The 53505-nt window shown below is 63.1% G+C and carries 60 protein-coding genes and 2 pseudogenes (1 of these 62 only partly in view); 29 read left to right on the top strand and 33 right to left on the bottom strand.

All coding sequences use genetic code 11. The features are described from left to right. The 3 genes from NKH59_RS00620 to NKH59_RS00610 all read right to left on the bottom strand — a co-directional run. Window positions 1-168, bottom strand: the 5' portion of a protein-coding gene (locus tag NKH59_RS00620; protein WP_352541202.1) for an LLM class flavin-dependent oxidoreductase. Its footprint begins 1197 nt before the window's first position; only the first 168 of its 1365 coding nucleotides appear in the window; its start codon is at window positions 166-168; the stop codon falls past the left edge of the window. Window positions 169-220: 52 nt separating this feature from the next. After that, window positions 221-778, bottom strand: a complete 558-nt coding sequence (gene msuE / locus NKH59_RS00615) for an FMN reductase (protein ID WP_352541201.1) — start codon at window positions 776-778, stop codon at window positions 221-223. A 731-nt stretch (window positions 779-1509) separates the two neighbouring features. After that, window positions 1510-2802 (bottom strand): Nramp family divalent metal transporter, encoded by a 1293-nt coding sequence (locus NKH59_RS00610; protein WP_352541200.1) that lies wholly within the window; start codon window positions 2800-2802, stop codon window positions 1510-1512. Between the two features lie 237 nt (window positions 2803-3039). Between NKH59_RS00610 and NKH59_RS00605 the strand changes: the two genes are divergently transcribed. Then, entirely contained in the window at window positions 3040-3345 is a 306-nt protein-coding gene (locus NKH59_RS00605) for a hypothetical protein (RefSeq protein ID WP_023677305.1), read from the top strand. 227 nt (window positions 3346-3572) lie between these two features. On the opposite strand, the gene NKH59_RS00600 is transcribed toward NKH59_RS00605, so the two are convergent. Continuing rightward, the gene (locus NKH59_RS00600) at window positions 3573-4427 is read right to left on the bottom strand and encodes an aldo/keto reductase (RefSeq protein WP_352501260.1); all 855 of its coding nucleotides are present in this window, start codon (window positions 4425-4427) and stop codon (window positions 3573-3575) included. Window positions 4428-4656: 229 nt separating this feature from the next. Between NKH59_RS00600 and NKH59_RS00595 the strand changes: the two genes are divergently transcribed. The 4 genes from NKH59_RS00595 to NKH59_RS00580 all read left to right on the top strand — a co-directional run bounded on the left by NKH59_RS00595 (window position 4657) and on the right by NKH59_RS00580 (window position 7034). Then, window positions 4657-5292 (top strand): ankyrin repeat domain-containing protein, encoded by a 636-nt coding sequence (locus tag NKH59_RS00595; protein ID WP_352541199.1) that lies wholly within the window; start codon window positions 4657-4659, stop codon window positions 5290-5292. A 145-nt stretch (window positions 5293-5437) separates the two neighbouring features. Beyond that, window positions 5438-5827 carry an ArsR/SmtB family transcription factor gene (locus NKH59_RS00590; RefSeq protein WP_352501433.1) on the top strand — a complete coding sequence of 130 codons (390 nt, stop codon included), beginning with the start codon at window positions 5438-5440 and terminating at the stop codon, window positions 5825-5827. Beyond that, window positions 5824-6357, top strand: coding sequence for an SRPBCC family protein (locus NKH59_RS00585; protein WP_352501259.1), 534 nt, complete (start codon window positions 5824-5826; stop codon window positions 6355-6357). The genes NKH59_RS00590 and NKH59_RS00585 overlap by 4 nt, the downstream gene beginning before the upstream one ends. Window positions 6358-6458: 101 nt before the next feature. Then, a complete protein-coding gene (locus tag NKH59_RS00580; protein ID WP_352541198.1) occupies window positions 6459-7034 on the top strand; it encodes a dihydrofolate reductase family protein in 576 nt (191 codons plus the stop codon). 64 nt (window positions 7035-7098) lie between these two features. Here NKH59_RS00580 and NKH59_RS00575 read toward each other — a convergent pair whose 3' ends face one another. The 6 genes from NKH59_RS00575 to NKH59_RS00550 form a co-directional block, all read right to left on the bottom strand. Then, window positions 7099-7899, bottom strand: coding sequence for a class I SAM-dependent methyltransferase (locus NKH59_RS00575; RefSeq protein WP_352501257.1), 801 nt, complete (start codon window positions 7897-7899; stop codon window positions 7099-7101). 159 nt (window positions 7900-8058) lie between these two features. Then, window positions 8059-8970 (bottom strand): DUF930 domain-containing protein, encoded by a 912-nt coding sequence (locus NKH59_RS00570; RefSeq protein WP_352541197.1) that lies wholly within the window; start codon window positions 8968-8970, stop codon window positions 8059-8061. A gap of 183 nt (window positions 8971-9153) precedes the next feature. Further along, complete coding sequence (locus NKH59_RS00565) at window positions 9154-9903, bottom strand: glucose 1-dehydrogenase (RefSeq protein WP_352489988.1); 750 nt, start codon at window positions 9901-9903, stop codon at window positions 9154-9156. 47 nt (window positions 9904-9950) lie between these two features. Beyond that, window positions 9951-10955 (bottom strand): sugar-binding protein, encoded by a 1005-nt coding sequence (locus NKH59_RS00560; protein WP_352489989.1) that lies wholly within the window; start codon window positions 10953-10955, stop codon window positions 9951-9953. A gap of 53 nt (window positions 10956-11008) precedes the next feature. Beyond that, on the bottom strand, window positions 11009-12070 hold the full coding sequence (locus NKH59_RS00555) for an ABC transporter permease (RefSeq protein WP_352489990.1): 1062 nt from the start codon (window positions 12068-12070) through the stop codon (window positions 11009-11011). Window positions 12071-12125: 55 nt separating this feature from the next. Then, entirely contained in the window at window positions 12126-12866 is a 741-nt protein-coding gene (locus NKH59_RS00550; protein ID WP_254819718.1) for an ATP-binding cassette domain-containing protein, read from the bottom strand. A gap of 471 nt (window positions 12867-13337) precedes the next feature. Here NKH59_RS00550 and NKH59_RS00545 point away from each other — a divergent pair, with 471 nt between their 5' ends. The 3 genes from NKH59_RS00545 (at window position 13338) to NKH59_RS00535 (ending at window position 17043) form a co-directional block, all read left to right on the top strand. Continuing rightward, entirely contained in the window at window positions 13338-14771 is a 1434-nt protein-coding gene (locus NKH59_RS00545) for a coiled-coil domain-containing protein (RefSeq protein ID WP_353020512.1), read from the top strand. Between the two features lie 133 nt (window positions 14772-14904). Then, window positions 14905-16467 (top strand): serine hydrolase, encoded by a 1563-nt coding sequence (locus NKH59_RS00540; protein ID WP_353020509.1) that lies wholly within the window; start codon window positions 14905-14907, stop codon window positions 16465-16467. Between the two features lie 255 nt (window positions 16468-16722). Beyond that, entirely contained in the window at window positions 16723-17043 is a 321-nt protein-coding gene (locus NKH59_RS00535) for a hypothetical protein (RefSeq protein WP_352541194.1), read from the top strand. 47 nt (window positions 17044-17090) lie between these two features. Here NKH59_RS00535 and NKH59_RS00530 read toward each other — a convergent pair whose 3' ends face one another. Next, a complete protein-coding gene (locus NKH59_RS00530; RefSeq protein ID WP_352541193.1) occupies window positions 17091-18032 on the bottom strand; it encodes a hypothetical protein in 942 nt (313 codons plus the stop codon). Window positions 18033-18297: 265 nt separating this feature from the next. On the opposite strand from NKH59_RS00530, the gene NKH59_RS00525 reads away from it, so the two are divergent. Next, window positions 18298-18738, top strand: a complete 441-nt coding sequence (locus NKH59_RS00525; protein WP_352451439.1) for a lipid-binding SYLF domain-containing protein — start codon at window positions 18298-18300, stop codon at window positions 18736-18738. Window positions 18739-18756: 18 nt separating this feature from the next. Here NKH59_RS00525 and NKH59_RS00520 read toward each other — a convergent pair whose 3' ends face one another. Then, on the bottom strand, window positions 18757-19389 hold the full coding sequence (locus NKH59_RS00520) for a TetR/AcrR family transcriptional regulator (RefSeq protein WP_023677324.1): 633 nt from the start codon (window positions 19387-19389) through the stop codon (window positions 18757-18759). Between the two features lie 714 nt (window positions 19390-20103). On the opposite strand from NKH59_RS00520, the gene NKH59_RS00515 reads away from it, so the two are divergent. From NKH59_RS00515 to NKH59_RS00505, 3 genes are read left to right on the top strand one after another with little or no spacing between them, the layout of a single operon-like run. Further along, window positions 20104-20589 (top strand): (2Fe-2S)-binding protein, encoded by a 486-nt coding sequence (locus NKH59_RS00515; RefSeq protein WP_352451438.1) that lies wholly within the window; start codon window positions 20104-20106, stop codon window positions 20587-20589. Next, window positions 20586-21569 carry an FAD binding domain-containing protein gene (locus tag NKH59_RS00510; protein WP_352541192.1) on the top strand — a complete coding sequence of 328 codons (984 nt, stop codon included), beginning with the start codon at window positions 20586-20588 and terminating at the stop codon, window positions 21567-21569. The genes NKH59_RS00515 and NKH59_RS00510 overlap by 4 nt, the downstream gene beginning before the upstream one ends. Continuing rightward, the gene (locus tag NKH59_RS00505) at window positions 21566-23887 is read left to right on the top strand and encodes a xanthine dehydrogenase family protein molybdopterin-binding subunit (RefSeq protein WP_352541191.1); all 2322 of its coding nucleotides are present in this window, start codon (window positions 21566-21568) and stop codon (window positions 23885-23887) included. Before NKH59_RS00510 ends, NKH59_RS00505 begins: the two co-directional genes overlap by 4 nt. Before the next feature lie 109 nt (window positions 23888-23996). On the opposite strand, the gene NKH59_RS00500 is transcribed toward NKH59_RS00505, so the two are convergent. Next, window positions 23997-25007: a zinc-dependent alcohol dehydrogenase family protein gene (locus tag NKH59_RS00500; protein ID WP_352541190.1), complete on the bottom strand. Its 1011-nt coding sequence runs from the start codon at window positions 25005-25007 to the stop codon at window positions 23997-23999. Window positions 25008-25112: 105 nt separating this feature from the next. On the opposite strand from NKH59_RS00500, the gene NKH59_RS00495 reads away from it, so the two are divergent. Continuing rightward, window positions 25113-26042 carry a LysR family transcriptional regulator gene (locus NKH59_RS00495; RefSeq protein WP_352501246.1) on the top strand — a complete coding sequence of 310 codons (930 nt, stop codon included), beginning with the start codon at window positions 25113-25115 and terminating at the stop codon, window positions 26040-26042. A 184-nt stretch (window positions 26043-26226) separates the two neighbouring features. Here the strand turns inward: NKH59_RS00495 and NKH59_RS00490 are convergent, their stop codons facing one another. Next, window positions 26227-26997: a slipin family protein gene (locus NKH59_RS00490; protein WP_023680344.1), complete on the bottom strand. Its 771-nt coding sequence runs from the start codon at window positions 26995-26997 to the stop codon at window positions 26227-26229. Then, entirely contained in the window at window positions 26994-28385 is a 1392-nt protein-coding gene (locus NKH59_RS00485; protein WP_352541189.1) for an NfeD family protein, read from the bottom strand. Before NKH59_RS00485 ends, NKH59_RS00490 begins: the two co-directional genes overlap by 4 nt. Window positions 28386-28471: 86 nt before the next feature. Between NKH59_RS00485 and NKH59_RS00480 the strand changes: the two are divergent. Continuing rightward, window positions 28472-28599 (top strand): annotated as a pseudogene (locus NKH59_RS00480) (HAD family hydrolase); the annotation flags it as partial. Between the two features lie 73 nt (window positions 28600-28672). Here NKH59_RS00480 and NKH59_RS00475 read toward each other — a convergent pair. From NKH59_RS00475 to NKH59_RS00460, 4 genes and pseudogenes are all read right to left on the bottom strand, one after another. Next, window positions 28673-28954 carry a hypothetical protein gene (locus tag NKH59_RS00475; protein ID WP_352501245.1) on the bottom strand — a complete coding sequence of 94 codons (282 nt, stop codon included), beginning with the start codon at window positions 28952-28954 and terminating at the stop codon, window positions 28673-28675. A gap of 75 nt (window positions 28955-29029) precedes the next feature. Continuing rightward, window positions 29030-29620: an RES family NAD+ phosphorylase gene (locus NKH59_RS00470; RefSeq protein ID WP_353020506.1), complete on the bottom strand. Its 591-nt coding sequence runs from the start codon at window positions 29618-29620 to the stop codon at window positions 29030-29032. Next, on the bottom strand, window positions 29621-29968 hold the full coding sequence (locus tag NKH59_RS00465; RefSeq protein ID WP_254819704.1) for an antitoxin Xre/MbcA/ParS toxin-binding domain-containing protein: 348 nt from the start codon (window positions 29966-29968) through the stop codon (window positions 29621-29623). 157 nt (window positions 29969-30125) lie between these two features. Beyond that, window positions 30126-30320: pseudogene (locus NKH59_RS00460) on the bottom strand (pseudouridine synthase); the annotation flags it as partial. 140 nt (window positions 30321-30460) lie between these two features. Between NKH59_RS00460 and NKH59_RS00455 the strand changes: the two are divergent. Together NKH59_RS00455 and NKH59_RS00450 are read left to right on the top strand one after the other, a co-directional pair. Next, the gene (locus NKH59_RS00455) at window positions 30461-30970 is read left to right on the top strand and encodes a hypothetical protein (RefSeq protein WP_352541188.1); all 510 of its coding nucleotides are present in this window, start codon (window positions 30461-30463) and stop codon (window positions 30968-30970) included. Then, window positions 30960-31169, top strand: coding sequence for a hypothetical protein (locus NKH59_RS00450; protein ID WP_353020504.1), 210 nt, complete (start codon window positions 30960-30962; stop codon window positions 31167-31169). Before NKH59_RS00455 ends, NKH59_RS00450 begins: the two co-directional genes overlap by 11 nt. A 22-nt stretch (window positions 31170-31191) precedes the next feature. Here NKH59_RS00450 and NKH59_RS00445 read toward each other — a convergent pair whose 3' ends face one another. Continuing rightward, window positions 31192-31956, bottom strand: coding sequence for a pseudouridine synthase (locus NKH59_RS00445; RefSeq protein ID WP_352541187.1), 765 nt, complete (start codon window positions 31954-31956; stop codon window positions 31192-31194). 115 nt (window positions 31957-32071) lie between these two features. Here NKH59_RS00445 and NKH59_RS00440 point away from each other — a divergent pair, with 115 nt between their 5' ends. Further along, window positions 32072-32662: a DUF922 domain-containing Zn-dependent protease gene (locus NKH59_RS00440; RefSeq protein ID WP_353020502.1), complete on the top strand. Its 591-nt coding sequence runs from the start codon at window positions 32072-32074 to the stop codon at window positions 32660-32662. Window positions 32663-32708: 46 nt separating this feature from the next. Here the strand turns inward: NKH59_RS00440 and NKH59_RS00435 are convergent, their stop codons facing one another. After that, entirely contained in the window at window positions 32709-33452 is a 744-nt protein-coding gene (locus NKH59_RS00435) for an SDR family oxidoreductase (RefSeq protein ID WP_352541185.1), read from the bottom strand. A gap of 283 nt (window positions 33453-33735) precedes the next feature. Between NKH59_RS00435 and NKH59_RS00430 the strand changes: the two genes are divergently transcribed. The 5 genes from NKH59_RS00430 to NKH59_RS00410 all read left to right on the top strand — a co-directional run bounded on the left by NKH59_RS00430 (window position 33736) and on the right by NKH59_RS00410 (window position 38704). Continuing rightward, entirely contained in the window at window positions 33736-34359 is a 624-nt protein-coding gene (locus tag NKH59_RS00430) for an NAD(P)H-dependent oxidoreductase (protein WP_352472165.1), read from the top strand. 874 nt (window positions 34360-35233) lie between these two features. Further along, window positions 35234-35656 carry an arsenate reductase (glutaredoxin) gene (arsC, locus tag NKH59_RS00425; RefSeq protein WP_352541184.1) on the top strand — a complete coding sequence of 141 codons (423 nt, stop codon included), beginning with the start codon at window positions 35234-35236 and terminating at the stop codon, window positions 35654-35656. Window positions 35657-35725: 69 nt separating this feature from the next. Then, window positions 35726-36058 carry an ArsR/SmtB family transcription factor gene (locus NKH59_RS00420; RefSeq protein ID WP_352541183.1) on the top strand — a complete coding sequence of 111 codons (333 nt, stop codon included), beginning with the start codon at window positions 35726-35728 and terminating at the stop codon, window positions 36056-36058. Window positions 36059-36107: 49 nt separating this feature from the next. Next, a complete protein-coding gene (locus NKH59_RS00415; RefSeq protein ID WP_352541182.1) occupies window positions 36108-37484 on the top strand; it encodes an FAD-dependent oxidoreductase in 1377 nt (458 codons plus the stop codon). Next, complete coding sequence (locus NKH59_RS00410; RefSeq protein WP_352541181.1) at window positions 37481-38704, top strand: MFS transporter; 1224 nt, start codon at window positions 37481-37483, stop codon at window positions 38702-38704. The genes NKH59_RS00415 and NKH59_RS00410 overlap by 4 nt, the downstream gene beginning before the upstream one ends. A gap of 24 nt (window positions 38705-38728) precedes the next feature. On the opposite strand, the gene NKH59_RS00405 is transcribed toward NKH59_RS00410, so the two are convergent. Both NKH59_RS00405 and NKH59_RS00400 read right to left on the bottom strand, forming a co-directional pair. After that, a complete protein-coding gene (locus NKH59_RS00405) occupies window positions 38729-38953 on the bottom strand; it encodes a hypothetical protein (RefSeq protein ID WP_031213090.1) in 225 nt (74 codons plus the stop codon). Window positions 38954-39182: 229 nt separating this feature from the next. Further along, entirely contained in the window at window positions 39183-39548 is a 366-nt protein-coding gene (locus NKH59_RS00400) for a VOC family protein (protein WP_023680367.1), read from the bottom strand. 144 nt (window positions 39549-39692) lie between these two features. Here NKH59_RS00400 and NKH59_RS00395 point away from each other — a divergent pair, with 144 nt between their 5' ends. After that, window positions 39693-40004 carry a hypothetical protein gene (locus NKH59_RS00395; protein WP_352472155.1) on the top strand — a complete coding sequence of 104 codons (312 nt, stop codon included), beginning with the start codon at window positions 39693-39695 and terminating at the stop codon, window positions 40002-40004. 8 nt (window positions 40005-40012) lie between these two features. Further along, the gene (locus tag NKH59_RS00390) at window positions 40013-40924 is read left to right on the top strand and encodes a sigma-70 family RNA polymerase sigma factor (RefSeq protein WP_352541180.1); all 912 of its coding nucleotides are present in this window, start codon (window positions 40013-40015) and stop codon (window positions 40922-40924) included. Between the two features lie 188 nt (window positions 40925-41112). On the opposite strand, the gene NKH59_RS00385 is transcribed toward NKH59_RS00390, so the two are convergent. The 6 genes from NKH59_RS00385 to NKH59_RS00360 form a co-directional block, all read right to left on the bottom strand. Next, a complete protein-coding gene (locus tag NKH59_RS00385) occupies window positions 41113-42270 on the bottom strand; it encodes a sulfite oxidase (RefSeq protein WP_352541179.1) in 1158 nt (385 codons plus the stop codon). A 582-nt stretch (window positions 42271-42852) separates the two neighbouring features. Then, complete coding sequence (locus NKH59_RS00380) at window positions 42853-43497, bottom strand: hypothetical protein (RefSeq protein WP_352541178.1); 645 nt, start codon at window positions 43495-43497, stop codon at window positions 42853-42855. 167 nt (window positions 43498-43664) lie between these two features. Continuing rightward, on the bottom strand, window positions 43665-44906 hold the full coding sequence (dinB, locus tag NKH59_RS00375) for a DNA polymerase IV (RefSeq protein WP_353020497.1): 1242 nt from the start codon (window positions 44904-44906) through the stop codon (window positions 43665-43667). A gap of 131 nt (window positions 44907-45037) precedes the next feature. Then, on the bottom strand, window positions 45038-45586 hold the full coding sequence (ybiA, locus tag NKH59_RS00370; protein WP_352541176.1) for a riboflavin biosynthesis intermediates N-glycosidase: 549 nt from the start codon (window positions 45584-45586) through the stop codon (window positions 45038-45040). 98 nt (window positions 45587-45684) lie between these two features. Continuing rightward, window positions 45685-46143 (bottom strand): GNAT family N-acetyltransferase, encoded by a 459-nt coding sequence (locus NKH59_RS00365; RefSeq protein ID WP_352472143.1) that lies wholly within the window; start codon window positions 46141-46143, stop codon window positions 45685-45687. Window positions 46144-46216: 73 nt separating this feature from the next. Next, complete coding sequence (locus tag NKH59_RS00360; RefSeq protein WP_352472141.1) at window positions 46217-46585, bottom strand: hypothetical protein; 369 nt, start codon at window positions 46583-46585, stop codon at window positions 46217-46219. A 177-nt stretch (window positions 46586-46762) separates the two neighbouring features. Between NKH59_RS00360 and NKH59_RS00355 the strand changes: the two genes are divergently transcribed. Next, entirely contained in the window at window positions 46763-47062 is a 300-nt protein-coding gene (locus NKH59_RS00355) for a hypothetical protein (protein WP_352541175.1), read from the top strand. A gap of 231 nt (window positions 47063-47293) precedes the next feature. On the opposite strand, the gene NKH59_RS00350 is transcribed toward NKH59_RS00355, so the two are convergent. Then, window positions 47294-47989 (bottom strand): XRE family transcriptional regulator, encoded by a 696-nt coding sequence (locus NKH59_RS00350; protein ID WP_352457320.1) that lies wholly within the window; start codon window positions 47987-47989, stop codon window positions 47294-47296. Between the two features lie 238 nt (window positions 47990-48227). Here NKH59_RS00350 and NKH59_RS00345 point away from each other — a divergent pair, with 238 nt between their 5' ends. The 3 genes from NKH59_RS00345 (at window position 48228) to NKH59_RS00335 (ending at window position 49848) form a co-directional block, all read left to right on the top strand. After that, window positions 48228-48488, top strand: a complete 261-nt coding sequence (locus NKH59_RS00345; RefSeq protein ID WP_352541174.1) for a hypothetical protein — start codon at window positions 48228-48230, stop codon at window positions 48486-48488. Between the two features lie 53 nt (window positions 48489-48541). Further along, a complete protein-coding gene (locus NKH59_RS00340; RefSeq protein WP_352501224.1) occupies window positions 48542-49177 on the top strand; it encodes a high mobility group family protein in 636 nt (211 codons plus the stop codon). Between the two features lie 65 nt (window positions 49178-49242). Continuing rightward, window positions 49243-49848, top strand: a complete 606-nt coding sequence (locus tag NKH59_RS00335; protein WP_352472136.1) for a DUF6456 domain-containing protein — start codon at window positions 49243-49245, stop codon at window positions 49846-49848. A 44-nt stretch (window positions 49849-49892) separates the two neighbouring features. Here NKH59_RS00335 and NKH59_RS00330 read toward each other — a convergent pair whose 3' ends face one another. Then, on the bottom strand, window positions 49893-50201 hold the full coding sequence (locus NKH59_RS00330; RefSeq protein WP_292664589.1) for a hypothetical protein: 309 nt from the start codon (window positions 50199-50201) through the stop codon (window positions 49893-49895). Between the two features lie 223 nt (window positions 50202-50424). Beyond that, the gene (locus NKH59_RS00325; RefSeq protein ID WP_352453504.1) at window positions 50425-50742 is read right to left on the bottom strand and encodes a hypothetical protein; all 318 of its coding nucleotides are present in this window, start codon (window positions 50740-50742) and stop codon (window positions 50425-50427) included. A 220-nt stretch (window positions 50743-50962) separates the two neighbouring features. On the opposite strand from NKH59_RS00325, the gene NKH59_RS00320 reads away from it, so the two are divergent. Next, window positions 50963-51241 carry a DUF2285 domain-containing protein gene (locus NKH59_RS00320; protein WP_353020493.1) on the top strand — a complete coding sequence of 93 codons (279 nt, stop codon included), beginning with the start codon at window positions 50963-50965 and terminating at the stop codon, window positions 51239-51241. A gap of 227 nt (window positions 51242-51468) precedes the next feature. Here the strand turns inward: NKH59_RS00320 and NKH59_RS00315 are convergent, their stop codons facing one another. Next, the gene (locus NKH59_RS00315) at window positions 51469-53439 is read right to left on the bottom strand and encodes an acyltransferase family protein (protein WP_353020491.1); all 1971 of its coding nucleotides are present in this window, start codon (window positions 53437-53439) and stop codon (window positions 51469-51471) included. Between the last annotated feature and the right edge of the window lie 66 nt (window positions 53440-53505).

The following is a 53505-nucleotide window of genomic DNA, read 5'->3' as shown; positions in this document are numbered from 1 at the left end:
GGCGTCGAACAGGCCGCGCTCGGCGGTCAGGGCGAGCTGCTTGTGGAACTCGAAATTGGTGGCGCCGTCGGCCGGCGCCTCGGGGTGGCGCCAGGCGGCGATATGCTGTCCGCCGCCGGGCAGGAAAGCGCCCAGTTTGATTTGCCTGGATTTGGTGGATCTGGTCATCGCGGCGTGCTCCTGGACGGATCGGAAAGGGGATCTCGGGTCAGTGGTGCGTTCAGGCGGCAAGGCCGACGCCGTAGGGCACCCCGGTTACACGGCATGCCTCGGCGACCGCCTGCCGGGCGCGGGCGTGGATGGCTTCCGACACCAGCACGCCATTGGCAAAATCCTTGTCGGAGGCGTAGATCGCGGTCGGCACGGTCAGCGCCTCGAAGAAGCCGAACAGCGGCCGCAACTGGTGCTCGACGATCAGCGAATGGCGCTCGCCGCCGCCGGTCGCGGCGAGAATGACGGGCTTGCCCCTCAGCGACGACGGATCGAGCAGGTCGAAGAAATGCTTGAAAAGCCCGGTATAGCTGCCTTTGAAAGTCGGCGAGCCGGCCACCAGGATGTCGGCGCCCAGCAGCCGTTCGACAATGTTGCGCGCCACCGGGTCGAGGTCGCCGAGGCGCCTTGCCTGCGGCAGGGAAGCGCCGAGATCCTCGATATCGAAGACGGCCGAGGCCGCGCCGATGCTTTCGGCGGCCTGCCCGACGATGTGGCTGACGAACGCCTTGGTCTTCGAGGGCCGGGTCAAATTGCCCGACAGCCCCACCACGAGCTTTTTCGACATTCCTGGCTCCCTCTCAAGCGCTCTATTTTAAGATCTTGGGTCTAGCGATCTATGTTAAATCTAGAGAGTTTGTAGAATTAAGAGAGTGAGAAAATTTCAAAAGTAGCGCATTGGGCGAACGGAGTTTGCGGCACATCGCCCACAATTGGTTCATTCAATGCGCCGCAGCGCGCTGAAAACCCGCCACAGCGCCTTCAGCCGCGATGGCGCAGCGCGTCGGGCAGAGCGCATGAACCGGCCGGACATATAAGGCAAGTCGCCCTCGGACGCTCCCGGCGCGACGTCGAGGAACTATGTCCCGATACCACGATCCTCGACGGCCTAGCGGTCCTCGGGGAGGATGCAAGCGAGGCACAGGCCACGGCGCTGGAGTGGCTCCGCGGCATGCAGTGAGTCAGGCCAATTTGATTCAAATCCGGCTGTGGATATTTGCTTTTAGCTAAATCGAGGCGGTCATCTTGCCGGCGGGCGGGCAACAGGGAGATGCCTATGACAAGCGACTTTGCCGCCGCACACCTGCACCTTGAACGAGCCTGCCACTATTTGAGCGGCGAGGACGAGACGAGCCGCACGGCTCGTGCGGCTCTGGATCTCCTGATCGATGCAATTGTCGCAGCGCAATACAAGCGGCCGGTGGGAGATGTTGTGGAGTTTCCAAGGCCGGCAAAGCTGGGGCAATCCGCAAGCGGGAACGGGTAGTCCAACTGGCGGCGTCCCTTGTCCTGCCGGATTTACATGAACCAGGTTGCCACCAGGCCGATCGTCGCCGAGAAGATGGCGACGGTCGTTGCCCAGCCGAGTATGTTGGTGCTGCGGCTGTTAACCTGATCGCCCATGATCCTGCGGCTGTTCGTCATCAGCATGATGAGCAGCAGCAAGGGCGGTGTCGAGAAGCCTTGAACGATGCCGGACCAGACCAGCGCCTTCATCGGATTGAAGCCGAGAAAGTTCAGGCCAGCGGCGATCGCCGTAAAAAATCCGATGGCGAGGTAAAATTTGGGCGCCTCTCGAGCCCGGGCGTGCAGGCTGTTTTTCCAGCCGATGGCTTGTGCCACGTCATAGGCAGCGCCGGTGGTCATGACAGGAACCGCTAGGAAACCGACGCCGATCACACCTGCGGCGAACAGAACGCTTGCGGCCTGGCCGGCGAGCGGCCGCAGCGCCTCCGCGGCTTGCGCGGCCGTGTCGATATCGTGATGCCCCGCCTTGTAGAGCGTCGCCCCCGTCGACAGGATGATGAAATACATGATGAGATTTGAAAACATCATGCCGATGAGGATGTCCCGGCGCGAGCGGCGGAGTTCGCTCTCGGTAGCGCCCTTCCTTTGGCTGAGCGTTGTGCGCCCCTGGGCAATCTCCTCCTCCACCTCCTCATTGGACTGCCACGTATAGAGATAGGCGGACAGCGTCGTGCCGATGATGGCGACCAGGATCGACAGGAACTCGCGATTGAATTCGATCCTGGGGAGCAACGTCCCGCGCAGCACCGCCGCGGCGTCCGGCTTGGCCAGAATGGCGGCACCGACATAGGCGAGCAGCGCCAGCGCCAGCCAGCGAAAGATGTTGCGGATCAAAGTATAGGAGCCGAAAACCTGGAGGGCGAAGATGAGGGCGGCGACGAACAGCACGATCAGCGGAATGGGAAGCGGCACGAATATGTTGATCGCCGCCGCCATTCCACCAAGATCCGCCGCTGCCTCGATGGTGTTGCCGACGAGCACACCCAACAGCACCGACCAGAGCAGCCACCGCGGGTAGAAGTCCTTGATGACGTGGAACAATCCGCGCCCCGACACCTGGCCGAGCTTCGACGACAGATAGACAACCGCGTACATCATCGGCAACGTCACCGGGGCCGTCCAGAGCAGGTCGGGTCCGAAACGGGCGCCGGCACTTGCATAGGTGCCTATAGCGGAACAATCGTCGTCGGCCGCCCCTGTTATCAGGCCGAGGCCGAGCGCTCGTCCTATGCCGCCCTTGCCCTCCTTCGGTGGGATGGAATGATCGGAACCGGCCTGCCTCATTGCGACCGGACCGGGTTGCGAACGAAAGACGCGGCCTGCCATGCAATAATGGTAAGGATGGGTCGCGGCGCTGGTCTCATTTTGCTTCCTTCAACAACTTGCCCAAACCCGGCGTGCCATGACTTGTTCCGCGACGACCGGACAGGGGTTTTGTCTCAGGCAAAAAAAGTTCAGGTTGACCACTTCCGAACGCGAAGCGACTATCCGTTCGAGGCGAAGATCGCAGGAGGAAATGCAATGGACGAGCCCGGTCAGTGGCGCCACATGTCGAGCGCGCCAAGGGACGGCAGCAGAATCCTTGTCACGGTTCGGCCGTCCGAGCAGGGTCCGGCCGAGGTCGACATGGCTTACTGGGCCCGCGCCGATCAGTTCGGCAGCGAAGGCTGGCGCGCCTCCGACTCGTCTCCAGGACGCATCGTCGAATATGCCGAACCCGAACTGAAGTGCTGGATGCCGCTGCCGTCGGCCAATCTCAGCAAGGGATCGATGCCGAGCCCCTGGGAGGGCGAAGATGTGCCGCTGGTGGATGGCTCCGGGATATGAGCTAGCGGGAAGGTAGTTTTGATCGCTGGCGGGACAACGCCTCCCTCTGTCCTGCCGGACATCTCCCCCACAAGGGGGGATTGGCCCTCATCGCGGCCTTCGCTAATCTCCGACGCTGCAAGAAGGGCGCGGCTATTGAAGCTGCCGATCTCCCCCCTTGAAGGGGAGATGTCCGGCAGGACAGAGGGGGTGTGAAGGAATGCCAACGTCCCGGTTGGCCCGCCTCGTTAGAACAGGAATGCGGCCGTGGCGGGGTTCGGGCCGGTGCGGCCGTCGGGCGAATCCATGCCCCGGATAAGCTCGAGGTCCTTCGCTTCCAACTCGAAATCGAAGACATCGAAATTGGCGGCGATGCGGTCCTGGTGGATCGACTTTGGAATGACGATCAGCCCTTCCTGAAGGTGCCACCTGACGATCGTCTGCGCCACCGACTTGCCGTGTTTCCTGGCGATACTTTCAAGCGTCGGATCGCTCAACAGCCGGCCGCTGCCCAGCGGGCTCCAGCTCTCAATGCGGATGTTGTGCCTGTCGTGGAATTCACGTTTGTCACGCTGCTGGAAGCGGGGGTGGAGCTCGATCTGGTTGACGGTCGGCGTGACGCCGGTCTCGCCGATGATCCGTTCGAGGTGGTCCTGGTTGAAATTCGAAACGCCGATCGACTTGATCCGGCCTGATTGCCTGAGTTCGATCAGCGTCTTCCAGGCCTCGACATATCTGTCCTGGCTGGGCACCGGCCAATGGATCAGGAACAGGTCGATCTGTTCGATGCCGAGCTTGCTCATCGTCTCGTCGAAGGCGCGCAAGGCGGCGTCGCGCTGATGCGCGCCATTGCGCAGTTTCGAGGTGATGAACAACTCGCTTCCCGGGACGCCGGCCGAGCGGATCGCCTGCCCGACACCTTCCTCGTTCTGATAGCCTTCGGCGGTGTCGATCAGCCTGTAGCCGGCCTCGATTCCCCAGCGCACCACCTTGGCGGTGATGGCTGGATCGACCTGCCACACGCCGAGGCCGATTTGCGGAATGGCGGAGCCGTCGTTCAATCTGATTTGTTCAGGTCTATTCAGTGTAATCTGTTCAGGCATGTTCAGGTCCTTCTGCATCGTTCCGCCCGGCGCAGGCTCTATCTAGTCTGAATGGCCGCCAAAGCCAGTCGATATCAGGAGAATGTGAGGAGACGGACGTGAAGCGCTGATCCTCCGCTTCGGGCCGACAGCTCTCTGCGACCCACGGACTCCAGGGAACTCTATACAGGACGACCCCACTATCGCGGATTCTGTGGTATTCTGTGGACGATCCGAGGAGGCGACTGCGTTGACCAACAGCTTGGAAGCCGAAGGGGCAAGAGACTGGTCGCCCCTGCTGGTCGCGGCAGAACAAGGCGATGCGGAGGCGGTTCGATCGGAATTGGCGGCTGGCGCCGACATCAATCAGTCGGACGACGGCGGCTGGTCTGCACTTCACCTTTCAGCCCTCAATGGCCGCACAGCTGTGGTGGAGGCGCTGATCGAAGACCCGGAAATCGACGTGAATGCCAGAAACAAGTGGAAGAGCACGCCCTTGAGCCTTGCGTCGGCCAAGGGACATTACGCGTGTATCTCAGTCCTCGTGAGACACCCCCAAATAGAGATCAACGCGCGAGCTGACTACTACGGCAGAACGGCTCTTATCGAGGCGGCGAAGAACGGGCATCTCGAAGTCGTCAAGTTGCTCGTGGAGAATGGCGCGGAAGTAAATCTGACCGACAAGACGGGGAGAAACAACGCGCTCATCGAGGCTATCAAGGGGCGGCACTACGAGATCGCGGAATACCTGCTGGATTCTGGGAAAGTGAGCTTTATCAACAAAGAGATGAGGCTAAACGCCCTGATCTGGGCTGGCAGCTGCCACAACCCTCAGCTTATCGAAAAGCTGGAAGCCGCGATCCAAAGTTTCTTCGACGGCAAATAAGGGCCTCGCCCTTACTGTCGCGGGGCGCGTCCCTATCTCCCGTCACGTCGACGCGCTCGGTGGCGCAAGCGGCCCCGCGGCGCTTCGCATAAATTATTCAACCAAATGGTTGACTATCTCAAAGCGCGCGTCTATATTCAACTACATGGTTGAATTAGAGACACCCCAGATGGACGCGGTTTTTCACGCCCTTGGCGACGCCACCCGGCGGCACATGCTTCGCGATCTCGCCGATGGCGAGAAAACGGTAAGCCAGCTGGCGGAACCCTTCGCGATGTCGCTCGCGGCGGCCTCCAAGCACATCAAGGCGCTGGAGAACGCAGGGCTTATTCGTCGAGAGGTGAGGGGCCGCACGCATCTGTGCCGACTAGCCCCTGGACCGCTGGCCAGCGCCCATCAGTGGCTCAGCTTCTACGAGCGCTTCTGGACCGGTCGTCTCGATGTTCTCGAACGCCTTCTTCGCGAAGAGGACGCACGCAAAGCCCAGGATGAGTCCAGGAAATCGCCCAACCCGAATGAAGGAGACGAGCAATGAACCAGATGAGAAGCATCGACGCCTATGGCGAGCTGAGCGAGCCCGCCACGTTCACCATCCAGCGCCTCTTGCCCGGCCCCATCGAGCGCGTCTGGGCCTATCTCACCGAGAGTGACTTGCGCCGGCAATGGATGGCCGCGGGCCAGATGGAACTGAAGGCCGGCAGCTCGTTCGAATTGGTCTGGCGTAACGACGAGCTGACGGACCCGCCTGGCCAGCGCCCCGCGGGCTTTCCCGAAGAGCATCGTATGGAGGGCCGGATCACCGAACTCGATCCGCCGTCCAAGCTTTCCATCACCTGGGGAAACACCGGCGGCGTCTCCTTCTTGCTGGAGGCGAAGGGTAGCGATGTGCTGCTCACCGTCGTTCATCGCCGCCTGCCGGAACGTGCAATCCAGCTCAACATCACCGCCGGCTGGCACATCCACCTCGACCTGCTGGCCGCCCGCCTGGCGGGCAAGACGCCGACCTCGTTCTGGGACGGCTGGAGCCACCTGCGGGAAGAATACGACCGCCGTCTGCCGGCCTGATGTAACTCGCGGCGGCTATCCCTGAGGTCGCCGCCAGCAACACGAAGCAACGCTGAACCGATGAAACGTGCTTGCATCCCGCAAGCCTGATGGAGGAAGTCATGCGCAAATTGATCGCTGGAATGAAGATTTCCGTCGATGGCAAGATGGAGGGGCCCGAGGGTTACGCCGATTGGGTCGACGCGTGGTCGGACGAATACGGCCTGACGCCGCAAATCGATGTCTGCCTGCTTGGCAGCGTCATGTATGCCGGCTACGAGCGCTACTGGAGCGCCATCCAGAACGAGCCCGACAAGCCGCTGCCGATGACCGGCAAATTGCCGAAGCCGGCCGAGCTAGAATGGGCCCGCTTCGCCGCGCAGACGCCGCATTATGTGCTGTCGAACACAATGACTTCGGCGGCCTGGCCAAAGACGCGCTTCGTGCGGAATTTCGAGGATATCGCTGCGCTGAAACAGCAGCCCGGCAAGGACATCTACCTTATGGGCGGCGCCCGAATTACCGCGAGCCTTATCGATGCCGGGCTGGTCGATGAACTCAGGCTGATCGTCTATCCGCTGCTCGCCGGTGACGGAAAGGCGCTGTTTGGGACGGCGAAAAATCGTCGTGGGCTCGAACTGCGCAAGGTCGAACAGCTTTCGGACGGCCGCGTCGGGCTGGTCTATGGGATCGGCTAAAGCGCGTCGCGTTCGATCGGCCTCATGCGACGCGCTTTTTTCGCGGCATGCATTAGCGCCAAGGTCAGGCAACGACGCCGCGGCAGGCCCAGGCGACATTGGCAAAGGACCTCGGGCCATCGGGCCGGCCGGCCTCGTAGGCGTCGCGCATGGCGGCGTCGGTGCGCGCCCGCTCTTCCGGGTCGAGCGCGGCCACATACTTGCCGAGCGGCCCTTCGCCGGCGGCAATCGGCGCCCAGTAATCATCGAAGTTTTGGTAGTCCATGCGGATCATCAACTGGGTTTCCGTAACGTCGCGGAGACCCTGTTCGACAAAGGTCCGTTTCATTTCACCCGGCTGCATCATCGGCTGCGTGCAATAGCGGGCACGCAGCTGGCGTCCGCCTTCACTGAGCACCGCCACCGTGTCGATCATCATGCGCATCCCCGGCATGCCGCCGAGATGGTCCCATACCGTCGCCGCGACGACGCCGCCCGGCCGCACGACGCGGCGCATCTCGGCGACTGCCTTGCCGGCTTCGGGCACGAAATGGAGCACGAGCAGGGCCAGGGCACGGTCGAACGCGCCGTCCTCAAAGGGCAGGGCGCAGGCATCCGCCTGACGGATTTTTATCCGCGGATCGGTGTTGCGCCGGATTGCCTCCTCCACGAAAACGGCCGAAAAGTCGATCGCCGCGACCTCACCGAGGTCAGCGGCCTTGGCGAGCGCGAAGGTCAGACTGCCGGTGCCGCAACCGACGTCGAGGATCTTTTCGCCGTCCTTGAGGCCCGCGAAACCGATGAACAGCGGCGCGAGCTTTTGGCTCCAGCGGCCCATGAGCTGCTCATAGCCGGCAGCATGGTGAACGTTGAAACTTGAAGTCATCGAACCCTCCCTTAGCATAAGCTAAACCTCGACACAGCGATTGCCAAGGCGGGCGAGCATTCGTCCACCTCGGGGAGCCGTTGGCGAAAGCTAACTTATGGATGCCGGGTTGCTTCGCGGATTGATGTCCCCGCGTCGGCCTCGACTAGCCTCAGCGAGTTATTCGGCCGGCAGCCCGCGACGCTTCAATTCGCTGCGCGGCACCGGATCTCCGACACGGAAGCCGAAGGAAATGACTTTCGTCGCGTCCGGATCGACCTCGCAACGAAAGCTCAGGTCGTACCACTGCCCGTTGACGGGAAAGGGTGCACTGGCGACGTCAAGGACCGTGCCCTCCTTCAACCGATACTTGGGAATGCTGTCAAAAAAATAGGGGGGCGAGGCGTGGAGCAACTGCCCGCCGAGTTCCGTGGCGCAGAGCTGCCCGACCCGTTCGCCGCGCGGCAAAGCAGCCATTGCGATTGTCGCTATCGGATCACCGGTTGCTGCTTCCGAGAACAACGTCTTGGCTTGCTGAAGCTTCAAGGGTTTTTGCTCCTTGGCGACGTTCGCTGGCTTGGGCTTAGGCGGCGCGGATGCGCCAGGCGACGGAGCCGAGTCTCTGCCGTCGACCGCGGTCACGTCCGGCGCCTGTGCAGGGTCCTGTTTATTGGGATCTTGCCGCGCTGGCGGTTGTTCCGAACCATCCTCCGCACTGTTGCCGTCCAGAGACTTGCGAGGACCGGCGTCCTTCTCACCGAATTGGAAGACAGGTCTCTGCGCGGTGACCTCACGGCTCGTCGGCGTCTCGACCTTGGCTTCCGGCTGCTTTTCCGGCTTGGGCGGTTCAGCGGGGGACGGAGGTTTGGTTTTTTCCGGCGGTTTAGGCGGCGGCACGATATCAACTGCGATGGGCTGCTCCTTCTGCGGCTGCGGGGACGACAGCGGCAGTGCGGACAAAAGAAGCGCGGCGGCGAGCAAATGCACGACCGCGGAGGCAGGCAAGGCCCACCCGAATACCCGGCGCTGATCCCGTATGTCGTCTCTCATCGTGACCGGTGTGTGGAATGAAATATTGGCGGCATCAAGCATCGATGCCGCCAGACGTCGAAATAACCTGTTGCGAATCGAAAGTCGGCGGCTGCAATGCGGCGCGGCATCCAATCGTGTGGCGTCGGCGTCCGCGCAGGGGACCGGGCCAGCAGCGCATGCATCAAGTCGTCATTTCAGGCGGCTAGCAGGCACGCCCTCCCGGCACGGTGTCGCCGGTTGAAATCACAGGGAAACCGATAGCCCGCCGTCAACCGCCAGCACGTGCCCGTTGACGTAAGCGGCAGCGTCGGAGGCGAGAAACACCACGGCTCCGCCGAGCTCCTCAGGCTGGGCCCAGCGGCCCGCGGGGGTTCGTGCCTCGACCCATTTGGTGAAGGCCTCGTCGTGCATAAGTGCGGTGTTGAGCTCGGTGGCGAAATAGCCGGGGGCGATGGCGTTGACGGTGATGCCGTGACGGCCCAGCTCAGCGGCAGTGGAGCGTGTCAGCCCGTGCAGGCCCGCCTTTGCCGCCACATAGGCGTGAATGGTGGGGCGGCCAAGGATCGCTGCGACCGATCCGGTGTTTATTATGCGCCCGAACTTGTTTGGCAGCATCAGGCGCACCGCGTCGCGCATCATGCGGAAGCAAGCCGACAGATTGACGGCAACCACATGGTTGAAATCCTCGTCCTGCCATTCGACCAGCGGTTTCCGATGCTGGATGCCGGCGTTGTTGACCAGAATATCGAGGCGGCCGTGGCGTTCGACGATTCCTTCGAGCGACGCCCTTGAGATCGCCGCGTCGGTGACATCGAACGGCAGGGCTTCTGCACCGATCCTTTCGGCCGCCACGGAAAGGGCGGCCACGTCGCGGGCATTGACGATCACCGTCGCACCGTTTTCGGCAAGTGCCTTGGCCATGGCAAAACCAAGACCACGCGAGGCACCCGTGACCAATGCGACACGGCCCTTGAGCGAGAACAATTCCGGCATTGAGATCCCCTATGAAAAGGGCGGGAGTTTCCTCCCGCCCAAAAGCGCTATTTGGCGACGCAGGTGTCGGCTGTCTCCGGAGTGCAGACATCGAGGCCCGTGTAGGTCGGGTCGGCCGGCGGAGCCTTGCCCTCCTTCATGTCCTTCAGCGCCATCATCGTCTTGTAGCCCATCTCGAACGGCCGCTGACCGACCTGGCCAAGGGAGAAACCTTCCTTCATCTGGTCGATCTGTACCGGAAGCGTGTCGGCAACGACAAGGGCCAGGGCTTTCGAGGCGATCTTGTCCTTGTACGGTGCGACCGCGGCGCGGTTGGCGTCGGGAATGAACTGCGGGAAGCCACCGGTTGGGACGAATGCGTCGAGGTTCGGGTTTTTCGCCATGATATCCTCGAACTGTTGCACCGAAAGCGGGAAATCATCGTTGGTGTAGAGCGGACAGCCTTCGATTTCGGTCCAGCCGTTCTGGCCCGTCAGCCGATCCCCGGGCGAGGCCGCCGATTTGGTGCCCGAAAGCGTATCGCGAATGCCCTGCATGCGCTCGTTGTGGTTGGCCGCCGCGGCGCCGCCGGACTGGATGCAGATCGTGCCGCCTTTGGGCTTGATCTGCATAACAAGCTTGGCGAGGTTCTCGCCGATCTCATAATTGTGCGTGCCGATATAGGCAACGCGCAGATCCTTGTTTTCGGGCAGGAGATCGGAGTCCCAGGTGAGGACCGGGATGCCGGCTTCCTTGGCGGCCTGCAACGCAACCGCCATCGCGGCGGCGTTCGATGGCGACACGGCGATGCCGTCCACCTTCTTGGCCACGAGATCCTGCACGATCTGCACCTGCTCGTCGCCACCACCATGCTCGCCGGGGCCGATATACATGCACTCCACGGCGCCATTGGATTCGGCCTCGGCTTTCTTGCAGCCGTCGCGTGCCTGGTCGAAGAAAGGATTGTTCATGTTCTTCGGCACCAGGGCGAAGGTGTATTTCGCCTGGGCGCCGGAAACGGCAAGCACCATTGCGCCAAGCGCGACGGCGGCCGTCAGCAGATGTTTTTTCATGTGACGTTCTCCTCCTTGGTGTGATGTCCCGCAAGCCTCCCGCCGGCGGGTTTCTAGCGGCGTTTTTTGGGCATCAAGACTGCCAGCGACGCGGCGAGAATCGATTTGCCGCCCGTTTGCATGCCCAAGAGAACCGCAAGAACGATGAAGGCGCCGACGAAGGCACCCTGCCAGTTTGAATCGATGCCGGCCATCAGCAGCGCATTCCTGATCACCTCGAGGAAGGCCGAACCGATGATCGCACCGAAGGCCGTGCCGGCGCCGCCCATGAGGCTGGCGCCGCCAATGACTGTCGCGGCGATAACGCGCAGTTCGTAGCCCTGGCCCATGGCATTTATAGCCGAGCCGTTATAGCCGAGGAGCAGGAGCGAGGCGAGCGCGGCGGTGAAAGCCGAGAAGACATAGGCCTCGAATTTAATCCAGTTGACCGGAACGCCGGTGAGCCGTGCCGCCTCCTCATTGCCGCCGATGGCGAAGAGATGCCTGGCCCAGGCTGTGAAGTTGAATACGAAGCCGACAATCAGGGCCAGGATCACCATGGTCCAGAACTGTGACGACAGTTCTGGTATCCAATGCGGTGCCCAGTCGTTCGGACCATGCCGCGGCCATTTCCACTGACCGATTGCCTTCACGATCGGAGCATCGGGCCCGAACTGGTAGAGCATCTGGTTGGCCGAGAATACGACCGCCAGCGAGCGCGCGACGGACAGCATGCCGAGGGTGACCACAAAGGACGGCATCCCGACATAGGCGACAAAGAATCCGTTGACCGCGCCACAGGCCAGACCGGAGAAAAGGCCCATGGCGAAGGCGACGTACCAGGGATAATGCCAGGTGAGGAACAGGCCGGCGACGATGACCACGAGACCCATGACGGAGCCGACCGACAGATCGATACCGCCGGTGATGATGACGATCGTCATGCCAAGTGCCATGATGCCGAAAGGTGCGAAGTTGCGCGTCACATTGGCGACGTTTTCAGAGGTGCCGAAGCTCGGCTCCATCGCAGTCATCAACATGACGAGCGCGATGAGCGCGATCATCACCCAGAAGGGCTGACTTGAAATCACACGTTGGAGAACTGTTTTTTCCTTGGTCGGGACGAAATCCGACATGGCCGGCCGGCCATGTTCTTCGACTGAGCCCCGAACGCCAACTGACTCCTGAACACTATTCGCCACGGATGGCCCCCGTTATCAGTCCAGTGATTTCCTCGGGCGATGTTTTGTCGGCTGGCTTGTCGGCAACTTTCGAGCCCCGCCTGAGGACGATAATGCGATCTGCCACGGCGAACACGTCAGGCATTCGGTGACTGATCAGCATGACGCCGACTCCTTGTGCTTTGAGGCGTCGGATCAGTTCGAGTACTTCCGCCACCTGGCGCACCGAGATGGCGGCCGTTGGTTCGTCCATCAGCACCAGCTTGGCATTTGAAAGCCGGGTCCGCGCGATGGCGACCGCCTGGCGCTGCCCACCCGACATCTTCCTGACGAGGTCGCGCGGCCGGGTTTCCGATTTGAGTTCCTTGAACAGCGCTGCCGAGCGATCGATCATCGCCTGCTTGTCAAGAATCCTGATCGGCCAGAAGCCTTTCTTGATCTCGCGCCCCAGAAAGACGTTCTGCGCGGCCGTCAAGTTATCGGCGAGCGCCAGGTCCTGATAAACAACTTCGATCCCCTTGGCGCGGGCCTGCACGGGCTGGTGGAAGTGGCACACCTCGCCCTCGACTACAATTTCGCCGTCGCTCGGAGGAAAATTCCCGGCCACAGTCTTGACTATCGTCGACTTGCCGGCGCCGTTGTCCCCCATCAGACCAACGACTTCGCCTCGCTCCACCTGGAAGCTAACGTCGGTCAGGGCCTGGATAGCCCCGAAATTCTTGGAGACGTGGCGAACCTCAAGCACCGGCATCGCGGTCCTCCCGGGACAACATTTTATCGGTCTTGTCCCTGGTCTATGCACAGCAGCTAATCAGCGAAACGTATTCAACACAATCATTTATTAGGTCAGGCATTTATTAGGTCAGGCCTCCCGGCAGTGACACGCGTCGTCTTAGGCCGTGACCTTGTAGCTGCTGCAGAACACCGAGGGCTCGGCCGGTCCTCAAGACAATCACCAGGCGATCCTCAGGGCTTGCGCCGCTTCATATCCGTTTCGGGTGAAATGAGTAGGCATTTTGCGAGCGGTGCCAACGCCTCGGGTATGGAGCGCGGCAGAACACGGCTTTGCGTCATTCAAACACACGAGGACAGTGGCCAAGCCTGTCCCTAGCGTGCGTCGGCCAGAGCGCACGTCAGGAGATGAACCCGCATTCGGGGGAGGCGAGGGTCAAGTGTTGAAAATCCGCTCCTTGCCGGCGCTGCACGAGAGGGATATTCGGTCATGAATTTCAAAGGTTTGATCAAGCGTGCCGAGACAGTGGAGAGAGCGTTCAAGGAGCTCGAAACCGATTTGGCGGATGCGTTTAGCGAATGTCTCAATGTGGACGATCAGTCGCCGTTGAACGACGTCACTGTGCCGGATGAGACGGTATCGGATGAGAATCTCGCGGCAACGGATGACAGCTCGCAACTCGAAGCCAATGCGGACGCCTTCGAGACCGCGCGACGGCTGTCCCCCCATACGCAAACCCGGCTGGCTGCCTTAAATGCGGTCGATGGGCTCTTTCACGACGCGCAGGAGTATCTGGGGGAGATCAATGCGAAACTGTCGGAGATCGCGACCTCGCATCATCTGACGGGCGAATTCCTGAAACTGCTTCACGGCGACATTCTTCGCGCCAACGAATTGGAGCTGGCAAATACCGGCCTGACCGCGCAGCAAAGGGTGCTGTCCGAACAGCTCCACGATGCAACCAGAAAGCAGCGCGAGCGCGACAGCGCTATCGAGGCCCTGCAGCAGCACGAGGCGAGCCTGGTCGAGGACAAGGAAGCACTTCGCGGCGCGCTGGCTGCGGCAAGGCTGGAACTCGTCGTCGCAGGCAATGCGAGCGCAAAACGCGAGGCCGAGTTCGGCGAGCTTGTCAAAACACTCTCGGCCAGAGCCGTCGAGGCCAACAGACGCTCGCGCGAGAACGAGATGCTGCGGGAGAAACATGTCAGCCTGTCGATCGACCTCGACAAGGCGCTGAAACGGGAGGCCGAGGCCCGGCACAGGCTGGACGAACTCTCGACTGTCCATGCCAATGATGCCGCGCAGGTTTCGGAACTGCTGGCCGCGCTTGGCAAGAGCGAGAAAGAGGAGATGCGACTGCAGAAATCGCTCGATATGGCGCAGGCGAAGCTATCGGAAATAACGGAAGCGGCCCGCATCAGGGACGGTGACAGGGAAGCCGAACTTGCACGCAGTGTCGCGGAGATGACCGGCTTGCGTTCTGAAATCGAGGATCTTCGATCGCGACTGGAGGCCGCCTCCAAGCACAACAGCGAAGCCGCCAGCGAGATCGCCAGGCTCAAGGCCCAAGCGAGCGACGCGGTGGCCGAAAAGCAAATTGTCGAGCAAAAATTGTCCGCTCTCACGAAGGAGAGCGAAAGCGACAAGATGAACCTTTCCGCAATCAGCGCGAATTTTTCGCAGCTTTCCCTGCAGCAGGCATCCGAACAGATACAGTTCGACGTCCAGCGGCAGGAATGCGAGGATCTGCGAGCCGAAGTCGCGTCGCTTCAAGCCCGGGTCAAGGAACTATTGCCCTATGAGCGGCTCCACAAGGTCACCAACGCCAGACCGCGTGAAGACGGCGTGGTCGAGATCACCGCCGCGGTGGCGGAGAAGGCCCGCGCCAGCAGGCGGCGCCTTCGCCTGCGCGCTGCATCCTAGCTCAGGCGCGGCTGTCTGAATTTCGACTGGTGCGAAGCGGACATCCGTCAATGGATGGTGGGTCGAGCGTGAGGCTGGCCTTCCCTGCGTTGGCCTGCGATAGTGCACGCCGGGGAGGCGGAGGGGGCTGAGCATGCGGCTATTCACAAACCGGAATCACCTCCGGTGGAGGATATTGGCCTTCATCGCCCTTATTACGCTTTCGCCGAAAGCGGCGTCGGCCGACACCATTACGCCCGACCGGATCGCCGCGGCCATTGCGAAGCTCGAATTACTGGCCGAAGGCGTCGTCGCGGATGGTAGCGTGCCCGGTCTGGCCATCGGCGTCGTGCATGGCGACGAGGTGATCTTCCTCAAGGGGTTCGGGCATCGCGAAGCCGGAAAACCGGAGATCGTCGATGCTGACACGGTTTTCCAGATTGCCTCGCTCTCCAAGCCGGTCTCCGCCACCGCCGTGGCGGCGCTGGTCAGCGACGGGATCGCTTCGTGGGATTCCAAGATCGCCGACCTCGATCCGGCTTTCCGGCTCGCTCAGCCCTATCCGACCAGCGAACTCACGGTCCGCGACCTGTTTGCGCACCGCAGCGGGCTTCCCGGCACCGCCGGCGACGACCTCGAGGATATCGGCTATGACCGCGCGGAGATCCTGCGCCGGCTGCGGTTCGTGTCGCCGTCATCGAGCTTTCGTGCGGGCTATTCCTACAGTAATTTCGGACTGACCGAGGGTGCCGTCGCGGCCGCGAAGCCGACGGGTAAATCATGGGAAGAGGTCTCCGAAGAGAAGCTCTACCGTCCGCTTGGAATGGCCTCGACCAGCTCGCGTCATTCGGACTTCATCAAACACGCCAACCGCGCCGAGCTCCACGCCAAAATCGATGGCGCCTGGACCGCGAAGGTCCAGCGCTATCCGGATGCGCAGGCGCCAGCAGGCGGCGTCAGTTCCACCGCACGCGACCTCTCGCAATGGATGCGCCTTGTGCTCGGCAACGGGGTCTATGCCGGCAAGAGACTCATTGCCGCCGATGCGCTGGACCAGACACATATTCCCTTGACGGCTCGCGGCAAGAATCCCGTCTCCGGAGGCGAGGCCTTCTACGGCCTCGGCTGGAATATTGAATTCGGCCGGCACGGGCTGATCTGGGGTCATGCGGGCGCCTTCAGCACCGGCGCACGCAGTCTGGTGATGCTCTTCCCCGAGGAGAAGCTTGGCATCGTCGTCATCGCCAACGCCTTTCCGACAGGCGTGCCGGACGGGCTGTCCGACAGCTTCGCCGATCTCGTCTTCGACGGAACGCTGGGCAAGGATAAGATAAAGGCATGGAATGATATCTATGCGAGCATGTTCGGCCCGGTGATTGCGGCGGCCAAGGCCACCTATGCCGCGCCGCCCTCTCCAGCAAGTCCGGCCGAGCCGGCCAGTGCCTATGCAGGCCGTTACTTCAACGACTTCTTCGGCGAAGCTATTGTGTCGGGCGAAGGAGACACCCTTGTCCTCAAGGTCGGGCCCGCCGGCGCGCGGTCCTATTCGCTGAAGCATTTCGACCGCGACCTCTTCGTGACCTTCCCCGATGCCGAGATGCCGGACAGGCCCTCGGCCGTCAGCTTTGCAGTCGGCCCCGACGGCAAGGCGTCAACCATGACCATCGAATTTCTCGACGACAATCATCTCGGCACGCTGCAACGCGTGGGAGATTAGAGCACTTCCAGGAAAGTCCGGAGCGGCTTTCCGTCCATAATTGCGTAAAAACAGATATTTGGAGCGGGTCAGCGACTATCAAAAGCTGGACCGCTTTAGGTCAAAATTCAATCAGCTGGCTGCCGTCAACAGCCGAGATGGTCAAAAAGCAGTCAAGCTTATTATGGTAGGAATCGCCGATAGCGGATTCGACAAATCATGCAAAGACCGACTAACGAGACCAGTCGGCTTTCGTCCCAAATTGGAGACCAGCAGGTGGCCTGGGTGCAGAATTGGGTCTGGCTAGTTAATTGGAACCCGCTGATCGATGAACTCGGTCACATGGCTGGCGAGGCCCTTGATGTCGGATTGCGTAGGATTCTCGAAGACGAGCTCAAAGAAACCGATACAGATGCATCTCCACAGCGATGGGCATCGTGGCATTTCGATGGTCCCCGACCGATTGCCGCTTTGTTCGGAATTGATCAAGGAACAGACATTTTACTCGTTCGGATCGAGGTGCCAGACAACCTTTCTGTACGCGCCGAGACAACACTTGATCTGATGAAGTCATACGCGTTTGTGGCGCTTGACTGATCGTCCGCAATGGGGTCGAACCTGGTCGTTGAGTGTTTGGCTCGTTCTCAACTCAAAGGCGCCGGGCCGAACTGGAGCAATTTGAAGCAATCGCCGCTTCCTGACTTCAACTGCGTCAGGAAGGGTTTCGACCGGTCGAGCCATTCCTGGTGCGATCTCGCATCGGCTTCGATTTCATTGGCCGGTGCAAGCTTGACGAAGCCGCGCCCGTTGCTGAAAAGCCAGCACGCGCGGCCGAGAAACCGCCTGCTGCGCTGGCGCAGGAGGTCGGCATCATAAAAGACGTCGAGCACCTCCTGCTTGATCTTCCGTTCCTTTTCGGGATTGGCGATCGCAACCTCGATCGGCTCGCCGCCGATTGCATCCTGCAGGTCCTTGTAATCCAGGGCGATCTGGGTGGTGGCATATTTGATGTCGCTCTCGTCCCGGACGATGTTGAACCATAGCGTTGGGTTGAGCTCGTTGACGACGAACGATGCTTCGAAATCGCGTGACAGATTGAGAATATCGAACCCCTGAACATCGACGTCGCGCTCGACCAGAAGGATCTGGGAAACCTGCTTGGCGAGCCCCGTTCCCTGGGCGCTGACAGCGGCGTTGTCACCGCCGTGTTCCGGACTGACATAGGCACCGCCATCATCCAGCAGCGCGTCGAATTCGCCGAGGGCCTCCACGACAGCGCTGCCGCGGGCAACACGCGCCGCCAGTTTGGCGAGAACCTGCTGGAGCTCCGTTTCGCGTTTGCGCTGGTCCTGATAATTCTGCTGAAAAAAGAAGATGAACAGGGACACGCCAATCCCGATCAGGATCACGCCCAGCTGCGAAAAGATATTGCGATAATATTCCAGCAGCTTTTCACGATGGCGTACGTCGTCACGCACACTGTGCGCCACGCGAAGATTGACGATCAGCGAAACGACCAGGAGCCCGGCGCCGACCAGGATCAGGCCACCGATCAGCAGGTAGCCATGTCGTGAGTTGAAGTCCATTGCTTTGCCGCGCTCCCGAAACCCCAGACAGCGCAGACTAATACCATTCCGCCTCAACACCTACGATCATCCCCACCATTCGGCCACTGTTCTTACAGCCAGGACTACGCTCGCCATCCGCCTCGTTTCGTGGCGGTCTTCTCGCAGCCGGATTCAGGCCGCGTGCTTGGAACCAATGACGGGCGAGACTGTTCAGCTATGACTTTGATACGACGCCGACGTGCCCGGCCGGCTGGGCATGCGGCGATCTTGAGGAGTTCTCATCATGAAGATTTCGTCCAGATTTCGTTCAGTCGCAGTTGCCGTCATCGCTGCGGCGGCAGTTAGCTTTGCCAGCGTCGCGCATGCCGACAGCGGTACGATCCGCTTCGCCGTCTACAAGGCGGCCTTTTTCATCGGCGGCTCCGGAGGCGAGGGCACACTGACCTTCCATGGTCGCCGATATCCCATCTCGGTCGGCGGCATCTCGGGCGGCCTCGCCTTCGGCGCCTCCAAGACCTATTTCAAAGGTACCGTGCGCCACATACGCCGCGCCCGGGATGTGACGGGGGTGTACGGTGCAGCGGGCGGTGGCGGCGCGCTCGGCAAAGGAGCCCAGGTGATCGTCATGACCAATGACAAGGGTGCCCAACTCGAACTCACGGGCAGGCAGGTAGGCCTGCAAGTCAATGCCGATCTCAGCGGTATGAGCATCTCGCTGAAATAAGGACAGTCACTGCATTCGCTATTCCTTGGATGGGCCGGATTTGGCCGCTCCAAACCGCAGCCCATCCATCAGCAGCGACACCAATCGGCGCGAGCGGTCGCGCCAGTCCTTGGTGTCCGGGGCCGAATAGATGCCGCCCAGCGCATGCAGCACGTCGGAGGCATCGACATCGCCGCGGATCGAGCCGTCGGCGACCGCGGCATCGATCAGCCGCCGCAAGGCGAGCGTCACCCTGCCGGAAACGTCGGAGAACAGGGTTGAGTTGGTCGTGAGCAGGATGCGCAGGCTTGTCGACAGCCCGCGCTTGGTGGCGATGTAGTCGACGAAGCGCTGCATCCATTGTTCGAGCGCCATGTCGGGCGCATGATCGCGGGCGAGTTCGTCGGCCGCCTGGCACAGTCCTTCCACCTCGCGCCGATAAACCACCTCGACCAGGTGCTCGCGGGTTGGGAAATGCCGGTAGAGCGTGCCGATGCCGACGCCGGCCTGGCGCGCAATCTCCTCCAGCGAGGCATCGACGCCTTGCGCGGCAAAGGCTTTTGCCGCGACCTCGACCAGAGCATCGCGGTTGCGCTGCGCGTCGGCGCGCAGCGGCTTTGCAACGGCGGCTTCGGTTTTGTCTCCAGAAATGACGGGCGGCTCCGCGGCCAATTTTTTCTCCAGTGCTGATCCGAAGCATACCCGGATAGGCAGGCCCCGTTTCAAGAACGCAGACGCTTCCACCTTCGTTACGTCTCCGACAAATATAATCGCAAGTAAATATAATCACAGGATCGAATCTGGGCCGGCGTTCCGGCAGGCGAGGCATCTTGCCCGCCCCCGGTGCACGGCCCGTGGATGACGTCCGGTGGATGACGACGGAGGATATTTCCTCGCGGCCGGCACTCGTCATCTGTTCGGCCGATGCCGTGGGGCAAAAATGAGCCCATGTTGAGCACGATCCCCTCAGGATCATTGGACTGTCCTGCCCCTACAGACAGTTCAGAGAGCACCACCGGCTTGGGCCGGTGGTGCTTTTTTGTCTCCAGACATGACGGCCGGCTGCCCTGCCAATTTCCTCCAATTTTGATCATTTTCGATCCGGGGCTTGAACAGGGCGGAGCAGGCCCTTAGGTAACAAACGGAGGCGCCTCCGATTGTGGAGCGCCTTTCTCATGTAATCACGGGATCGGGTATGTCACGTCTTTCGACCTCCCAAGCCGCAGCCCCGGAGCTCGCGCCAAGTCGAACCGACCCCCTCTGCCCTGCCGGGCACTTCCCCCAAGGGGAAGATAGCCTTCACCTAGCCATAAGCTGACCTTGCCGCTCGCCGGCCGGGCACCAGATCATCCCCTCCCGCGTCAAGCAACTGGAGCCAGACGCCCCATGACAAGCAAAACCCGAACTCCAATCCAACTTCGAATCAACGGACATCGACATGAGCTGGAGGTCGAACCGCGCGTTACCCTGCTCGACGCCTTGCGCGACCATCTCGGGCTGACCGGCACCAAGAAGGGCTGCGACCAGGGCCAGTGCGGCGCCTGCACCGTTCATATCGACGGCCAGCGCGTGCTGGCCTGCCTGACGCTTGCCACTCAGGCTGAAAGCAGGGACATCACCACCATCGAAGGGCTTGCCGGGGAGGATGGCACGCTGCATGCGGTGCAGGCCGCCTTCCTCGAACAGGATGCCTTCCAGTGCGGCTATTGCACGCCGGGCCAGATCATGTCGGCGGTCGCCTGCATTCGCGAAGGCCATGCCGGCTCGGATGAGGAGATCCGCGAATACATGGCCGGCAATCTCTGCCGCTGCGGCGCCTATCCGCATATCGTCGCCGCCGTGCGCCAGGCGGCCATGGAGGCCGCGTCATGAGGGACTTTTCGTATCTCCGCGCCGGCTCCGTCGATGCAGCCCGTGAGGCAGCAGCACTTCCCGGCGTCATGCTTCTGGCCGGCGGCACGACGCTTGTCGATCTCGCGAAATGCGGCGTTGCCGAACCCGAGACCGTGGTCGACATTACCCATCTCAAGGGACTGGACACGATTGCCGTTGATGACCGGGGCGCCACGATCGGGGCGCTGGCCAGGATGAGCACCGTCGCCGACCATGCCGGTATCAAGAGCCGGTTCCCTGCCGTTTCGGAGGCGCTGTGGCAGGCGGCATCGGCGCAGCTGCGCAACATGGCGACGATCGGCGGCAATCTGATGCAGCGTACACGCTGCCCCTATTTCCGCGATCCGGCGAATTTCCCCGCCTGCAACAAGCGCTCGCCCGGCAGCGGCTGCTCGGCGATCGGCGGGGTCACCCGCGGCCATGCCGTGCTCGGCACCAGCGAGGCCTGCGTCGCCACCTATCCCGGCGACCTGGCGGTTGCACTCGTCGCCTTCGACGCGATCGTCCATCTCGGCGACCGTCAGATCGCCGTCGATGATTTTTTCCTGTTGCCGGGCAGCACACCCGAAAGGGAACATGCGATCGAGCCCGGCGAGATGACCACCGCGATCGGCATTCCCGCTTCGGCGGCCGCCCGCCGCTCGACCTATCTCAAGGTCCGCGACCGCCAGTCCTATGAATTCGCCGCGGCAAGTGCCGCGGTCGGCATCGAATTCGAGGCCGACGGAAGGACGATCCGCGATCTGCGCGTCGCGCTTGGCGGCGTCGCCACCAAGCCATGGCGCGCCCTTGCCGTCGAAGAGGCGCTGAAAGGCAAAGTGCTCGAGCCGGAGGTCGTCAGGCAAGCCAGCCTGCTCGCCGTCGAGGGCGCCGTCGACCATGGCGCCAACCACTACAAGATCGAACTGGCGCCGCGCGTCGTCGCCCGCGCCATCCTCAAAATGGGAGAAACGGCATGACCGTTCACGAGTTGAGAACAAGACCCGGCGATGCCAAACGCGGCGACGCTTCGGACGGTGCCGTCCTCGCCGACCAGGTCGGCGGCCGGCTGTCGCGCGTCGACGGCCCGGCCAAGATCACCGGTGCCGCCAAATACGCCGTCGAGCAGCAGCTCGAGGGGCTTACCCATGCGGTGCTGGTCGAGAGCACCATTGCCGCCGGCCGGGTGCGTTCGATCGACACGGCCGCGGCCAAGGCGTCGCCCGGCGTGCTGCTGGTGCTGACGCCCGACAATATCCTGCCGCTGAGAACCGCAACGGACTGGCTGGGCACGCCGCCGCCGGACGTCGCTTATTGCCCGCTGGCGCGCGACATCACCTTCAGCGGCCAGCATGTCGCGGCGGTGGTGGCCGAGAGTTTCGAGCAGGCGGTCGCCGCCGCGGCGCTGGTCAAGATCGCCTATGACGAGGCGCCGGCGATCGTCGACCTCAGCGATCCAAAGGCCGGCGACGGCATCCCCGTCGATGCGATGACCAAGGAATGGGGCGAGGCGGAGACAGCGTTCGCCTCGGCTCCGGTCAGGATCTGCAACGCCTACAACACGCCGCGCGAATACCAGGCGCCGATGGAGCCGCATGGCCTGATCGCAAAGTGGCAGGGCGACCAGCTGACGGTCTGGGAGCCGAGCCAATGGCTCGACGGCATGGCGCGGACCTATGCCGAATGGTTCGGCGTGCCGTTCGAGAATGTACGACTGGTCTCGCCTTATATTGGCGGCGGCTTCGGCTCCAAGGCGTTTGCCTATGGCTACGGCGCTGTAGCGGCAGTCGCCGCGAAAATGCTGGGACGGCCGGTGAAGCTGGCGGTCACCAGGCCGCAGACCTTCACCGCCTATGGCGGACGGGCGGCGACGCGCCAGACCGTGGCGCTCGGCGCCAACGCGGAGGGCCAGATCCAGTCGATCGTGCATCGCGGCGTCAACGAGACCTCGGTCGACGGCATGTGGGTCGAGCCGCTCGGCTCGGTCACCTCGGTCATGTACGCGACGCCGAATTTCTCGTCGCGGCAGAACGTCGTGCGGGTCAACACGGTGGTGCCGGGGGCATTGCGCGCGCCGGGCGAGAACCCGAGCGCCTTCGGCATCGAAAGCGCCATCGACGAGCTCGCCTATGAGGTCGGTATCGATCCGCTGGAAATCCGGCTCAGGAATTATGCCGAGCAGGATCCGCATGCGAAGAAGCCGTGGTCGACACGGCAGCTGCGTGAGGCCTTCGCGGCCGGCGCCGAAGCCTTTGGCTGGTCGAAGCGGAACCCCCGGCCGCGTTCGATGCGCGATGGCAACCAGCTGATCGGCTGGGGTGTCGCGGCAGGCACCTATCCGGTGCGGCGCGCCTATGGCGAGGCGGTCGTGCGCATTCTCGCCGACGGCTCGGTCGAGGTCGAAAGCTCATCGATCGACATGGGGCAGGGCACCTACACGATCCTGGCGCAGACCGCCGCCGAGGTGGTGGGCGTGCCGGCGGAAAACGTCGTCGTCAAGCTTGGCGATTCCCGCTATGCCCGTGCCGGCGTCACCGGCGGTTCGCGGCTGGCCGGGGTGATGACCGGCGCCGTCCACAAGGCGGCGAGTGCCGCGCTCGACCAGCTGATCGGGCTCGCCATCAGCGATCCGGCTTCGCCGTTCCATGCGCTGCAGGCCAACACGCTCGTCGTCGCCAATGGCCGCATCGCCTCGCCGCGCGGCAACGGCCCTGAGGTTTCGATCGCCGAACTGCTCAGCAGCGTCGGGCGCGAGCATATCGAGGCGAAGGGCGACACCATGCCGGCCAATTCGACGGTCGAGGACCGCTACAAGAACTACACCACCATAGCCATGGCGCTGCCACACACCGAGGGCGACTATTCCCGCCACAGCTGGTGCGCGCATTTCATCGAAGTCCGCGTCGACGAGGACTTTGGCACGGTTCGCGTCTCCCGCGTGGTGTCGGCGCTGGATTCGGGCCGGCTCTACAATCCCAAGCTCGCCGAAAGCCAATGGAAGGGCGGCATCATCATGGGCATCGGCCAGGCGCTGCTCGAGGAGGGCATCGTCGACCGCCGGCATGGGCGCATCGTCAACAACAATCTCGCCGACTATCTCATCGCCACCAATGCCGACATTCCCGACATCGAGGTGATCTCGGTCGGTATTCCCGATCCGCATTCCTCGGTGCTGGGCGGCAAGGGGGTCGGCGAGCTGGGCATCGTCGGCGTGGCGCCGGCGATCGCCAACGCGGTATTCCACGCCACCGGGAAAAGGGTGCGGGATCTGCCGATCACGCTGGAGAAGCTGATTTAGGCGGAGGTTGGGACTGTCGGCGCGTTGGCGATTGGCAAAAGCCGAGGTGACGACCGATCTCCCCACGAGAGGGGAGATCGGCAGCTTCAACGCTCTGCCTTTTTCAGGCTCACCACGACAGACTGAACGCGAGCTTGCCGAAATGCCGGCCGCCGGCTGCCATGTGGGCGTAGGCCTCGGTCGCCTGGTGCTGGCTGTAGACAGTGTCGATGACCGGATCGATACGGGCGGCGCCGATGGCCCGCGCCGCGTCGCACAGATCGGATACCGAACCGGTGTTGTTGCCCACCACCTTGAGTGCCTTGATGATGATCGGTAGCAGGTTCGTGGTGGCCTCGGCGCCGGTGACGAAGCCGATGGCGAACACCGTGCCGCCGGGCGCCGCGGCATTGATGGAGCGGGCGAAGGTGGCCGAGCCGCCGGTTTCGACGATCAGATCGGCGCCGAGCCCGTCGGTCAACTCGAGCACCTTGGCGTCCCAGTCCGGCGTCTCACGATAATTAATGAGATGATCCGCACCCAAGGCCTTGGCGCGCGCCAGCTTTTCGTCAGACGACGAGGTGATGATGACCGTGGCGCCGGCTGCCTTGGCCAGCTGCAGGGTCAGGATCGAGACACCGCCGGTACCGAGCAGGACGACGACCGACCCCGGCCCGGCATCGGCGGCGCGAAGCGCATTCCACGCGGTGGTGCCGGCGATCGGCAGCGTCGCTGCCGCTTCGAAGGACAGATGCGCCGGCATCGGCACGACGGCATTGGCCGGCAGCGCGACATATTCGGCGAGCGAGCCGGGCAGTGTCAGCCCGCGCATCTCTCTGGTCTCGTAAGGCCGCGGACGGCCGCCGATCCAGCGCGGTTTTGCATGGGCGATGACGCGGTCGTTGATGGCGAGCCTCGACACGCCCTCGCCGATGCCGACGATCTCGCCGGCGCCGTCGACGACGGGAATGAGCGGAAAGCTCGGACCTGGATAGTTGCCGCTCGCTATCGCGACATCGACAAAATTGAGGCTTGCGGCGCGCAGGCGGATCAGCACTTCGCCGCGCTGCGGTTCAGGCGTGGGAACGGTGGCCGCGCGAAACGCGTCCAGTCTCGGGGCAGTCAGTTCGATCGCTTTCATGTCTCACTCCGGTTGATGGCCGATTGACGGGCCGGGATTGAGTGAAACTAGCTGCTGCGCTATTGGTATATAATCCTTGTGTTTTACATTTGAGCTCTGCGCCTGATGCAGCAATCGCACGAACCGGCAGCATTGGTCGAAATGGCCGCCTTCGCGGCCATCGCCGAAGCACGCTCCTTCACCAAGGCGGCTGCTCGCATCGGCCGCGACGCGACGATCCTGTCGCGGCGCCTTGCCTCGCTGGAAGAGCGGTTGGGCGTGCGCCTGCTGCACCGGACGACACGAAGCGTGTCGCTGACCGAGGCGGGTTCGGAATTTCTCGTTCGCGTCCGCGCCATCCTGGCTGCGGTCGACGAGGCCGAGGCTGCCGCGTCGGCGCATGCCGGCGGCGGGCCGCGCGGCGTGCTGCGGCTGGCGCTGCCCGGCTCGTTCGGGCGCATGTGGATCGGCCCGCTGCTGCCGCAGTTTCTCGCCGAATTTCCCGATGTCCGTATCGAGGCCGAGTTCTCCAACCGCTTCGTAGATCTCGTCGCCGAGAATTTCGATGTCGCCGTGCGTCTCGGCGCGCTGGAGGATTCGCGGCTGGTGGCGCGCAAGGTCGCTACACGGCGGCGGCTGCTGTGCGCCGCGCCGTCCTACCTCGCCCGCCGGGGCACGCCGACTGAACCTGAAGCACTGCTGGAACACAGTTGCCTGGGCTTCTCAGGCTTCCAGACCTTTCCGGCCTGGGAGATGACCGACAGTTCGGGCCGTCGCGTCAGTATCGAGGTCTCCGGGCCGCTGGTCACCGATGATGCCGAGGTACTGGTCGAAGCCGCCGTGCAAGGCGTCGGACTGATGATGAGCACGGATTGGCTGGTCGGACGCGAGCTCGCCGACGGCCGTCTGGTGCCAGTGCTGGAGGACTGGACGCTTGCCGACGAGGGCGCCGTCTATGTCGTCATGCCTTCGGCCAAGGGGCAAGCCGCCAAGACACGTGCCTTCGCCGACTGGATCGGCAAACGCTTTGCGCCGGTCCCGCCGTGGCGGAGGTGAGGGTGCTGATCTCCCCCCTTGAGGGGGAGATGTCGCCGAAGGCGACAGAGGGGGTCGCGGCGCGTGAGGCGTCAGCGCCGTCTCTCGTAGAGGAAGGCGTCGGCGATCTATGTGAGACGACCCCCTCTGGCCGCTTCGCGGCCGTCTCCCCCTCGAGGGCCCCTCGAGGGGGGAGATCACGTGCTCAGCCGCCTCCGCCTCCACCACCCTGCTTGATGAAATGACCGAGCAGATCCATCGGCACCGGAAACACGACCGTCGACGAGCGCTCACCGGCGATGTCATGGAGAGCCTCGAAATAGCGTAGCTGCATGGCCTGCGGTGCTTCGGCCAGCATCTTGCCGGCCTCGACGAGCTTTGCCGCCGCCTGCTGTTCGCCGTCGGCATTGATCACTTTCGCACGCCGCAGCCGTTCCGCCTCGGCCTGCTTGGCGATGGCGCGGACCATGTTCTCGTTGAGGTCGACATGCTTGATCTCGACATCGGAGACCTTGATGCCCCAGGCATCGGTCCGCTGGTCGAGAATCTCCTGGATATCGCTGTTGAGCTTGTCACGTTCGGCCAGCATTTCATCGAGCTCATGCTTGCCGAGCACCGAGCGCAACGTGGTCTGTGCCAGCTGGTTGGTGGCGGTCATGAAGTCTTCAACCTGGATCACCGCCCGCTCGGCGTCGACGATACGAAAATACAGCACCGCGTTGACCTTCACCGAGACGTTGTCGCGCGAGATCACGTCCTGCGGCGGGACGTCCTGGACCACCACTCGCAGGTCGACCTTCACCATCTGCTGCACGAAGGGGATGAGGATGATAAGGCCGGGGCCCTTGACCCCGGTGAAGCGGCCGAGCGTGAAGACCACGCCGCGCTCATATTCCCGCAGGATGCGAATGGCCGCGGATAGGAACATGACCACGACGAGCGCTGCTGCCAGATAGGCCACATAACCGATGATCATTGCCTTGCTCCATCGCTTCTCACATTGCGGCGCCGTATCGTCAGCACGAGATCCCTGACATCGGCCACCTCGACGCTGTCGCCCACTGCAAGCGGTTCGTCGGCTTTTGCCCGCCAGCGCTCGCCCCGGGCGAGCACGTGGCCCTCGCTGCCCTGCCAGTCGAGGACCTCCGCCGGCAGCCCCTGCATGGCCTGTGCGCCAACACGCGGAACGTTCTTGCGGGCCGCCCACAGATAGCTGCCGGTCAACAGCGCCAGGCCGAGCGTCAGGACGGCGGCGGTGCCGATAACGGCCCACGACATCTCGAAGCCGGGCCCCTCGATCCTGAGCAGCATTGCTGCGCCCAGCAGAAACGCAGCCACGCCTCCCAGCCCAAGGACCACAGTCGGGTTCAAGGCTTCGACGACCAGGAAGATGATGCCAAGCAGCATCAAGGCAAGGCCGGCATAGCTGATCGGCAGGAGATTGAGCGCATAGAGTCCGAGCAGAAGGCAGATCGTGCCGATCACGCCGGGCGCGACCGCGCCCGGGCTCGTGAATTCGAAAACGAGGCCATAGACGCCGACCAGCATCAGGATGACGGCGATGTTCGGGTCCGTGATGACGGCGAGAAGCCGGATGAGCCAGCCTGGCTCGAGCGTTTCGACCGGCAGCCCTTTCGTCGCCAATGCCTCTTTTTTGCCGGCGATCTCGACGGTCCGGCCGTCGGCCAGTTGAAGCAGTTCGGTGGTGTCGCGGGCGACGAAGTCGATGACATGCTGCTGCAGCGCCGCGCCGGCCGACAGGCTGGCCGCCTCGCGCACGGCCTTTTCTCCCCATTCGGCATTGCGCCCGCGCAATTCAGCCAGGCTGCGGATCAGGGCAACGGCATCGTTCGTCGCCTTGGCGATCATCGCATCGCCCGCGGGTGCGTTCTTCTTGTCCTTGTCCGCCTCCGGGCCATCGTTCTTGCCGCCGGGAAACGATGGCAGCGGCCCGCCCATCTCGATCGGCGTTGCCGCGCCCAGATTGGTGCCGGGCGCCATCGCCGCCAGATGGGTGGCGTAGAGGATGTAGGTTCCGGCGCTCGCCGCGTGCCCGCCGGCGGGCGCGACATAGCCGATGACGGGAACCGGCGAGGCGAGAATGCCGGCGATCATCTCGCGCATGCTGGTGACCAGCCCGCCGGGCGTGTCCATCTGCAGGATGAGAGCCTGGGCATTTCGGTCCGCGGCCACCGCCAGTGCTTCCTCGAGCTGCCTGGCACTCGCCGGACCGATGGCGCCGTCTATCTCGACGCGCAACACAATTTTCTCCCGGCCGTCCGCCTCTCCGGTTGCTGAAGAGGGACAAACGGCCGCAACAGCCACGAAAGCCGCGGCAAGCAGGACCGCACGCGCGAGTTTCACGCTCAAAGCTCCACATCTAGGAATATGGGCTGGATTTTGCCGAAATCCATGATGCTTCGCGGCGGGTGACGCATCGCACCGTCCTGCTGGGCGTCGGCCTGCTCAGCGGCGGCTATGGCACCGAGGAGCTCCGCCAATCGGGCGCGTTTCGCGTCTATGAAGATCCAGACGACACGCTGCGCGCCATGTCGACGAAGTCGGCGGCCGCACATGAAGGCGACGGCGGGCTGTCGCCGTCATTCGATCACACCTATGTCTCTTGCGCATTGGAGCCATCTAGCGGGCTTCTATTGCGCGACGTCCTCCTGCGTTGTCTGTTCCTGGATTCGGGCGGGTGCCCCGAGACACTGATCGTAGCCGATGGTGCAATTATTCAGACATTCGTTGCGCCCCTGGATGGATTTGACGCTGTTGTAGTCGATCGGCACAGCCTGGCATTTCTTCTGGCACGCCTGGTCCTTCTCGGCGCAATTCGTGCCGTGGCCCTTAGGGTACTTCTTCGTGGTCGCTTCAGCGTTCAATGGCATGACGGCCAGCAGCGCCAGCAGCGTCGGTATCAGTCGGAGCATACGCATGGATCCTCCCTTGCGCGTTAGACCTCTGCACTTGGAGGCAATGTTTGCGCGCCATTTCCGCTGGCCGCATCACCCGTGCGGGGGATGGACGGCAGCGGGGCCGCCGCTAGCCCAGGCAATTTCCCCGTGGTCGGTTCTGATCGTCATCGCTCCGGCCGGCAGCCGATCACAAAACGCGACGACGTTCAGGCAGTCATGTCGCGCGCTGGGCACGATCAGGCCGTCATAATCGAGGAAATGCGCGGCCTCGCCGATGTCTTGCGACCTCGGATATTCGGCGTGCTTTTCCTGATACGAAAGCTGCCCGTAGCGCGCGGTGTCGAGGCCAAGGGTCTGCAAGGCTGCCAGGTCGAGCAGTCTGAGCGTCCGGTCCAAAGCAAGATCGATCTCGAAGAGATTGTATCTGACGCGCGAAGGGATCACTGGCTGCCCCCGCGTCAGGTGGAATCTCATCTCGCTCAAGGCACCTTCGCGCTCTTGCGAAGTGTAGAGCATGTCGAACGTTCCATCGTCCCAACGGCCACCGGAGCTCGAGCACTGGATCGGGCTGCGGCCCTGGCGCACCACACGCCAAACCGTCCCGGAGTATTCGACCGGAACTATTGCCTCGATAGCGTCGATGAGCCGGCTATCGCGTCGTTTCCGCCCGGCGATCGCCAATTACAGAAAGACCTCGTTCTCAAGCCGGTCGATGACTTTGAGCACGTCGAGGGCGCGGTCGTCGTGAATGAGATCTATCGCCCTTTCACCGTTCAATTGCGGGTGGCGAGCGTAAAGCCAGGTGCGGATATCGCTTGGCTCGTAGAATTCCTGCAGTCGGCCGACGATATAGTGCAGGTCCGACAGAATGAGCTCGCTGCGCGGCTGGGGCTTGATGTCGCCGGCCTTCCACCTCGAAACCGTGGCCTTGGACACGTCGGTGATGTTTGCAATATCGGTTCCCTTGAGGCCGCCAAACGTACCCAATTCGTCCAGGAATCTGGGAACCGCCCGCAACGCAGTAGCCATGTTTTCTCTCCGGCTTCCAAGCCAGCTTCGCCCATGCGTTTCAGCCCTGACACTTTGACTGCATCGGCGCATTTCAGTTTCACAAATGGAAAATATGAAACAGAGATGCAAATGTCAATTGCCGCTTCGGTTCAAGGGGCCTCCAGTGCCTGGTCGCTCAGGCCTGAAGCAGCGCCAGCTCTTCGGCGCTCAGATGGCGTGCCTTGCCCTTGGCAAGGTCGCCGAGTTGCAGAGATCCGATCGCGATCCGTACCAGGCGCAGCACCTCGATATCGTGGGTGGCGAGCAGCCGGCGGATGTGGCGGTTGCCGCCCTCGTCGAGCACGATCTCCAGCCAGGCGGTGCTGGTGCCGCTTCCACTCGATCGAAAATCAATCGCCTGAATTGCTACAGCGCCCTGGTGTCGCCGGTAATGCCACGGGACAATTTGTTTTGTATAGTCCTTGATGCCACGTGGCCGACGATGGTTCGATGACTTGGGAAGGGAAGATCATGCGAAGCGGATTGGCGAAATTCGTCGTGGCGGGTTGCGTCGCCGCTCAGGTCGTCCTGCAAGCGGCGCAGCCGGCGTTTGCCGCGCCGTGCGGCTGGACGGCGAAACTGGAGGAAGAGGAGGGCGGCAAAGTGCTGATGGCGTCGGTCTGCGGCGGATCGAATGGCGGCGCCCAGCTGACGCTGGCCTGTTTCGGCAAGCCGACGCTGAGCTATGATTTGGGCGACAGCGGTCCGCAACTGGAACCCGGCATCGCTTCGTTCGCGTTCAAGGCCGGCGGCAAGGCGGTGACCAAGACGCTTCAACTCGAAGAAATGTACAACACCTTCACCGTGGAATTGAGCAGCACCGACCCGCTGTTGGCCCTGCTGCGCTCCAAGGGCGAGGTCACGGTCGCCTCGGGCAAATATGGCGAGAACAGCTTTCCGCTTGCCGGCTCATCCGCCGCCATCGGCAAGGTGCTGGCCCAGTGCAGCAAAGCCAAGGCTTCTTCCGACAATGACAACTGATGAACCCCTTACATTTCAATTTGAATCGCGCGAGACGTTGGTTGCGAAGATAGAGCGTGATCCCGCTAACCTCGATCCCTGGACAGGGCTTGTCCAACTGGAGGCCGAGGAAAGCAGCCTGGACACCGCGGTGTCGGTTCTCTTGCGGGCAATTGATGCTGTATCCGACAGGGAACAGCTTTGGCGGGCAGTTGGCTGACTGTCGAGTCGCCGCCTGCAGCTCAGGCCTGAAGCAGCGCCTGCTCTTCCGCGCTCAGATGGCGTGCCTTGCCTTTGGCAAGGTCGCCGAGTTGCAGAGATCCGATCGCGATCCGCACCAGGCGCAGCACCTCGATATCGTGGGCGGCGAGCAGCCGGCGGATATGGCGGTTGCGGCCCTCGTCGAGCACGATTTCCAGCCAGGCGGTGCTGGTGCCGCCGCGCAGCAACTCGATCGAGCGGGCCGCCAGCAATTCTCCGTCGACGGTCGCGCCGGCGCGCAACCGCGCCAGCATGGCCTCGTCGGGCAGCGCGCCGATCTGCACGTGATAGGTCTTGGCGACATGCGAGGCGGGATCGAGCAGGCGCTGCGCGAAGCGCGTGTCGTTGGTCATCAACAGCAGGCCTTCGCTGGCCTTGTCGAGGCGGCCGACGGGCGAGACGAAAGGCAGGTCGAGGCCTGCCAGGCAATCATAGACGGTGCCGCGGTCCTGCGGGTCGTCACGGGTGGTGACCAGCCCGCGCGGCTTGTTGAGCATCAGATAGACCTTGCGCTCGGCGGCGACGCGGCGGCCGTCGACCTCGATGCGATCGCGGCCTGGATCGACGCGAATCGAGCCGTTGCGCACGATCTTGCCTGCGACCCGCACGCGCCCCTCGGAAACCAGAAGCTCGGCCTGCTTGCGCGAGCACAGGCCAAGCTTCGACAGCGCGCGACAGAGGCTGACGCCGGGAGGCTGGGCCCCGGGGGCAGGGCGTTGCCGGGCAATGTTCGGTCGCGGCGACATGATGTTGCCTGTGGATTCTTGTATACGAGCATCCCACTATAGCCGGCCGCCGGCTATGTCCACGGAAGGGAACTGCATATCGTTTGCGTCGTGCGCAGCGGCTGCGAGGACTTGCATGAAAACAGCCATTCGCCTTTGCCTGCTGCTCGCCTTGTTGCCGACATCGCCGGCGCATGCCGGCTGGCAGGCAGTCGAAAAGGTCGAGACCTATGCCATCTCAGGGCAATCCGGCCCGGAGCTCTATGCCTCGATCGGCGGGCGCGGACCGCTGCTCGGCGAACGCCGCGTCATCGCGCATACCAATTTCAAGCTGACCTGGGTGAGGGACTACCAGCCGCAAGGCGACGCCTGCGTGCTGGTGTCGGCGCGACCGAAGCTGATCATTACCTACACCTTGCCGAAGCCGGCCGCGCGGCTGCCGGGCGCAATCCAGAAGAACTGGGAGGTTTTCGCAGCCGGCCTCGCCGCCCACGAGAAGGTGCACGGCGCCAGCATCGTCGACATGGTGCACAAGATCGAGGCGGCCACCATTGGCCTGACCGTCGCCGATGACCGTGGCTGCAGCAAGATCAGGATCGAAGTGACGAGACGGCTCGCCGGAACCTCCCAGGCACAACGGCAGGCGAGCCGCGATTTCGACCGGGTCGAATTCGGCCCAGGCGGCAAGCTGCGGCAGCTTGTGTTCACGCTGATGACCGGCGGATGACGCTGCAGGGCTGCGGGGGCGGCGCAGGGCACCACCTTTGCGGCCCTCACGCCTGCTCGGTCGGATAGAGCGTCAGGATGTTGACGTTGACCCGTGGCGGCTGGCTCACCGCATACAGGATGGCGGCGGCGATGTCCTCGCTTTCCAGCTGCTCCATGTCGCCCAGCCTTTGCTCGACCGCCTGGCGCACATCGGCACGCATATTCTGGGTGAACTCGGTCTTGACGGCGCCAGGCTCGATGCAGGTGACGCGGATGCCATCCTTGCCGATCTCGCGGCGCAGCGATTCCGCCATCGCGCTCACCGCGTGCTTGGTGCCGGAATAAACCACCGAAGGGTGGATATAACGGCCGGTGCCCGACGAGACCACGACGATGTGGCCGGCGCCTTGCCGCTGCATCGACGGCAGTGCCGCATGGATCGGATAAAGCAGGCCCAGGATGTTGACGTCGACCATCCGGCGGTATTCTTCCGGCGTCGTGTTGCGGAACGGCGCCGCGACGCCAACGCCGGCAATGGCGAGCAGCATGTCGAGCCGGCCGTATTCACGCGCGACCCGTTCGACCATGGCCGAGGCCTGCGCCTCGTCGGTGACGTCGACCGTCATCGGCAGTGCCGCGCTGCCGGTTTCACGGATCCGCCTCGCCAGATCGTCCAGCCGCTCGGCGCGCCGCGCGGCAATCACCAGCGTGGCGCCCTCGGCCGCCAGCGCCAGGGCGGTGGCCTCGCCAATGCCGGAAGAGGCGCCCGTCACCAAGGCGATCTTGCCGCTCAGTTTTCCTGTCTGCATCTTTTTCTCCTGACGCTTTGGACCCGCCGTGAAGCTAGGGCGCCGGCTTTCTGGAACAATGCTGATCGAAAAACCGAATCCACCGTTAGGGTTTTGGCCCCAGCAAGCCCACGTCTGCGCACGAACGGGCCTTGACGCGACCGGAGGTGTTGCGTCTTGATATGGGGGCTGCGGGGCTTCGCATGAAAACAGCTGATCGACTACGTCTGCGGGTGGCTTGTTTGCATGCGACGCTTGCATGCACCTCCGCGATCCTCTCGCGACCGACAGGTCTGAGCGCCAGATGAAGGTCCTCGTCGTCCATTGCCATCCCTGCGCCGACAGCTTCAACGGCGCCGTGCGCGACACAGTGCTGGAGACGCTTGCCGAAAGCGGCCACCAGGTCCACCTGCTCGACCTTTATGCGGCCGGCTTCGATCCGGTCATGCGCACGCAGGAATGGCGCGGTTACCACGACAAGGCGGCGAACCTGCAACCGGTGCACGAACATGCGCAGGAGCTGCTCTGGGCGGAGGCGGTCGTCTTCATCTATCCGACCTGGTGGTATGGCCTTCCGGCGATGCTGAAAGGCTGGCTGGAGCGTGTGCTGGTGCCGGGCTTCGCTTTCGAGATGCCGACGGCACGACGCGGCCCGCGGCCCAAATTGCGGCACATACGCCGGGTGATGGCAATGACCACATGTGGCGCCACGCCGCTGATGTCGTGGATCATGGGACAGCCCGGCCGGCGGACCCTGCTGCGCGGCTTCCGCTCCGTCTGCCATCCGCTATGCCGGACCAAATTCCTGGCGCTCTACCGGATGGACAGCGTCTCGGCCGCCGGACGCCAGGCGCATTTGCAGCGGGTCAGAAAAGCGGTTGCCGGCCTTGGCCGCGCTGATGCGGTCGCCGCCACGGTGCCTGGCTGATCAGCCGGGTGGGCCGTCGCCGGCGCGGGCAATCGCTTTGGACGGGCGATTGCGCCAGGTTGGTGTTGGAGACGGCCAATTATCGAAGTAGGCGCCGCCCCTCTGGCCCTGCCGGGCGTTTCTCCCCGTAAACGGCAGGGCAATCGAATATGGACTTGACGGACCCACCTACCGAACGCTGCAACGCCTGAAACGAAAAACCCGCCTCGGAGGCGGATCGTTGGGAGCCAATTAGCACCATGCCCAAATTAATAGCATAGCTGCCGGCACAAAGCAAGAACAAAATACGCCGTGGCGATAGAAAATCCGAATTCCTGCTCGTCCGAGGTCGCTGCTCAGAACGATTGCAAACTCGTATTCCTTCGCCCCACTTGGCATCTCCCGCAGGGGCAGGGCAAATCGCATATGGATTCTTACGAAGAAGGGACCCCTACCCCTAACCCCTCCCCACAAGGGGGAGGGAACGCTGCCGCGTGCCTTTACTTCCCCTTGGCGCCGAAAAGCAGGCAATTTGCCGAGGTCGGCGCCGACGGAGGTCTCCCTCCCCCTTGTGGGGAGGGGTTAGGGGTAGGGTTCTTCGTAGAGCGAAAGCGTAGAGCGAAAGCCTCCGCTTTCGATCTGCGATAGCCCTGCCATAAACGGGGAGATAGACCCGGCCGCAACGCTGGCGCTATGCTTGCAACGTTGGCGCTTTGCGAAATTGTCAGCGTCCCTCGCTCCGTCTACAACGACGCCAGCAAGCAGGCATGGGGCGGCGCAAACCCGTGAAGTAAGGGGCTGATTCAACTTTAGGTCTAAAGCGATTGCTCGCCATGGCCTTTGCAGGGTGGCTGCTCGCCGAACCAAAACAGATCGGACAGATGAAGGCCGCGCAATGACCGTCACCATCTACCACAACCCCGATTGCGGCACCTCGCGCAACACGCTGGCCATGATCAGGCAGTCCGGCGAGGAGCCTGAGGTGGTCGAATATCTAAAAAATCCGCCGTCGCGCGAAAAGCTCGTCGAGCTGATCGCAGCGATGGGCATGACGCCGCGCCAATTGCTGCGCGAAAAGGGCACGCCCTATGCCGAACTTGGCCTGGGCGACCCGAAGTGGAGCGACGACGAGATCCTCGATTTCATGCTGGCGCATCCGATCCTGATCAACCGGCCGATCGTGGTGACGCCGCTCGGCACCATGCTCGCCCGACCATCCGAAGCGGTGCTCGATATCCTGCCCAATCCGGATATCGGCCCGTTCACCAAGGAGGACGGCGAGATGGTCATCGACGCCAGCGGCAAGCGCGTCGGCTAGATATCGTCTTATTTCGATCTTTGTCGAAATTCTCTTGACGTGCAGCGATTCTGGAAATAGCTTATTTCCATGAAACTCGAAAAAGCAGCCTCGCAACTCGAAGCCCTCGGCAGCCCGACGCGGTTGCAGCTCTATCGGACGCTGGTGCGGGCGGGCGATGAGGGGCTGCCGGTCGGGCGTATCCAGGACAGATTGGGCATCGCTGCCTCGACGCTCTCGCATCACCTCAAGCGGCTGGTCGACACCGGCCTGGTGACACAGGAGCGCCAGGCGACGACGCTGATCTGCCGGGCCAACTATCCCGCCATGAACGGGCTCATCGGATACCTCGCGGACGAATGCTGCGCCGACGCCACCTGTGCGCCAGCATCGGTGGAAGCGGCCGCCAAAACAGCGGCGTGATTTTTTGGCAGTATAATTCGAAATTACCGGAAGGATGGAAGAGATGGAGATGATCGAAAAACTCCCCGTTGCAGTGATTGGCGCCGGGCCAGTCGGCCTGGCGGCAGCGGTCCACCTCATCGCGCAAGGCATTCCTGTCAAAGTCTACGAAGCCGGCAATGCGGTTGCATCCAACCTCAGGGATTGGGGACATGTCCGTGTGTTCACGCCCTGGCGCTATTGCGTCGATCAGGCGGCCAGAAACCTGCTCGAGGCGCATGGCTGGCGGATGCCGGAACCCGAGGCATTCCCGACCGCGGATGATCTCGTCACGGATTATCTCGAGCCGCTTGCAAAGCTTCCGCAATTGTCGCCGTCGATCGAAACCGGCGCCCGGGTTGTCGGCATCTCGCGCTGGGGCGCCGACAAGGTGCTGAGCAAGGGACGCGAGAACCGGCCGTTCATGCTGGCGGTCGAGACTGCCGATGGTACAAGACGCGACAGCGCACGTGCCGTCATCGATGCTTCGGGAACCTGGCAGATGCCGAACCCGCTCGGCGCCGGCGGAATTCCTGCAGAAGGCGAGGCCGAATTTGCCGACCGCATCGCCTACGGCATCCCCGATATTCTCGGCCGCGACCGCAGCCTTTATGCGGGGAAGACGACGCTGGTCGCCGGCTCCGGCCATTCGGCCGCCAATGCGGTGCTGGATCTCGCCAGCCTGGCAAATGTGGAGGCCGGCACCGCTTTCATCTGGACGACGCGCGGCACCGACCTGGTGCGCATCTACGGTGGCGGTGATGCCGACCAATTGCCGGCACGCGGCGAACTCGGCGCCGAAGTGCGCGAACTCGCCGAGAGCGGCGGCGTCAGGCTGGTGACGGGCTTTGCGGCTGTTTCGATCCGCGATGCCAACGGCCGGCTGGTCGTCGAAGGCCAGACCAGGGACGGTTTGCAGGCGCTTGGCCCGGTCGACCGCATCATCGCCGCGACCGGGCAACGCCCGGATCTGTCGCTGACCCGTGAGCTTCGGCTCGAGCTCGATCCATGGCTGGAAAGCGTCAAGGCACTGGGACCGTTGATCGATCCCAACGAGCACTCCTGCGGCGACGTGCCGCCGCACGGCCACCGTGAGCTCAGCCATCCAGAGCAAGGGTTCTACACAGTCGGCATCAAGAGCTATGGCCGCGCACCGACCTTCCTGCTGCTGACCGGGTATGAGCAGGTCCGCTCGGTCGCGGCGGCGATCGCCGGCGACATGGTGGCGGCCGACAATGTCCAGCTCGTGCTGCCCGAGACCGGCGTCTGCACCGTGCCGCGGATCGGCGTGGCCGACAAGGGGTGCTGCGGCGGTCCGGCGCCGGCGGCTTCGAGCGCCTGCTGTGTCGCCGATGCCGAAGCAAAGGCGATCGGCAAAGGCGGCTGTGGCTGCAGCGTCGCGGCATGAGTCTTTCGCCGCCTTCGCCGGCCATCGTGCGCAGCCGCGGCGCGATCATCACCGCGCTTGGCCTGACGCAGATCATGGCGTGGGGTTCTTCCTACTATCTTCCCGCGGTCATCGCGCCGGCAGTCTCCTCCGATACCGGCTGGCCGCTGGCATGGGTTGTCGGCGGCCTGTCTCTCGGCTTGCTCACGGCAGGATTGATCTCTCCGCGCGTCGGGTCGTCGATCGAGCGGCATGGCGGCCGCAACGTTCTGGCGTTCAGCGCCGGATGCATCGGGCTCGGCCAGATCGGGCTGGCTCTTGCCCCTAATCTTGCGGCCTATATCGCGGCCTGGCTGGTCATCGGCCTGGGCATGGGGGCGGGGCTCTACGATGCCGCTTTCGCAACGTTTGGCCGCCACTACGGCCACGGCGCGCGCTCCGCCATCACCATGCTGACGCTGTTCGGCGGCCTTGCGAGCACCATCTGCTGGCCGATCTCAGCCTTGCTGCTGGGGGAGGTCGGCTGGCGCGGCACCTGCCTGGTTTACGCCGCCTTTCAGCTGGCAATTGCGCTGCCGCTCTATCTGGTGATCCTGCCCCGGGAGCCGCCGCAACCGGCAGTCAAACCGGGAGTGAAGAAGGCGGCACCCATTCTCGACAACCAAGCCGATCCGTCGATCATGATCGTTCTGGCCGCGACCCTGACACTCGCAGCGGTGATCTCGTCGACACTATCGGTGCATCTGCTCACAATCCTGCAAGGCAGCGGCATGGCGCTTGCCGTAGCCGTCGGGCTCGGCGTGCTGGTTGGTCCATCACAGGTGGCGGCGCGCGCGATCGAGATGATGATCGCGCGCTACCACCATCCGATTTTCACCAAGTTTGCCTCGGTTACGTTTGTGGCGATCGGCGTTTCGACGCTCTGGGCCGGCATGCCAATCATCCCGCTGGCGCTGGGCTTCTACGGCGCAGGCATCGGCCTCGAATCCATCGCGCGGGGGGCGTTGCCGCTCGCGCTGTTCGGCTCGAACGGCTACGCGAGACTGATGGGCCGCCTCGCCATGCCGAGCCTGATCGCCCAGGCGGCGGCACCCTCGGCCGGAGCATTGCTGCTGGAGCGCTTCGGCCCGCACGGGACGTTGGCCGCGCTTTCCGGCCTGGCGCTGGCCAACGTCATCCTCGCATGCGGCTTGGGCTGGCGGATGCTCCGCCGGCGGCAATCGCAGGTTCAAACCCGATAGGATTTCGACCTGCGTTCGGCGCCTTCAACTGGAGAGCGGGAGATCTTCCAAGGGATCGACAAGGAAAGACGCGGCGATCAGATCGTCCGCATCGAGGCGCAGTGAGCCTTTGGCGCCGCCCATGATGGCGGCAACCTTTTGAAACGTCTTGATCTCATGCTCGGTAATCTGGGCACTTTGCATTCTGGATTTGAGGTCAGCGACGCGCAGCCCCAAACTGTGGGACATTCCGATTTTACGGTTCGACATGGTAAGATGCTCCTCCCCGGCCCATGTTTGTTTTGCCACCCGCCCTATTCGTATTTCCTCCGCCTGCCTAAATATGAGGCATCGCGATACAGCGCCCGAACGCCCGATGCAAGGGAAGGTTCCGGCGCGCAGAGGTCACGAAATAATAATACGAAGGAAGTACGGCCGATGGTCCGGCCGGAGGTAGGACTTAGGTACGACGCCCCGCCGGACAGAGGGCTCCGGTGGCTTATCGGCTGGCGAGGACCATGCGGTTGCCTTCGCTGTCGCGAAACTCCGCCACCGTGCGCCCCGGCTGCCACGGCGCCTCATGCGCTTCGGTGATGATCTCGACGCCGCCCGCTTTCATGGCCGCGATCATTGCCCCGACATTTTCATCGACCAGCACCAATACCGGCTCCGCGCCGGGTGCGTCGTCGGCGCGCCTGACAAAATGCAGGTTCGTCACGGCATGCGGAAATGCCAGCTCGATCCAGCGCCAGCCGCCATCGCCCATCTTCTGGTCAGCCATGACCTGGCAGGCGAGATGCCTGGTGTAGAACGCCTTGGCGCGGTCCTGCTCGAACACCGGAAGCTCGGCAAACTGGATATGCATGATCGTCTCTCCTGCTTGATGGCTGCCGCGCAGCCGCCCACGCGGGAAAGACGATGCGGGCAACCGAAAAGATTCGTCGGCAAGGAGAATCTTTTCAGCGCAGCCGGTCGTCCTTCGTTCATACCAACCAGTCAGGAGACGACGATGGACTACGCGCTCATTCGATACGGTGTGAACCAAGCCGACCTGGCAGATAACCGCGTGCTGGTCGAAAAAGTATTTGAAGCGCTGGGCGAGGCGGCACCGCCGACGATGTGCTATCTTGTGCTCGAGCTGGACGACGGCTCGTTCGTCCACATCGTCGGCCAGGACGGCGATTCGTCGGCGCTGACCGGGCTTGCCGCCTTCAAGGCATTTGCGGAAAACCACGCCCAGCGCCGTTCGACCCCGGCAATGCGATCGCCTGTCAAAGTCATCGGCAACTATCGTATGCTGGCGGATCAGAAAGCCGGGTAGCGCCCGCCATGCCGCTCGCGCAGAAATGGGACGCTACGCCGAAAATGAACAGGGCGACTTTGGAGGTGATGCTCGTCGGGTTGCGGCCAAGGCTGCATCGCTACTGCGCGCGTATGGCCGGCTCGGTGATCGACGGCGAGGACATCGTCCAGGAGGTCCTGATCAAGGCGCTGCAGGCGATCGACGGGGGTGCGATCGTCGAACGTCCCGAGCAATGGCTGTTTCGCATAGCCCACAATGCCGCGCAGGATCATCTGCGGCGGCGCAATCGGGAAAGGTCGCGCATGACCGAGGCCGACATGAGCGTGATCGAGGATCCCTCCGGCAGCGCCGACAGCCGGCTCGCCGCCCAGACCAGCCTGCGTTCCTTCATGCAGCTTTCGGTGCCGCAGCGCAGCGCTGTGATCCTGGTCGACGTGCTCGGCCTCAGCCTGCATGAGACCTGCGAAGTCACCGGCGCGACGCTCGCCGCCACCAAGGCCGCGCTGCATCGCGGGCGGGCGCAGCTCAAGTTGCTGGCGCTGCAGCCCGAACAGGCGCTTGCGCCGAGGCTCGACGCCGATGACGAGCGCCGGCTGCGGCGCTATGTTGACCTGTTCAACGCGCGCGACTTCGACGCGGTCAGGGCACTGATCGCCGAGGACGTGCGGCTCGACGTCGTCAACCGCGTCCGCCTGCGCGGCAAGGCCGAGGTGTCGACCTATTTCGGCAATTATGCCCGTATCAGCGACTGGACATTGTCGCTCGGCTTCGTCGACGGCAGGCCGGCGATCCTCATCCGCCACCCGCAAGCGGCCGACGGCGCGGTGCGCGGCTTCATTCTGGTCGAGTGGCGGAACGATCAGGTCATCCAGATCCGCGACTTCCGCTATGCGCCCTGGTGCCTGGTCGACGCGGAGATCAGGGCCGTGGAGGGGTGAGGAGAGCGCTGGAAATGGTGCGAAATGGCGATCAGGCAGCCTCTTCCTGTTTGACCCAAACGCAATTGCCACATGGCAGCACGTTCTTGGAGCGGTTCCGGTTCTCTTGGAACCGGTAACTCGCTCTAACTATCTGTTTTGCCGCATTTATGCGGACGCCAAATGACTCCATTTGGCGGCAGAATCCTCTAGCCGATACGCACGCGGCGCGTCACCTGGCCATTGCTTTCCCAGTATGTGTGTTTCTTGGCTATCAAGGGATCGTCCATCGCCGGTTGAATTTGTCCCGTGGTGCTGACCGCGCGCGAGGTCACCGTGTGTTCTCCAGGAGAGGGATTTGGCCAAGCCAGGGACCATATTTTCCAGGCGTGTTCGGCCTCCTCACTGTGGTCAATGGTCGCTGGTGTCCAAGGCCCTTGATCGATTTGCACTTCGACCCGGTCGATCGGCGCCCCCCAGGCTGCCCCAACGATGCGGTAATCTGAATCTTTCCGGGTAACCTTCGCAGGCGCGGACTTTATCAGCGCTCGGCCGACTGACGTCTCGGCCCATACGGTCTCGCCGTTGTGGTCTTCCTCCCGGATGGTGACATAGTCACGGGCCATCAGAAGGCTCATGAACCGCGTATCGCGAACCTCGATGCGCTTTAGCCACTTGACGTTGGCGATCCCGTACCAGCCTGGAGCAATGAGCCGTACCGGGAAGCCATTGGGCGCCGGCAAGGCGGCCCCGTTCATTTCATAGCAGAGGAGATTGTCGGGGTTCATCGCGTCGGCGAGCGACATGCTGCGAGCGAAGTTCTGCTGCATCTTGACGTCGCGTATCGGGATCTCGCCCGTGTCGGTACCGAAAAAGACGACCTCGATGCCCTTCTCCAGAACGCCGGCTTCCTCAAGGATCGGGGCGAGCGGCGTCCCTGCCCAGCGAGCATTGCCGATGCCGCCGGTGAAAAAGGGAAACCCGTGGTTGCCCGAGCATTCCACCGTGAAAACGACCTCCTGCCGCGGTCGCGCCCTGATGTCGGCGAGCGTTAACTCGAGGGGCTTCTTGACCAGGCCTCCGATCTCCATCGACCATGTCTTCTCGTCGATCGTTGGTCGGTTGAAATGCGAGATGCTGAAGAACTTGTCGTTTGGCGTTATCCAGCTATCCAAGTCCTCCCAGACAAGCTGCTTCTGGATACCCACCGGATCGGGATTTTCGGTCGGCTGATCCAGCCATCGAATAACTTCCTCGTTCGGCCGTGTTGGAAAAGCGTAAGCCCGGCGCGAGGTATAGAGAGCAGCAATTGCGGCAAGAGCCGCGCTTCCTTGAACAAGAAGTTCTCTGCGCTGAAAATCAGGCATGTTGTTTACCTCCCAGTTGATCCGGAACGGGCTGCAACGTGCCTTAGGCCGTAGCCTGATCACGGATAGGCGACACAATGTGAGGTCTGCCCACCCGGAAGTATCCGGGTAGGTCAGATAATCACCGACGCAAGTCAAGCATGTGAAGCGTTGCACGAAACGCCAGCTCGCGTTTCGCACGCTAAGAGTGCGCCTTTGAGAAGGAACTGTCCACAACTTGGACGGGACATGATGATGATTGCAGCATTCCATACCGATTTCCGGTCCCGCCAAAATCGTTGCTGCTCGGATCGCTGCCGAACGCCCGCTTCTGGGTCATTTCCGGACTTTCGCAGGTTTCTCGTCGAACCGGTGTTTCCTGCCGGCCCATGGGTTGGCCGTGCGGCCGGCACCGCCCTGGTCGCTTGGGGCGGCGCAACGCTTTTGGTCTGACGACCAGGGCCGCCTCGAATGTCGCATTTGCAGGAGGAGGGCGGGCCCGGGCGGCACATCAGAACCGAGGTGGCCAGCAAGCAGGCCGCCCGGCTCGGGCGCGGCAGAATCAATCACACGTGAACCATTCGCCAACCGAGCGGGGACGCCCTAGTTGGTGGTGACTTGCGTCACCGCCACGCCGGTTATCCTGCCGTTCCCGGCTGTGTAGGTGAGCGTCTGCGTGACCGTGGTGTCCTTCTGGTCGGGAGACGAAGGAGGATAAGAGGCGGCGAAGCCGAAATGGCCGTAACGATCGGGCTTGGCGGCGCCAAATTTCGCGGCCACGTCGCTCAGCGGCGCTCCGACGCCGGGCGTATCGAGTTCAATTGCTGTCAGGCTGGCAGGCGCGCCGGCGCATCCTTCCGGCACCTTGCCTTCCGGGTTCGGCTGCAGGGCGACGGACAGGACACCGTGGTCGGAACCGCCCATCTCGCCGGATACGAACCAGAAGATCGACGGCGATCCGCCGGCGTCGGGGCCGGCATAGCAAAGCCAGTGGCGTGAATCTCCGGCGTCACCTTCATCGTGCATCGCTCCGCCGAAGGCTTTTTCGACATCGGCAAGCGTGGTTTCCTCAAGCTTTATCTCCAGCGGCCCGGCCTTGACCTGCTTGAACAGCGGGCTGGCCAGCGGCGAGTTGATATCGCCCAGGGATGGAATCGCCCGGTCCGGGTTGAGCGGCTTGGCCAGCGTCGTTGCATTGGTCACCAGTCCGGCAACGATGAGTGCGAAATATCCGGCGTTCTGTCCCATGCCGATCTCCTGTCGTTCGAAGTGAGGGCGGAAGGATTTGCGAGCGGGTGCTACCCTGTCTGGTTGATACCCAAACCGGTGCACGACGAACTGGTCCAAGATAAATTCACAACGGCGCAGCCTTCAACGTCATTCCGGCGACTTGGCAACCAAAGTGTAATCGAGGCTCACAGTTCCTTCTCGGCCAGCTCGCGAAACGCGTCGGGAACCGACCGCTGTAGCCAGAGCGCGACCGAGGCGTAGCCCACCGCCTCCCAGCCGAAGCGGTCGCGGATCTTGTCGACGGCGCGGTCCGCGGTCCAGCGCGCCGCGCCCTTGCTGGTGCCGGGGCGGCGGCGGTCGTCGTCGAGCCCGAGCGGCAGTTCCAGTTGCAGGCCGGCATGCTGCTCCAGATGCGAGACGGCGATCGCCAGCAGCGAGATTGTCTTTTCGTGCGGATGGTCGATGAGCACCTTGCGCACCAGCGCCTCGGCGATCTCGGCCAGCATGGCGGTTGCCGATATCGGCTGGTCGACCGTGATCGAGCGCGTCACCGAGCGCAAATCGGCAAAGCGGACGCGAACCGTCACTGTACGGCCGGGCCGGGATTTCGCCCGCAATCTTGTGGCGACCCTGTCGGCCAGATGCAGCAAAGCGGGCACGAAGACTTCCTCGTCGGCCGGTTTTCGGCCAAGCGCCGACTGCGCACCCGCCGAGCGCGCCCGGCGCTGCGTCTCGAGCTTGCGCGGATCGCGGTTCCACGCCAGCGCCTTGAGTTTCTCTCCCGCCGCCGGCCCGAGCAGGCGCTCAAGCGCCCCACCATTGGTCTTCGCCAGCTCGCCGATGGTGTTGACGCCGATGCCGGCCAGCCGCTGCCTGGTGACCGGGCCGACGCCCCACATCAGCTCGACCGACAGGTGGTGCAGGAACTCCAGCTCGTGGCGCGGATCGACCACCACCAGCCCGTCCGGTTTTGCGACCTGTGAGGCGATCTTGGCCAGATGCTTGGTGCGGGCTACGCCGACCGAGATCGGCAGGCCGAGCTCGGCCCGCACGCGGCGGCGGATCTTGCCGGCGATCTCGGCCGGCGAGCCGAACAAATGGGTGCAGCCGGCGACGTCGGCAAAGGCCTCGTCGATCGAAATCCGCTCGACCACCGGCGTGAAATCGCCGAGCACCTTGATTGCCGCATCGCCCAGCCGCTGATAGTCCTTGAAATGGCCGCCGACGAAGACGAGTTGCGGGCAGAGTTCCCGCGCCCGCCGTCCCGGCATACCGCCGCGCACGCCGAACGCCTTGGCTTCATAGGATGCGGCAAGCACCACCCCGCCGCCGACGGCAATCGGCTTGCCGCGCAAGGCCGGGTCGAGCAACTGTTCGACCGAGGCATAGAAGGCATCCAGATCCGCGTGGAGGATGTTGGCTTCCATCCGGCCCGTTCGCCCGCGGCGGTTCGAACGCCGCATTGTCTCGAGTTGTGGTGAGAACATAAAGAGAACATTGTGGGTGGATTGTCAAGCAGCGCGGAGGCTGCCGCAGATGACGAGCGCACGGCAAATGTTCAGCCGCGCAGCCGATCGCGGGCCTGCATCAGCGCGAATCCCAACAGGTTCTCGCCGCGCCACAGCAGCGGGTTCACCGCCCTCTCGTCATCCGCCGCAGGGCCGATACCCCACACCCGGTCGACAGGGCTCGCCTCGACCAGCACCCGGTCATGCGTCGACAACAGATATTCGCGCAGCGCCGCGTTCTGACGGAACTTCTGAAAGCTCCCTTCAGTGACGATGCGATATTTGTCTGCATCCCATTTGGTGCCATCGAAGCCGCTCACCTGGCGGCCAAGCTGCTTTGCCTGCTTGGGGCTCGCCGCCCTGAGGATTTGTGTTGCCGTCGGAACATCACCGAACAGTCGTGCCTTCTCGGCCATCATCCAGTGTTCGGCAGTCGGATAGCTCAGGCCATCGACGGTAAAAGGCGCATGCCACCACTGGCTGAAGCACGACGTGCTTATTCGGCCGTCCTTAGACGGCTGATGGCCCCAGAAGAACAGGAACTTCTGCCGGGGCTTTGCGCGAAAGGTTTTCTCAAGCCAGGTTCGGTCGTAAATCATGGGCGGATGGAGCAGGGCGAAAGGCCGGCTTGTCAATGCTCCATTCAGAGTGGGTAGCGAAGATGAGCGGTCGGCGCTGAATGCGATGAAATGCTGATCTACAGCGCCATCTTGTAGCCGAGATGACTGGCGGTGAAGCCGAGGCGCTCGTAAAAAGCGTGCGCCTCCCGTCGACCTTTGTCCGTGGTGAGCTGGACGAAGCTGCAATTGCGCGAACGGCATGTTTCAATCGCCCATTCGATCATCAGCTTGCCGACGCCGCGCGAGCGCCATTGCCGGGCGACGCGAACGCCTTCGATCTGGCCGCGCCAGGCGCCTTTTCTCGAAATGCCTGGAAGGAAGCTGAGCTGCAGCGTTCCGACCACTTGCCCGGCGTTGACCGCGACGGCCAGCAACTGGTTGGGATCGGTATCGATTGCGCTGAAGGCATCGAGATAGGATGGCGCAAGCGGCGTGGACGGGTCTTCCCGGTCTGCGCCGAGCACATCGTCGGCAAGCATTGCAACGATCGCCGGCAGGTCGGGCGCCTGCGCGCGACGGAATTCGATCTCGCTCATCGCGCGGAGACATACGGCGCGGTGTCGGCGATCGCAACATCCGTTTTGACTTGCAAGGGAGGCCCGCGCGCCTTCAGGTGGCCTCGAGCGCCCAGAGGCGGTGGCCGTAGCGGCGGAAGAAGCGGGCGAAGAGGCGCTGCTGCCTGGCGCGGGTGAGGTCGGCGGCGCGCCTTTCCTGTCGCCAGTGCGGCATGTTGCGGAACATCGACAGGAAGCGGGCGGCATCCTCGAGTGCCTCCTCGGCTGACTGCGCCGGGCGGATCGCCGCCAGGAACAGAGCGCGGCTCGGCTTCATCCGGTCAATCGCCGCCTTGCGCTGGCGATGACCCTGGCGTGCCTTGCGGATGCCGTCCTGGCGGATGGCCGCGAAAGCGGCAAGCATGGCCGGGCTGTCGCCGCTATAGCCGCAAGCATGGGCGAACTGGGCTGGGTCCATCGTCATTCCCTTGCTGCCGGCCGGCCGCGGTTCTGTTGCTCGCGCCGATTCCAGTCCGCACCACGTATAAGCATAACTCAAATAATTGAACAAGTGAAACTTTCACGTTGATGTAAGCGGAACCGACTCGACTCCGCTCCAAAATCCGATAATGTTGCGAACAAAGCAGGAACAATGATGGGGATGACCATGGCATTGGCAGGCAAGGAAGCGACGATCGCCGATGTTGTCTCGATTGCCGTCGAATGCATCGACTGCGGCCGCAACAGGTGGTGGAAGCCGGCCGAGCTCAAGCGGCATGGGGTGATGCCGGAGACACCGCTGGCCGCACTTTCGGGGCGCCTGATCTGCAAGGCCTGCCGGGCCGACGGCCTGCCGGGCGCCGCCGTCTCGATCCAGGCCGCCTTCATCGACGACCGGCAGCGGACCCGCGCCGAGGCGCGCCTGCTCAATGGTCGAGAGCTGCAGTCGAGGCGGGCTTGAGGGGGACGGGGACGGTGTTCTTCCTTCTCCCCTTGTGGGAGAAGGTGGCCGAGCGAAGCTCGGTCGCATGAGGGGTGTTGGACGGATCGCGGAGTTGAAGACGTAGGGATTTAGACTAGAATCATCCGAATATTTTTAAACGCCGCATTTCTTCCAACACCCCTCATCCGGCTCGACGCTGCGCGCCGATCCACCTTCTCCCCAAGGGGAGAAGGGCGCGCCGGCGCCTCCTCAATACCCCAGCAGTTCCTTGAGCGGGATGACGCGGAAGACGTTCTTGATGGCGTAGCGGTTGAAGGACAGCGTCTTGGGCGGGTTGTACTGTTCGACGATCAGCTCGGCGGCGGTGCGCTTGACCAGCTTCTTGATGAAGGCCTTGCCGTTTTGCTCGTTCTCCTCGGGCAGGGTCTCGATCACCACATGGTCGCCGGGCAACGCTTCGCGGCCGCCGCAATAGATCATCTCGCCGGGCTCGTAGCGCGGCACCATCGAATCGCTCAGCACGTGCAGCGCAAACACATTGCGCAGATGCCGGATCCCCGGCGGCCGCTGGACATAGCCGGCCGGCTGGCCGTTGAAGGTGAAGTCGCCATCGTCGCCGCCGACGGCGGTACCGAGAAGCTGGATGTCCATCGGCCCGGCGGGCAGGGGGCCGGGATCGGTGACGATCTCGGCATCGGCGACCGGTCCGGCATCTTCGAGGAAAACGACCTCGCCCTTGCCGAGCGCCACCGGGTCGACGCGCAGGAAAGCGGCGGTCTTCAAAAGGTTCTCGGTCTTGGGCAGGTTGCGCCCGGTCTCCCAATTGCCGACGGCAGCGACGTCGGTGTCGTTGTGCTCGGCAATGTGACGCATCACCAGGCCGCGCTGCTTGCGCGCCCGGCGGATCGCCGCTCCGACCTTGATCGACAGTGCAGTTTTCGCCATGGCTCCATCTGAGGCATAAGATTCGGTTTCGTCTATGCAAGAATCGCTTGCATTATGATTTGAGTTATGCTCTTATGTAGGCATGCACAAGTCGCTTCGCCAGCTTTCGGTCCTTGAATCCGCCGTTCAGCGCGCCGGCAGCGCTCGCCTGGAGGCGGTAGCGCAACCGATCGCCGGGGCCATGCATGTGCCAACCCTTTCCCCTTCGTCGCGGCTGTCCTCCTCCCCGGCCGGGACGATGCCCGAGGCTCGCGCCTCGGATCCGGCAGCGCAAGCGGCCGGAACGGCCGGAGCCGTTCCCCTCACGGCTCCGGCCACGAATTGCCTGCCGGCCGGCAATGCGGAAGCCGCGGTTTCCTGCATCCGCACCGAAGACGGCATGGTCATCGCCTTCGACAAGCGGACGGGCAAGGCAGTGTCCGGCGCGACAAGGCAGGGCGGCCGAGATGAAGCGCGATCGCAGCAGACCACGCGAAGGCTGACCGGCTTTCGAGCCTGAGGCCGGCAAAGCCGGCGCCGCACACAGCCATTTTTGCAGGGAATGAAAACATCATGGCCGCCCGCTATTCCGCCTCGGAACTGGAACAAATCGAGAACTGGCTGACGAGCGGACTGTCGGCCGCGAAGATCGCCACCCGGTTGACCGCGCTGCGCGGCCGCCCGGCCTCGCGTGCAGCCATCATCGGCATCGTCCACCGCACCGCCCGTTTGCGCACCATCGGCCTTGCCAGATCGAAGGGCTGGTGTGGCGGACGCTCTGGCGGCCGGCTCGGAAATTCGGCGCCTGAGCCATCCAGCACTGCTGATCAAGCGGAGTCGGCTCCGAAGGCCGAGCCACGCTGCCGCCCGGCAAGGCTGTCGGCCAGGCTGGCGCCGCCGGCCTGGCAGCCGGGTCCGGCTCGGATCACCGGGACCGATGGCGCACCGCTCGAAATGCCGGCGCCGCGCCCGATCGCCGCCGGCGGCCGCCAGCCGCATTTCGCCGCCATGCGCTTCATCGATTGCCTGTTCGAGCGCTGCCGCGCGCCGCTCGACACGACGCCGCAGGAGGATGGGGAAAACGACGCCCCCGGCAGCCGGCCAGGTTTGGACATGCTGTGCTGCGGAATGCGCACGAACCCATCGAAAAGCTACTGCGCCTATCACGCGGCGCGCTTCCTGCGCACGCTGCCGGCCGAAGCGATTTGAGCCCGCTGCAATGAGGCTGGAAGTTAGCCAGAGCCCGACGACCAAAACCCAGGAGGACCGAGCCGATGAGCACCAAAACCGCCCAAAAGGTCAAAGCCAGGCCACCGAGATTGCCGAAAGGCGAGGCCGAGCAGGTGCGCATCCGCAAGGAGATCGGCCATGATTTCGCACTGAAGGACGACCGGTTCGGCCGCAAGCGGCTGGCGAAGGGGACGCAGGAAGGAGCGCGCCTCTATGAGGTCTCCAATGACGGCCACACAGCGACCGGCGGCATCGTGCGGGTGCGCAACGTCGACCCGCTGAGCGGCCTCACCTCGCTGTCGCGCCAGCAGCGCGAGGCGGGCATGCGCTACCGCCAGGATTTCCGCAACTCGTCCGAGGCAACCGCCAAGCCGATGGCCTGGGCCGAGCGCGTCGACGGCGGCCGCACCGGCAGCGGCGTCGCCGAACACATCCTGTCCGCCGGCCGCGACCATGCCGAGGCCACCAGGGCGCTTGCCCACTGGGAGATCGCCGGCATCGTGCAAAAGGTCTGCTGTGCCGACGCAACGGTCAAGAGCCTGGCCGAACAGGCCGGCGAGCCGCGCGACGTGGTGGTGAAACTACTCAAGATCGGGCTCGACATATTGGCCGTGCATTACGGCATGATGCTGATGCGCAAGCCGAGGTGAGAAGCCCCGCCGATCCGGCCGGCACTACCGGCCGGATCGATCCGTCAACGACGGCAGACACGGATTCTTTCGATAATCCGGTGGTGATGACGCCAGTGCCTGATGACTTCGGTGTGGCAGCGCCGGTGGTACCGGTACCGGTAGCGCGGCGCGTAGTCCTCGTTATAGACATCATAGCGGTAACGGGGAACGTACTCATCGTCGTAATCGGAATACCGATGGTGGCGATAGTAATAGTCGTCGTCATAGCCGTTGCCGATGCCGATTGTGACGCTGCCGCCGGCATTCGCCGGGCCGATCACGGAAGCCGCCGATGCGATGGCGATCACCGAGGCAAGCAGGAGCTTCTTCATAGCTACCTCCTTCTTTAACGTCCCTCTAATAGAAAAACCCCCGAGGGGCAGCCTCGTTCCATAGATTGGCAAGATGTAACGAACGGACGAGCCCGAAGTTTAGCGCCTGCTGGCGCGAAAACGCCGCTGGCTGCGCCGGGGTCGGATCGTCGACGCAGCGTGGCCGCTCCTCTCATCAAACAGCGGCAATCGCGCGTCAGTCCCGTTTTTTGCCGACGTCTGCCTACAGAACATGGCCCAATTCCAGCAAAACGAACGCGGTCGCACCCAGCACAGCGAGGGCGTAGGCCGCATAAAGAACAAGCAGCATTACCTCAAAGTCCCGGACGAAGCTTGCGGCAATCCTGGTCTCCTTAGGCTCTGCTTTCTCGATGCGGTCGGTTTCCAGCTCCTCCGTTGCCACGACGAGGCAGACAATCCTGTCGTTGTCGGCCGCCTGCAATATCCGTTCCGTCAAATCGACTGCAATCACTGGATCATCGGCCAACTGATCCCGCGATAGCCGGCTTTCAGTGACGGTCTGGATTTCACGCTTTCTCACGCACGCATAATTGCGTCGACTAAATTAGGTTCCACTAAAATAGATAGATTGCCTCGACCCGATCACGACGTGGTGAGGCGTGAGCCCAGCTGGGCGGGGAACTCCGCCTGAGGCCCCCATTTGCCGACCGTCGAGGCGAATCTCGATCGGCGCATCCTCCGATCAAACGGCGCGGGCTTCTTTATAGGCTGCTACGGTGCGCCATTGCTGGTAGATCGCAATGCTAAAGCCGCCAAACCTTCATATCGCGAACGCAGCGCCGACGTCTTCGGTGCTGACCGGTTATGACGAAGATCGCATGCTTACTTATATCCGGCTGCTCGACGCTTCGGCGGAAGGAACGGACTGGCGCGAGGTCGCCCGCATCGTCCTGCATCTTGATCCGGAGCGGGAGCCGGAGAGGGCTTTCCGGGCGTGGGCGACACATCTGGCGCGAGCACGATGGATGACCAGGAAGCGGAACGAGTTGCGCCAATTGCATGATGAGTGGTGGGGATGAGCACCATCTAAGCGGAACTGCCGTCAGGTCTGGCCGTTGAGGGAGGAGGCCAATATGGAAAAGCGCCCAATGACTTCTTGGCCAGCCAATACTTTCGAGCTGTGCTGCCTTCTTGCAGTTCCGCTGTCGCTTATCCTTACCGTTTTACTGGCTGGTCTCATCCTTAGCTGACCCCGCATGGTTCCTTGCCGAGGGGCTGGGTCGTGATCCGATAAGATCCGGAACCGTTACTTTACAGCCGCCGCCATCACATCCGAAAACAGCGCCCGCTCCACCGCCGGTTCCAGCGTTTCGGCGAAGGGCGTCGCCAGGTGGTGGCGGTCGCGGAAGGCTAGTTTGCCGTCGATGAAGACGTGGCAGGTGGTCTGGTCGCAAAAGCGGTCGGTCATGTCGATGTAAGCAGCGTTCGGTGTCGAGCGCACGATATCGCGCTCGATGGTGGCGATGTCGTCGTTTGCCGCCATGATCCTCGGCGTGTCGCATGTCGCGGGCGTCTGGCCCCGCCACAGCGCCCGCGCCACGCACTTGTCGGCGTAGCTTGCATTGTAGGGAACGTCCCTGATGACCGCGACCTTGATGCCGGCCTGGCTGAAGGCCTGAAGCGTCCAGGTGAGGCCCGTCCGCCACTGCGCTTGCCAATCGGCGTGCCTCAACTCCTCGGGCGATTCCTTCATCACATTGCCGATCGAGAACTCCGAGATCACCACCAGTTGGGGGTGGAGCGCGATGATGTCCTTGACCGACTGCTCGCGCCATTGGTCGCATTCGGTGTAGTCGCGCTTCAGCCGCCAGTTCCAGGTCGTCACCCGCGAAGCCCGGCAGGAGGATTTGAGAAAGGTGACGACGCGAAAATTGTTCTTCTCGGCCGCCTTGATCAGCGGCGTCGACCAATGGTCGGCATGCGAGTCGCCGAACAGCACGACCGAGCGCTGGGCATCCTTGCGGCCGAACATGCAGGGTTTTGGCTTGACGGTCTCGAAATCGAGCACGCAGCCGCCATTGCTCGCGCGCACAGTGGAGAGCTGCGCGGCGCTGTCGGCGATGACGTGCTGTTCGGGGCTGAGATTGTGCTCGGCAAAGCGCGCATTGCCATAGGCCGCGACCACGCCGGCGCCGGTCAGCGCGACGGCGGGCACCAGCGCCCGCGCTGCTCCGGCCATCAGCCAGCCGTTGCGGCGGATCGGGTTCTCGATGAAATGATAGGTGAACATCGACAGAAACAGCGTCAGCGCCGCGCAGGCAAGGCGGTCCAGGATGGACAGGCTGGGAACCACCATCGCCGCATAGACGATGACCGGCCAGTGCCAGAGATAAAGCGAATAGGACAGCCGGCCCAACCATTGCATGGGCGGCAGCGCCAGCGGGGCGCTCGGCAGATTGCGGCCGCCGCTGCCGCTGAGCAGCAGCAGCACGGTGCCGACAACAGGCGCCAGCGCATTCACCCCGGGAAATGGCGAGTCTTCGTCCAGCATCAGATAGGCCCAGGCGATCAGCGCCAGACCGAGGCATGCCTGGAGCGTGGCCAGCAGCGGCCGGTCGCGCCAGATCTTTGCCGGCGCCATGGTCGCGAGGCCGCCGGCGGCGAATTCCCAGGCCCTGAGCGGCGAGAAATAGAAGGCCCAGGGCTGCGACACTTCCGTCAGCCAGGCGCAGGCGGCGAAGGAGGCCGCGCCGGCGACGCCGATGACGATTATAGCGGCGCGCTTGCCGGGACGCAGCCAGGCGGCGGCAAGAAGCAGCGCCGGCCATGCCAAATAGAACTGTTCCTCGACCGAGAGCGACCAGAAGTGGATGAACGGGTTGTTGGTGGCGTCGGCGGCGAAATAGTCGAACGACCAGCGGATCAGCCAAAGGTTGATCATGTAGGCGGAGGCGAACATGGCGCCCTTCGAATAAAGCGCCTGTTCCTCGGGCGACAGGATGAAGTAACCCGCGAACAGCGTGGCGAGGATGACGAACAGTGCCGCCGGCAACAGGCGCCGGGCGCGCCGGGCGTAGAAGCGCCAGAGGTTCAGCCGCCCGGTCTCGGTAATTTCCGTAACCAGGTGGCGGGTGATCAGATAGCCGGAGATGACGAAGAAGATGTCGACGCCGGCAAAGCCGCCGGGCAGGCCGGACAGACCAAAATGGAAGGCGATGACACCCGCCACCGCCAGCGCGCGCAGCCCTTCGATGTCAGGCCGAAATGATGCCGACACAATCACCTCATGCAAGGAATGCCCACCTCGCAGAGGCTCGACCCGATGCGACGATATTGCAATGCA

Origin of the sequence: Mesorhizobium sp. M0998 (assembly GCF_040318885.1) — a bacterium.
Lineage (GTDB): Bacteria > Pseudomonadota > Alphaproteobacteria > Rhizobiales > Rhizobiaceae > Mesorhizobium.
Note: the sequence above shows the minus strand (reverse complement) of the source record. Positions and strands in the feature narration are given on the sequence as shown.

Excerpts from the sequence above, each read along its gene's own strand:
- NKH59_RS00320 (WP_353020493.1), top strand. The coding sequence starts at position 50,963 with ATGCTAAAGCCGCCAAACCTTCATATCGCGAACGCAGCGCCGACGTCT.
- NKH59_RS00605 (WP_023677305.1), top strand. The coding sequence starts at position 3,040 with ATGGACGAGCCCGGTCAGTGGCGCCACATGTCGAGCGCGCCAAGGGAC.
- NKH59_RS00380 (WP_352541178.1), bottom strand. The coding sequence starts at position 43,497 with ATGGGACAGAACGCCGGATATTTCGCACTCATCGTTGCCGGACTGGTG.
- ybiA (WP_352541176.1), bottom strand. The coding sequence starts at position 45,586 with ATGATTTACGACCGAACCTGGCTTGAGAAAACCTTTCGCGCAAAGCCC.
- NKH59_RS00430 (WP_352472165.1), top strand. The coding sequence starts at position 33,736 with ATGAAGGTCCTCGTCGTCCATTGCCATCCCTGCGCCGACAGCTTCAAC.
- NKH59_RS00440 (WP_353020502.1), top strand. The coding sequence starts at position 32,072 with ATGAAAACAGCCATTCGCCTTTGCCTGCTGCTCGCCTTGTTGCCGACA.
- NKH59_RS00330 (WP_292664589.1), bottom strand. The coding sequence starts at position 50,201 with ATGAAGAAGCTCCTGCTTGCCTCGGTGATCGCCATCGCATCGGCGGCT.
- NKH59_RS00500 (WP_352541190.1), bottom strand. The coding sequence starts at position 25,007 with ATGAAAGCGATCGAACTGACTGCCCCGAGACTGGACGCGTTTCGCGCG.
- arsC (WP_352541184.1), top strand. The coding sequence starts at position 35,234 with ATGACCGTCACCATCTACCACAACCCCGATTGCGGCACCTCGCGCAAC.
- NKH59_RS00395 (WP_352472155.1), top strand. The coding sequence starts at position 39,693 with ATGGACTACGCGCTCATTCGATACGGTGTGAACCAAGCCGACCTGGCA.
- NKH59_RS00515 (WP_352451438.1), top strand. The coding sequence starts at position 20,104 with ATGACAAGCAAAACCCGAACTCCAATCCAACTTCGAATCAACGGACAT.
- NKH59_RS00465 (WP_254819704.1), bottom strand. The coding sequence starts at position 29,968 with ATGGCTACTGCGTTGCGGGCGGTTCCCAGATTCCTGGACGAATTGGGT.
- NKH59_RS00365 (WP_352472143.1), bottom strand. The coding sequence starts at position 46,143 with ATGAGCGAGATCGAATTCCGTCGCGCGCAGGCGCCCGACCTGCCGGCG.
- NKH59_RS00350 (WP_352457320.1), bottom strand. The coding sequence starts at position 47,989 with ATGGCGAAAACTGCACTGTCGATCAAGGTCGGAGCGGCGATCCGCCGG.
- NKH59_RS00505 (WP_352541191.1), top strand. The coding sequence starts at position 21,566 with ATGACCGTTCACGAGTTGAGAACAAGACCCGGCGATGCCAAACGCGGC.
- NKH59_RS00600 (WP_352501260.1), bottom strand. The coding sequence starts at position 4,427 with ATGCCTGAACAGATTACACTGAATAGACCTGAACAAATCAGATTGAAC.
- dinB (WP_353020497.1), bottom strand. The coding sequence starts at position 44,906 with ATGGAAGCCAACATCCTCCACGCGGATCTGGATGCCTTCTATGCCTCG.
- NKH59_RS00475 (WP_352501245.1), bottom strand. The coding sequence starts at position 28,954 with ATGCTCCGACTGATACCGACGCTGCTGGCGCTGCTGGCCGTCATGCCA.
- NKH59_RS00575 (WP_352501257.1), bottom strand. The coding sequence starts at position 7,899 with ATGACTTCAAGTTTCAACGTTCACCATGCTGCCGGCTATGAGCAGCTC.
- NKH59_RS00410 (WP_352541181.1), top strand. The coding sequence starts at position 37,481 with ATGAGTCTTTCGCCGCCTTCGCCGGCCATCGTGCGCAGCCGCGGCGCG.
- NKH59_RS00545 (WP_353020512.1), top strand. The coding sequence starts at position 13,338 with ATGAATTTCAAAGGTTTGATCAAGCGTGCCGAGACAGTGGAGAGAGCG.
- NKH59_RS00590 (WP_352501433.1), top strand. The coding sequence starts at position 5,438 with ATGGTTGAATTAGAGACACCCCAGATGGACGCGGTTTTTCACGCCCTT.
- msuE (WP_352541201.1), bottom strand. The coding sequence starts at position 778 with ATGTCGAAAAAGCTCGTGGTGGGGCTGTCGGGCAATTTGACCCGGCCC.
- NKH59_RS00445 (WP_352541187.1), bottom strand. The coding sequence starts at position 31,956 with ATGTCGCCGCGACCGAACATTGCCCGGCAACGCCCTGCCCCCGGGGCC.
- NKH59_RS00510 (WP_352541192.1), top strand. The coding sequence starts at position 20,586 with ATGAGGGACTTTTCGTATCTCCGCGCCGGCTCCGTCGATGCAGCCCGT.
- NKH59_RS00490 (WP_023680344.1), bottom strand. The coding sequence starts at position 26,997 with ATGATCATCGGTTATGTGGCCTATCTGGCAGCAGCGCTCGTCGTGGTC.
- NKH59_RS00420 (WP_352541183.1), top strand. The coding sequence starts at position 35,726 with ATGAAACTCGAAAAAGCAGCCTCGCAACTCGAAGCCCTCGGCAGCCCG.
- NKH59_RS00550 (WP_254819718.1), bottom strand. The coding sequence starts at position 12,866 with ATGCCGGTGCTTGAGGTTCGCCACGTCTCCAAGAATTTCGGGGCTATC.
- NKH59_RS00335 (WP_352472136.1), top strand. The coding sequence starts at position 49,243 with ATGAGCACCAAAACCGCCCAAAAGGTCAAAGCCAGGCCACCGAGATTG.
- NKH59_RS00450 (WP_353020504.1), top strand. The coding sequence starts at position 30,960 with ATGACAACTGATGAACCCCTTACATTTCAATTTGAATCGCGCGAGACG.
- NKH59_RS00565 (WP_352489988.1), bottom strand. The coding sequence starts at position 9,903 with ATGCCGGAATTGTTCTCGCTCAAGGGCCGTGTCGCATTGGTCACGGGT.
- NKH59_RS00340 (WP_352501224.1), top strand. The coding sequence starts at position 48,542 with ATGGCCGCCCGCTATTCCGCCTCGGAACTGGAACAAATCGAGAACTGG.
- NKH59_RS00415 (WP_352541182.1), top strand. The coding sequence starts at position 36,108 with ATGATCGAAAAACTCCCCGTTGCAGTGATTGGCGCCGGGCCAGTCGGC.
- NKH59_RS00495 (WP_352501246.1), top strand. The coding sequence starts at position 25,113 with ATGCAGCAATCGCACGAACCGGCAGCATTGGTCGAAATGGCCGCCTTC.
- NKH59_RS00435 (WP_352541185.1), bottom strand. The coding sequence starts at position 33,452 with ATGCAGACAGGAAAACTGAGCGGCAAGATCGCCTTGGTGACGGGCGCC.
- NKH59_RS00570 (WP_352541197.1), bottom strand. The coding sequence starts at position 8,970 with ATGCTTGATGCCGCCAATATTTCATTCCACACACCGGTCACGATGAGA.
- NKH59_RS00530 (WP_352541193.1), bottom strand. The coding sequence starts at position 18,032 with ATGGACTTCAACTCACGACATGGCTACCTGCTGATCGGTGGCCTGATC.
- NKH59_RS00540 (WP_353020509.1), top strand. The coding sequence starts at position 14,905 with ATGCGGCTATTCACAAACCGGAATCACCTCCGGTGGAGGATATTGGCC.
- NKH59_RS00585 (WP_352501259.1), top strand. The coding sequence starts at position 5,824 with ATGAACCAGATGAGAAGCATCGACGCCTATGGCGAGCTGAGCGAGCCC.
- NKH59_RS00355 (WP_352541175.1), top strand. The coding sequence starts at position 46,763 with ATGACCATGGCATTGGCAGGCAAGGAAGCGACGATCGCCGATGTTGTC.
- NKH59_RS00390 (WP_352541180.1), top strand. The coding sequence starts at position 40,013 with ATGCCGCTCGCGCAGAAATGGGACGCTACGCCGAAAATGAACAGGGCG.
- NKH59_RS00345 (WP_352541174.1), top strand. The coding sequence starts at position 48,228 with ATGCCCGAGGCTCGCGCCTCGGATCCGGCAGCGCAAGCGGCCGGAACG.
- NKH59_RS00405 (WP_031213090.1), bottom strand. The coding sequence starts at position 38,953 with ATGTCGAACCGTAAAATCGGAATGTCCCACAGTTTGGGGCTGCGCGTC.
- NKH59_RS00610 (WP_352541200.1), bottom strand. The coding sequence starts at position 2,802 with ATGAGGCAGGCCGGTTCCGATCATTCCATCCCACCGAAGGAGGGCAAG.
- NKH59_RS00555 (WP_352489990.1), bottom strand. The coding sequence starts at position 12,070 with ATGTCGGATTTCGTCCCGACCAAGGAAAAAACAGTTCTCCAACGTGTG.
- NKH59_RS00360 (WP_352472141.1), bottom strand. The coding sequence starts at position 46,585 with ATGACGATGGACCCAGCCCAGTTCGCCCATGCTTGCGGCTATAGCGGC.
- NKH59_RS00385 (WP_352541179.1), bottom strand. The coding sequence starts at position 42,270 with ATGCCTGATTTTCAGCGCAGAGAACTTCTTGTTCAAGGAAGCGCGGCT.
- NKH59_RS00400 (WP_023680367.1), bottom strand. The coding sequence starts at position 39,548 with ATGCATATCCAGTTTGCCGAGCTTCCGGTGTTCGAGCAGGACCGCGCC.
- NKH59_RS00525 (WP_352451439.1), top strand. The coding sequence starts at position 18,298 with ATGAAGATTTCGTCCAGATTTCGTTCAGTCGCAGTTGCCGTCATCGCT.
- NKH59_RS00455 (WP_352541188.1), top strand. The coding sequence starts at position 30,461 with ATGCGAAGCGGATTGGCGAAATTCGTCGTGGCGGGTTGCGTCGCCGCT.
- NKH59_RS00580 (WP_352541198.1), top strand. The coding sequence starts at position 6,459 with ATGCGCAAATTGATCGCTGGAATGAAGATTTCCGTCGATGGCAAGATG.
- NKH59_RS00560 (WP_352489989.1), bottom strand. The coding sequence starts at position 10,955 with ATGAAAAAACATCTGCTGACGGCCGCCGTCGCGCTTGGCGCAATGGTG.